Source organism: Niveispirillum sp. SYP-B3756 (assembly GCF_009495745.1).
GTDB lineage: Bacteria > Pseudomonadota > Alphaproteobacteria > Azospirillales > Azospirillaceae > Niveispirillum.
In genome coordinates this window covers 1-57,671 of record NZ_WIDQ01000019.1, presented here as the reverse complement: position 1 = coordinate 57,671, position 57,671 = coordinate 1, and the positions used below count along the sequence as shown (strand labels likewise).

General features: G+C 65.0%; 46 protein-coding genes (1 of these 46 running past the window's edge). 27 read left to right on the top strand and 19 right to left on the bottom strand.

Annotation, left to right across the window (positions count from 1 at the left end; all coding sequences use genetic code 11):
• The 4 genes from GE253_RS22705 to GE253_RS22690 all read left to right on the top strand — a co-directional run.
• Nucleotides 1-387: the 3' portion of a helix-turn-helix domain-containing protein gene (locus GE253_RS22705; RefSeq protein ID WP_153206429.1), read on the top strand. Its footprint begins 1,311 nt before the window's first position; only the last 387 of its 1,698 coding nucleotides appear in the window; its start codon lies off the left edge, out of view; it ends in the stop codon at nucleotides 385-387.
• A 176-nt stretch (nucleotides 388-563) separates the two neighbouring features.
• Nucleotides 564-1,502, top strand: a complete 939-nt coding sequence (locus GE253_RS22700) for an NAD-dependent epimerase/dehydratase family protein (RefSeq protein ID WP_153206428.1) — start codon at nucleotides 564-566, stop codon at nucleotides 1,500-1,502.
• A gap of 125 nt (nucleotides 1,503-1,627) precedes the next feature.
• Nucleotides 1,628-2,581 (top strand): AAA family ATPase, encoded by a 954-nt coding sequence (locus GE253_RS22695; RefSeq protein ID WP_173012783.1) that lies wholly within the window; start codon nucleotides 1,628-1,630, stop codon nucleotides 2,579-2,581.
• Entirely contained in the window at nucleotides 2,571-3,461 is an 891-nt protein-coding gene (locus tag GE253_RS22690; protein WP_173012782.1) for a ParB/RepB/Spo0J family partition protein, read from the top strand. The genes GE253_RS22695 and GE253_RS22690 overlap by 11 nt, the downstream gene beginning before the upstream one ends.
• Nucleotides 3,462-3,696: 235 nt before the next feature.
• Here GE253_RS22690 and GE253_RS22685 read toward each other — a convergent pair whose 3' ends face one another.
• Entirely contained in the window at nucleotides 3,697-5,952 is a 2,256-nt protein-coding gene (locus tag GE253_RS22685) for a COR domain-containing protein (RefSeq protein ID WP_173012781.1), read from the bottom strand.
• Nucleotides 5,953-7,559: 1,607 nt separating this feature from the next.
• Between GE253_RS22685 and GE253_RS22680 the strand changes: the two genes are divergently transcribed.
• Nucleotides 7,560-8,669 (top strand): replication initiation protein, encoded by a 1,110-nt coding sequence (locus GE253_RS22680; RefSeq protein WP_173012780.1) that lies wholly within the window; start codon nucleotides 7,560-7,562, stop codon nucleotides 8,667-8,669.
• Nucleotides 8,670-8,770: 101 nt separating this feature from the next.
• On the opposite strand, the gene GE253_RS22675 is transcribed toward GE253_RS22680, so the two are convergent.
• The gene (locus tag GE253_RS22675; protein ID WP_211101553.1) at nucleotides 8,771-10,831 is read right to left on the bottom strand and encodes a PhoX family phosphatase; all 2,061 of its coding nucleotides are present in this window, start codon (nucleotides 10,829-10,831) and stop codon (nucleotides 8,771-8,773) included.
• Between the two features lie 379 nt (nucleotides 10,832-11,210).
• On the opposite strand from GE253_RS22675, the gene GE253_RS22670 reads away from it, so the two are divergent.
• The 3 genes from GE253_RS22670 to GE253_RS22660 are packed head-to-tail and all read left to right on the top strand — an operon-like array spanning nucleotide 11,211 to nucleotide 19,390.
• Nucleotides 11,211-12,923 (top strand): ShlB/FhaC/HecB family hemolysin secretion/activation protein, encoded by a 1,713-nt coding sequence (locus GE253_RS22670; RefSeq protein ID WP_153206422.1) that lies wholly within the window; start codon nucleotides 11,211-11,213, stop codon nucleotides 12,921-12,923.
• Nucleotides 12,924-12,955: 32 nt separating this feature from the next.
• Nucleotides 12,956-19,000, top strand: a complete 6,045-nt coding sequence (locus GE253_RS22665; protein ID WP_153206421.1) for a filamentous hemagglutinin N-terminal domain-containing protein — start codon at nucleotides 12,956-12,958, stop codon at nucleotides 18,998-19,000.
• A gap of 12 nt (nucleotides 19,001-19,012) precedes the next feature.
• Nucleotides 19,013-19,390 carry a hypothetical protein gene (locus tag GE253_RS22660; protein ID WP_153206420.1) on the top strand — a complete coding sequence of 126 codons (378 nt, stop codon included), beginning with the start codon at nucleotides 19,013-19,015 and terminating at the stop codon, nucleotides 19,388-19,390.
• Nucleotides 19,391-19,569: 179 nt separating this feature from the next.
• Here the strand turns inward: GE253_RS22660 and GE253_RS26600 are convergent, their stop codons facing one another.
• The 3 genes from GE253_RS26600 to GE253_RS22650 all read right to left on the bottom strand — a co-directional run bounded on the left by GE253_RS26600 (nucleotide 19,570) and on the right by GE253_RS22650 (nucleotide 22,811).
• Entirely contained in the window at nucleotides 19,570-20,397 is an 828-nt protein-coding gene (locus GE253_RS26600; RefSeq protein ID WP_348770936.1) for an RtcB family protein, read from the bottom strand.
• 18 nt (nucleotides 20,398-20,415) lie between these two features.
• On the bottom strand, nucleotides 20,416-20,796 hold the full coding sequence (locus GE253_RS26595) for an RtcB family protein (RefSeq protein ID WP_282183253.1): 381 nt from the start codon (nucleotides 20,794-20,796) through the stop codon (nucleotides 20,416-20,418).
• Nucleotides 20,797-21,260: 464 nt separating this feature from the next.
• Complete coding sequence (locus GE253_RS22650; protein WP_153206419.1) at nucleotides 21,261-22,811, bottom strand: RNA-binding protein; 1,551 nt, start codon at nucleotides 22,809-22,811, stop codon at nucleotides 21,261-21,263.
• A 203-nt stretch (nucleotides 22,812-23,014) separates the two neighbouring features.
• Here GE253_RS22650 and rtcR point away from each other — a divergent pair, with 203 nt between their 5' ends.
• Nucleotides 23,015-24,616 (top strand): RNA repair transcriptional activator RtcR, encoded by a 1,602-nt coding sequence (gene rtcR, locus GE253_RS22645; RefSeq protein WP_153206418.1) that lies wholly within the window; start codon nucleotides 23,015-23,017, stop codon nucleotides 24,614-24,616.
• 235 nt (nucleotides 24,617-24,851) lie between these two features.
• On the opposite strand, the gene gspD is transcribed toward rtcR, so the two are convergent.
• Nucleotides 24,852-26,996 carry a type II secretion system secretin GspD gene (gene gspD / locus GE253_RS22640; protein WP_153206417.1) on the bottom strand — a complete coding sequence of 715 codons (2,145 nt, stop codon included), beginning with the start codon at nucleotides 26,994-26,996 and terminating at the stop codon, nucleotides 24,852-24,854.
• Nucleotides 26,997-27,190: 194 nt separating this feature from the next.
• On the opposite strand from gspD, the gene GE253_RS22635 reads away from it, so the two are divergent.
• Genes GE253_RS22635 through GE253_RS22585 form a run of 11 tightly spaced genes read left to right on the top strand, consistent with a single transcriptional unit; the run spans nucleotide 27,191 to nucleotide 35,429 of the window.
• The gene (locus GE253_RS22635) at nucleotides 27,191-28,876 is read left to right on the top strand and encodes a GspE/PulE family protein (RefSeq protein WP_173012779.1); all 1,686 of its coding nucleotides are present in this window, start codon (nucleotides 27,191-27,193) and stop codon (nucleotides 28,874-28,876) included.
• Nucleotides 28,877-28,882: 6 nt separating this feature from the next.
• A complete protein-coding gene (locus GE253_RS22630; protein WP_153206415.1) occupies nucleotides 28,883-30,073 on the top strand; it encodes a type II secretion system F family protein in 1,191 nt (396 codons plus the stop codon).
• Nucleotides 30,057-30,479: a GspH/FimT family pseudopilin gene (locus tag GE253_RS22625; protein WP_153206414.1), complete on the top strand. Its 423-nt coding sequence runs from the start codon at nucleotides 30,057-30,059 to the stop codon at nucleotides 30,477-30,479. The genes GE253_RS22630 and GE253_RS22625 overlap by 17 nt, the downstream gene beginning before the upstream one ends.
• On the top strand, nucleotides 30,466-30,858 hold the full coding sequence (locus GE253_RS22620; RefSeq protein WP_089288456.1) for a prepilin-type N-terminal cleavage/methylation domain-containing protein: 393 nt from the start codon (nucleotides 30,466-30,468) through the stop codon (nucleotides 30,856-30,858). Before GE253_RS22625 ends, GE253_RS22620 begins: the two co-directional genes overlap by 14 nt.
• A complete protein-coding gene (locus GE253_RS22615) occupies nucleotides 30,855-31,481 on the top strand; it encodes a prepilin-type N-terminal cleavage/methylation domain-containing protein (protein ID WP_153206413.1) in 627 nt (208 codons plus the stop codon). Before GE253_RS22620 ends, GE253_RS22615 begins: the two co-directional genes overlap by 4 nt.
• Nucleotides 31,465-32,277: a hypothetical protein gene (locus GE253_RS22610; RefSeq protein WP_153206412.1), complete on the top strand. Its 813-nt coding sequence runs from the start codon at nucleotides 31,465-31,467 to the stop codon at nucleotides 32,275-32,277. Before GE253_RS22615 ends, GE253_RS22610 begins: the two co-directional genes overlap by 17 nt.
• Nucleotides 32,274-33,221, top strand: coding sequence for a PilN domain-containing protein (locus tag GE253_RS22605; RefSeq protein ID WP_153206411.1), 948 nt, complete (start codon nucleotides 32,274-32,276; stop codon nucleotides 33,219-33,221). The genes GE253_RS22610 and GE253_RS22605 overlap by 4 nt, the downstream gene beginning before the upstream one ends.
• The gene (gene gspM, locus GE253_RS22600) at nucleotides 33,208-33,798 is read left to right on the top strand and encodes a type II secretion system protein GspM (RefSeq protein WP_153206410.1); all 591 of its coding nucleotides are present in this window, start codon (nucleotides 33,208-33,210) and stop codon (nucleotides 33,796-33,798) included. The genes GE253_RS22605 and gspM overlap by 14 nt, the downstream gene beginning before the upstream one ends.
• Nucleotides 33,795-34,199 carry a hypothetical protein gene (locus tag GE253_RS22595; protein ID WP_153206409.1) on the top strand — a complete coding sequence of 135 codons (405 nt, stop codon included), beginning with the start codon at nucleotides 33,795-33,797 and terminating at the stop codon, nucleotides 34,197-34,199. Before gspM ends, GE253_RS22595 begins: the two co-directional genes overlap by 4 nt.
• Before the next feature lie 16 nt (nucleotides 34,200-34,215).
• Complete coding sequence (gene gspG / locus GE253_RS22590) at nucleotides 34,216-34,680, top strand: type II secretion system major pseudopilin GspG (RefSeq protein ID WP_211101552.1); 465 nt, start codon at nucleotides 34,216-34,218, stop codon at nucleotides 34,678-34,680.
• Nucleotides 34,677-35,429 (top strand): A24 family peptidase, encoded by a 753-nt coding sequence (locus GE253_RS22585; protein WP_153206408.1) that lies wholly within the window; start codon nucleotides 34,677-34,679, stop codon nucleotides 35,427-35,429. Before gspG ends, GE253_RS22585 begins: the two co-directional genes overlap by 4 nt.
• On the opposite strand, the gene GE253_RS22580 is transcribed toward GE253_RS22585, so the two are convergent.
• From GE253_RS22580 to GE253_RS22565, 4 genes are all read right to left on the bottom strand, one after another.
• A complete protein-coding gene (locus tag GE253_RS22580) occupies nucleotides 35,430-36,071 on the bottom strand; it encodes a class I SAM-dependent methyltransferase (protein ID WP_153206407.1) in 642 nt (213 codons plus the stop codon).
• 160 nt (nucleotides 36,072-36,231) lie between these two features.
• The gene (locus GE253_RS22575; RefSeq protein WP_153206406.1) at nucleotides 36,232-38,595 is read right to left on the bottom strand and encodes a TonB-dependent receptor; all 2,364 of its coding nucleotides are present in this window, start codon (nucleotides 38,593-38,595) and stop codon (nucleotides 36,232-36,234) included.
• Nucleotides 38,596-38,607: 12 nt separating this feature from the next.
• Nucleotides 38,608-39,594 carry a FecR domain-containing protein gene (locus GE253_RS22570; protein ID WP_153206405.1) on the bottom strand — a complete coding sequence of 329 codons (987 nt, stop codon included), beginning with the start codon at nucleotides 39,592-39,594 and terminating at the stop codon, nucleotides 38,608-38,610.
• Nucleotides 39,595-39,673: 79 nt separating this feature from the next.
• Nucleotides 39,674-40,267 (bottom strand): RNA polymerase sigma factor, encoded by a 594-nt coding sequence (locus GE253_RS22565; protein ID WP_153206404.1) that lies wholly within the window; start codon nucleotides 40,265-40,267, stop codon nucleotides 39,674-39,676.
• A gap of 136 nt (nucleotides 40,268-40,403) precedes the next feature.
• On the opposite strand from GE253_RS22565, the gene GE253_RS22560 reads away from it, so the two are divergent.
• From GE253_RS22560 to GE253_RS22530, 7 genes are all read left to right on the top strand, one after another.
• Nucleotides 40,404-41,120, top strand: a complete 717-nt coding sequence (locus tag GE253_RS22560) for a thermostable hemolysin (protein WP_247878820.1) — start codon at nucleotides 40,404-40,406, stop codon at nucleotides 41,118-41,120.
• Complete coding sequence (locus GE253_RS22555; RefSeq protein ID WP_153206402.1) at nucleotides 41,117-43,246, top strand: AMP-binding protein; 2,130 nt, start codon at nucleotides 41,117-41,119, stop codon at nucleotides 43,244-43,246. The genes GE253_RS22560 and GE253_RS22555 overlap by 4 nt, the downstream gene beginning before the upstream one ends.
• Complete coding sequence (locus tag GE253_RS22550) at nucleotides 43,236-44,051, top strand: SDR family NAD(P)-dependent oxidoreductase (RefSeq protein ID WP_153206401.1); 816 nt, start codon at nucleotides 43,236-43,238, stop codon at nucleotides 44,049-44,051. The genes GE253_RS22555 and GE253_RS22550 overlap by 11 nt, the downstream gene beginning before the upstream one ends.
• Nucleotides 44,041-44,706 carry a tetratricopeptide repeat protein gene (locus GE253_RS22545; RefSeq protein ID WP_153206400.1) on the top strand — a complete coding sequence of 222 codons (666 nt, stop codon included), beginning with the start codon at nucleotides 44,041-44,043 and terminating at the stop codon, nucleotides 44,704-44,706. Before GE253_RS22550 ends, GE253_RS22545 begins: the two co-directional genes overlap by 11 nt.
• 320 nt (nucleotides 44,707-45,026) lie before the next feature.
• Nucleotides 45,027-45,482 carry a lasso peptide biosynthesis B2 protein gene (locus tag GE253_RS22540; RefSeq protein WP_153206399.1) on the top strand — a complete coding sequence of 152 codons (456 nt, stop codon included), beginning with the start codon at nucleotides 45,027-45,029 and terminating at the stop codon, nucleotides 45,480-45,482.
• Between the two features lie 536 nt (nucleotides 45,483-46,018).
• Nucleotides 46,019-47,302 (top strand): L-fucose:H+ symporter permease, encoded by a 1,284-nt coding sequence (fucP, locus tag GE253_RS22535; protein WP_153206398.1) that lies wholly within the window; start codon nucleotides 46,019-46,021, stop codon nucleotides 47,300-47,302.
• Between the two features lie 458 nt (nucleotides 47,303-47,760).
• Nucleotides 47,761-49,725 (top strand): hypothetical protein, encoded by a 1,965-nt coding sequence (locus GE253_RS22530; protein WP_153206397.1) that lies wholly within the window; start codon nucleotides 47,761-47,763, stop codon nucleotides 49,723-49,725.
• Between the two features lie 311 nt (nucleotides 49,726-50,036).
• Here GE253_RS22530 and GE253_RS22525 read toward each other — a convergent pair whose 3' ends face one another.
• From GE253_RS22525 to GE253_RS22485, 9 genes are all read right to left on the bottom strand, one after another.
• Entirely contained in the window at nucleotides 50,037-50,882 is an 846-nt protein-coding gene (locus tag GE253_RS22525; RefSeq protein WP_153206396.1) for a fumarylacetoacetate hydrolase family protein, read from the bottom strand.
• A gap of 182 nt (nucleotides 50,883-51,064) precedes the next feature.
• Nucleotides 51,065-51,802, bottom strand: coding sequence for an SDR family oxidoreductase (locus tag GE253_RS22520; protein ID WP_153206395.1), 738 nt, complete (start codon nucleotides 51,800-51,802; stop codon nucleotides 51,065-51,067).
• A 21-nt stretch (nucleotides 51,803-51,823) separates the two neighbouring features.
• The gene (locus GE253_RS22515) at nucleotides 51,824-53,020 is read right to left on the bottom strand and encodes a UxaA family hydrolase (protein WP_153206394.1); all 1,197 of its coding nucleotides are present in this window, start codon (nucleotides 53,018-53,020) and stop codon (nucleotides 51,824-51,826) included.
• A gap of 9 nt (nucleotides 53,021-53,029) precedes the next feature.
• A complete protein-coding gene (locus GE253_RS22510) occupies nucleotides 53,030-53,326 on the bottom strand; it encodes a UxaA family hydrolase (RefSeq protein ID WP_153206393.1) in 297 nt (98 codons plus the stop codon).
• The gene (locus GE253_RS22505; protein WP_153206392.1) at nucleotides 53,323-54,159 is read right to left on the bottom strand and encodes an amidohydrolase family protein; all 837 of its coding nucleotides are present in this window, start codon (nucleotides 54,157-54,159) and stop codon (nucleotides 53,323-53,325) included. Before GE253_RS22505 ends, GE253_RS22510 begins: the two co-directional genes overlap by 4 nt.
• Entirely contained in the window at nucleotides 54,156-55,193 is a 1,038-nt protein-coding gene (locus tag GE253_RS22500) for an aldo/keto reductase (RefSeq protein ID WP_153206391.1), read from the bottom strand. Before GE253_RS22500 ends, GE253_RS22505 begins: the two co-directional genes overlap by 4 nt.
• Nucleotides 55,193-55,552, bottom strand: coding sequence for an L-rhamnose mutarotase (locus GE253_RS22495; RefSeq protein WP_153206390.1), 360 nt, complete (start codon nucleotides 55,550-55,552; stop codon nucleotides 55,193-55,195). The genes GE253_RS22500 and GE253_RS22495 overlap by 1 nt, the downstream gene beginning before the upstream one ends.
• A gap of 102 nt (nucleotides 55,553-55,654) precedes the next feature.
• Entirely contained in the window at nucleotides 55,655-56,434 is a 780-nt protein-coding gene (locus tag GE253_RS22490; protein WP_153206389.1) for an IclR family transcriptional regulator, read from the bottom strand.
• A gap of 181 nt (nucleotides 56,435-56,615) precedes the next feature.
• A partial coding sequence (locus GE253_RS22485; RefSeq protein WP_348770935.1) for an ISNCY family transposase occupies nucleotides 56,616-57,671 on the bottom strand: 1,056 nt, incomplete at its 5' end.

Sequence of the window (57,671 nt, the reverse complement as noted above, 5' to 3'; positions counted from 1 at the left end):
GGTGCCGCCCCGGCCGATCATTGGGTGGCCATGGCGATCAATCCCGACCCGGCCCTGCTGCAGCGCCTGCATCCCAGCCTGCGCCGTGCCCTGACCTTCCTGGGGCGGGCCTATGCAGAGCCGATCAGCCTGGCGGAGCTCGCCTCCCAGGCCCATGCCAGCGCCTCTCATCTCAGCTTCCTGTTTCGCACCGAACTGGGCCTGTCCACGCGCACCCTGTTGAACCGGATCCGTATCCAGAAGGCGCAGGAGGTGTTGCGCAACCTGCCCCGCCTGCCGGTGACGGAGGTGGCGCTGCAGGTCGGCTTCTCCGACCTCAGCCATTTTGAAAAGAATTTCCGCCGCTTCGTCGGCCTCACCCCGGGCCAGTACCGGCGAGGCCTGTAAAGCCACCGTGGCCGAGACCGCCACCTGCTACTAAAGAATGAAGAAACCTGCGTTGATTGGTTACGATCAACGCAGGTTTGGTATAAAACAGGCAAGCGTGTACCCTTAAAATAGGGGGGCCGCACGATCGGGCAGATCGTTGCCGGCAGTTTGGCCTGAGGGAGCTTTGCCAAAGCATGAAGTGCTGCATTCTTGGAGGCGGGGGCTTCATCGGCACAAATATCGCGCAACGGCTGGTCGCCGACGGCGTGCATGTGCGCATTTTCGGCCGGCCGTCGCCTTATGCGGATGCCGTGTCGGGCGCTGTCCATTACCAGGGTGAATTCGCCGACATACCAGCGCTTCAAGCGGCTGTTGACGGCTGCGATCTCGTTTATCATCTGATCGGGTCAACCAACCCGGTGACGGCGGAAAACGACAAGCTGTTCGACCTGCGCGATAATGTGGAGAATTCCCTGCACCTGCTGGATATGGGTGCCCGCGGTGCGTTTGGGCGGCTGGTCTTCCTGTCATCGGGGGGGACCATCTATGGTATCCAGCAAAACATGCCGATTGCAGAGGATGCGCCACAATGGCCGATCTCCTCCTATGGGGTGACCAAGCTGGCGCTTGAACGCTATCTGAACCTGTATGGCCATCTTCAGGGGCTGGATTATCGCATCGCCCGGCTCTCCAACCCGTTTGGGGAGTTCCAGGTGACCCGGAAGGGTCAGGGGGTGATTGCCACCATTCTGCGCTGCGCCTTGACGGGGGATACGTTCCGCATCGTCGGCGATGGTTCGGTGACGCGCGACTATATCTATATCGGCGATGCCGTGGATGCGCTTGTCATGCTGGGCCATTATCGCGGCGGGGAGCGCGTCTTCAACGTGGCCAGCGGGCGGGGCCACAGCATCATGGATCTGGTCGGGCTGGTGGAATCCCTGTCGAACCGGCCCATCACCCGCCAGCATCTGCCCAGCCGCGCGATTGATGTCCCGGTCAATATTCTGGATATCACCCGGATCCAGCGGGAACTGGGCTGGACCCCGCAGACCCCGATGGCGGAGGCCCTGAACCGGGCTTACCGTTGGATGGGGGAGATTATCGCGCGGCCCGCCTTCATGCCTGTCTGACGTCAGACACCGAAGCCCCTCCCCTCATGTTGATGAAAAACCATCAACATACCCCCTGTTTACGATTGACAAGCCCCCTGCCCTGCGTCACCCCTGATGCAGCGAATTTCAGGGGGAATACCCACATGGACGGCGAATTGCTCAAGGCCTATCGGCGCAAGCGTGGCCTGTCACAGGAAGGCTTTGCCGAGATGCTGAACGCGAAGCTGGACCGCGCCTATGACAAGGCCAAGGTCAGCCGCTGGGAAAACGCCAAGGAACCGGTGCCCGACCCGGTGGCTGATTTCATGCGCCGGGGTACGCGCACCCGCGCTCGCATCATCGCCACCGCCAACCAGAAGGGCGGGCAGACGAAAAGCTCCACGGCACTCAACCTCGCCCATGCCTTCGCCATGATGGGCAAGCGGGTGCTGCTGGTGGATGCCGATCCCCAGGCCTCCGTCACGCTGGCCGCCGGGGTGGATCTGGAAAGCTGCATGGCCAATGGCAATGTGCTGGGTGCCGTGCTGGATGAAAAGAAAACCCTGCGGGAGATCATCGTCAGCGTGAACGGCATCGATGTCGCCCCCACCGACATCACCCTGGCCGAGTTCGAGGTTTCCGTCCTCTCCAAACCCGGCCCGGAAAAACGTCTGGCCCGCGCCCTGTCTGACGTCAGACAGGATTATGATGAGATCATTATCGACACGCCGCCGCATCTGGGCGTGTTGACCCGCAATGCCCTGGTCGCCGCCACGGATATCCTGATCCCGGTGGTGCCGGCCCCGCTGGATGTGCCGGGGGTGCCGCTGCTGCTGCGCACCATTGAACAGATCCGCATTTATGAGAACCCGGAACTGAATGTGCTGGGCATCCTGCCCAACCGGTTTGAGGCGAATACGTCGGTGCAACAGGCCACGCTGCAGCAATTGCTGGCGACATATGCCGATAGCGTGCGCGTGTTCGAGCCGATCCGCAAAACCACGGCGATGGATCAGGCCGTTTATAACGGCGTCATCGCCGTGCGGGCGCTGCCCAAGGATAACCCGGTCGTGGTTGGATATCTGCGTCTGGCGGAGGAGATTTCCCATGAAGCTTAAGGCCAATCCGAAAAGCCCGCTGTCCCAGGCGGTGAAGGCCTCCGCCGGCACCGCTGCCGCCCCCCAGGGGGCCAGCGCGCATTTCCAGCGCAGCGCCGATTTCCGCCAGATGTTTGAGGTCGATCTGGACCGGGTGCATCCCCGCCCCGACCAGCCGCGCCGCCATTTCGATGAAGGGGAGTTGCAGGCACTTGCCTCCTCCATCGCCGCGCGCGGCGTGCTGCAACCGATCCTGGTGCGGAAAAGGGAAGGGGACGAGGACGGCCATTATGAGCTGATCGCCGGGGAACGCCGCTGGCGCGCCAGCCGGCTGGCCGGGCGCGACCGTATCCGCGCCCTGGTGGTGGATGGCGACCCGGCGGAAATCGCCCTGATTGAGAATATCCAGCGTGTCGACCTGACCGCGTTGGAAGAGGCGCGCGCCATCCAATCGCTGATGCAGGCGCATGATTACAGCCAAAGCCAGGTGGCCGATATTCTGGGCCGCAGCCGCGTGCGGGTGAATGAAACCCTGCGCATCCTCTCCCTGCCCGCCGACCTGTTGAATGCGATGGAGGGAGAGGGCAGGGGCCTGCCGCGCACCCTGCTGCTGCAAATCGCGCGGGAGGAAGACCCCGCCCGCCAACGCACCCTGTATCAACAGGCGATCAGCGGGGCAGGGGAGAAGGCCCTGCGCGCCGCGCGCCCCGCCAAAGCCAATTCGGAGAAATCGCCAGCCCCCCCGGAGCAACTGGATCAAGCGCGCGACTATCTGCGGGCATTGACCCGCACCAGCCTGGCCCTGCCGCCCGTCGCCCCCGTGCGCGCCGCCCTGTCAGAGCCCCAACGCGCCCGCCTGCGCGAGTTGCGTGACCATCTAAACGCCGTGCTGGGGGAGTAATCCCCCAGCACCGGCCCCGCCTTACGTCCTGAAAGGACTAAATTCTTAAAACCCGTCCGTAAATTTACTAAGCCCTTTCCACTTACTAACCATCATTCCCGCGAATTATTAACCGTCATTCCCGCGGAGGCGGGAATCCAAAATCCGCGCTGTCGTATGGATTCCCGCCTTCGCGGGAATGACGATAGTGACACGGCGAGGTTTCAGAAAGTAGGATAACTTTTTGGGCGGACATTTATGGCTGAAGCACGTGCTTCAGCCATTCATCCCAGGTGGTTTCGCGAACACGGTCGGCAAAAAGGGCCAGGATATCTACAACATGCCGGGAAAACTGCTCCATCAGGATTAATTGCCGCTGTCCAGCCTCCCCCAGAACGGTCGCGCTACGGTTTTGCACGCGTGCATTCAGCTTCTCGACACGTTCCAGCCAATATTCGGCACGGTCCATCCAATCTTCCACCTGCCCAATCTCAAACCCTTTTAATACCCACAATTCCACCCGGTCCTTAAAATCACCATCGCGTTGGCAATTCTGCCAAAGCATGAAAAGTTCAAACATACAATTGGGCGATTTCAGATATTTGTCGCTCAGCATCACAAATACCCGGTCGCCCTTGCCCAGCCGGCGCATAAAATCGGAAATACTATCCCCTGGACGCAGCACATTCTTGTCCCGCAGAATCGTCCGCCCCTGCGCCTTTGCCGCCTCGCACAGCCGGTCCACATCCTGTTCCCGCTGCGGTGTGTCCTTATCTGCCCAGGCGTAGGAGACATACCATGTCTCCCCCGTCGCCGGCTCCGGCCCCGGTTGCAATGCCACCTCGCCCATCCGCGTCCCCTCTCTCTGCCGGGGCACTTTTGGCCCGGCGTCCCCGCGTAGGCCCACCTTGGCCTGCGCCACCTCCACCAATTCCCCCAACCGGGCCAACAACCCCTCCGCATCGCCGCGCTGGGTGCGCAGGTGGATATGGCCGGCCCAGCCCCCGGCTGGGATCACCTGTTCAATCCAGAACCGGCTTTGATAATTCGTGTCATACCCACAAACCCCGCCCTGCCAATAAACCGCATCCGGCCCGGCCAATTCTCCGATCATGCACAGGATGGTGCGGATCAACCCGCCATGCAGCAGCGGATAATCCATCCGCCATTCCGCCGCCGCCGCCTCCCCATCCCAACGCGCCTCCAACCGCGCCGCCATGGCCTGCCGGTCCGGCAACAAGTCCGGCGCGATAAATTCCTCGTACCATCCCCCCGCCCCCCACCACCGCCGGTGAACGAAACAAATCCCGCAGGATTGCATCATGCTGAGGAACAGCTTCTGTTCGTCTCCATCAAAACCCTGCCAGACCAACCGGCCCAGCAAATCCCGGTCAAACCGCCCATCCTGCCGGCGGATCGCCGTCAGCGCCTGGCTCTTCCGGTCAAAAATCGCGTAAATCGCCTCCAGCGCCCAGCCCTGGTCCAGCACCACCTGATCATCAAACAGGCCGGGCCGGTACAACACCACCCCTTCGGCATCCAGCCAGGTCAACACATGCTCAGGCTCGGTAATCCCCCCGGCTTCCGCACAAAGAGCGTGAAATTCCGTCCTGGAGAGCAGGCGCCGCCGCTGTTCCGCCGGCACTTGCTTATTCTCCGCCTGCATCCCCTCTAGCCGCTGGCGCAACCGGTCCCGCCCGGCCCCAATCAGCGGCACGCCCATCCGCGCCGGGTCGCGCAGCCATTGCGCCGCCTCCCCCAGCCTTTCCCGCAACCCCGCCAGCCCACGACGGTTCTTCACACTGATATGCAGGCTGGCCGCCGGAAAGGCCAAATCCTCCAGCGCCGTCGCTGGCACGGGGAAGGGCCGCACCTCCGCCGCCGGCTGGTCGCATTTATTCTGCACCAGGGTGATCGCGCTAGCCGCATGGCCCTGTTGCCGCGCCAGCGCCACCCAATAGGGCAGGGGATAATCCCGGAACCATTCCGCCCCCTCCCGCACGCCGCTGCGCGCCTCCGTATCGGCAGCCCAGACCAGCAGCATCAGGGAAGGGCTGTTCAAAAACAGCGCATGGGCCCCATGATAAATATCCTGCCCGCCAAAATCCCAGACGGACAGTTTCAACCCATCCGGCAGATCGGCCATCTCCACCTGAATGCCATGGGTGGAATCCCATGCGGGATTCAAGATGAAATCCGCCCGGCAGAGCGACCCGGCAATCTGCGTCTTCCCAGCCCCGCCATTGCCCAAAATCAACAGCTTCACCCGGCTGTCCTGTACCGCCCCCGCCGCAAGATCGGCATAATGGGCACGCAGGCGGGGCAGGCAATTGTCATCATATTTGGCGGAAAGCACACCGCTGGCCGGAATGCCGGGGATGGTTACGCCTTCTGCGTAAAGCTCTTTCAGCGCAGGCAATTGCACCAAAATACGCAGATCACTAACATCCGTGCTGCTGCAATCAAGATATTGCAGTTGGGTAAGCTCGGCCAGCGCACTAAGATCACTCACCTTCGTGTGGCTGCAACCAAGATGTTGCAGTTGGGTAAGCCCTGCCAGCGCACTAAGATCACTCACCTCCGTGACGTTGAAATCAAGATATTGCAGCTGGGTGAGCCCGATAAGGGGACTCAAATCACTCACACTTGTCTCTATGCAACCCAGCACTTGCAGTTGTGTGAGCGCGCGAAGGGGGCTCAGATCACGAACATCCGTTAAACTGCAATTCAGTACTTGCAGCTGGGTGAGGCCAGAAAGTGGTTTCAGATTACTCACATTCGTGTACCGGCAGTCGAGTACTTGCAACTGGGTGAGGCCAGAAAGTGGTCTTAAATCGCTGACACCCATCCGACTACAGTCAAGTACCTGCAGGTAGGTGAGAGCGGAAAGTGGGCTCAGATCTCTCACCTGCACCCACTGTAAGTTCAATTCCTGCAGTTTGGACAACCCCCTCACGAAGTTCACGTTCTGCAGATCGCTATGCCCTAATTCCAGAATACGCAATTCCCGCAGCCGCGCCAGTTTAGCGGCATCATTGTTGACCTTGAAATGTAAGCCGAACCGATGTTCCCCAACCTTCTGCCCCAACCGCAATTCCCGCAGCCAAGTCAGCTTAAAAAGCTCATCCGGCAGCCCCTCCAGGCTTAACCCCTGCAGGTCCAGCGCCCCGGTCTGCGCCTCCGCCTCCGCCCGAATACGGCGGAGAACCTCTTCCATATCATTACCGTGGTTACGCATCGTCCGGGGCGGGCCTGTTTTGCTTGTAGGCGGGTGGGGTCATACTAACCAGGATTGCTACCCCCCCGCCAGATACATGCAGCCATGCTCCCCCGCAGCAGCAAACTCCCCCCTTGCCTGTCCCCCACGCTCTGTAATAGGATTTATTTCCCCAATCGCGGAGCGACAGCATGTTTTTCATCCCACCCCCCAACGCAACATCCACAAAATTCCTGTTGCGTAGTGTTGCGCAGGATCGGGCAAACCCTGGCGAAAACTCCGAAACCCCACCCCTGGCAAAAACTCCGACCGTTTTGGCCCCCCTGTCCGCAACTCCGAATCGGGGCCGCTGAACGCCTTGTAAATCAAACGCTTCGGGCCGGGCTGGCCAAAACTCCGAAAGGGCAGGGGGCAGGATCAGGAAAATGGATAACCCATCGACAGCGCAAAAGGCCGGAGTCGCCATATCCCCGGCAAACCCTGGCAAAATCTCCGAATGGCGGCTGGCCTCTTTGCTCCGATTCGTGGCCAATGGGGGGCGTCGTGCGCCGGTTTGGCCACGCCATCACCGGGATCGGGGGCAAAATCCTGGCCAAAACTCCGAATGCCTTGCCCCTTTTTCGCGGCATCTCCCCGTGCCAGCCCCTGGCAAAATCTCCGAAACCATTGAAATTCCAGCCTTTCCTGAAGTTCCTTTGATTCCTACTAAGATTCCTAGGGCCGGAATCGCCCAATCATTCCAACCCCTTACACCCCCTTTCCCGGAGGTTTCGCCAGCCCATTCGGGAGTTTTTGCCAGGGGTGAAGGGGAGGTTTCGCCAGACCCGAACGGGAGTTTTCGCCAGGATCGCCCCCTTTCATTCGGAGTTGCCTGCCCACCGGCTCCGACTTACAATCCGGCCATGGCCCCGAAGCTCCCCACCAGTGCCGCCACGGCCCGCAAGACCCCGCTCACCCTGGTGAAAGCCACGGGTGCGGTGGAGATCAAGGCCGATGCCGATCTGACCCTGGCGGATCGGCGGCTGTTCAACCATCTGCTGGCCCATGCCTATGAAAGCCTGGGCACGGTGGAAAGCCACGCGATTGAGCTTGCCTCCATCCGCCGTTTCGCCGCAGAGGTGCGGGACGGCACGGCGGATGTGAACAATACCCGCCTGAAGGCCAGCATTGAAACCCTGCAAAAGGTTTTGTGCCAGTTCAACTATCTGCGCTCTGACGGCACGGCGGGCTGGGAAAGCGCGCAGTTGCTGGGGCCGTGCCGGATTGAAGGCGGGGTATTGACCTATACGTTCCATTCCTGGGTGTCGGAACGGCTGAAGGAACCGGCGCTTTATTCCTATCTCTCGCTGCGCATCATCTATGAGTTTGAGAGCAAATATGCGCTGACCCTGTATGAGGTGTTGAAGCGTTACGCCGACCGCAATGCCGCCGAACCCTATTGGCAAACCAAGGTGGAGGAGTTGCGGGCCATCCTGGGCTGTGTCGACAAGCTGAAGGATTGGAAGGATCTGCGCAAATATGCGCTGGACCCCGCCTTGGCGGAAATTGCCCGGCTGGGGGATTTTGAGGCGACCTTGCATGAAATCCGCCAGGGCGGCGGGCGCGGTGGTGGCCGCGTGGTGGGCTGTGTGTTCCGCATCCAGCGCAAAAGCAAACAGGAGGCTGAACAGGCGGTGCGCGAAATCGCCAAGCCCAAGGCGCAGCGCCGGGGTGAACGCGCCGCGCAGAAGGAAGAAGGGGCGTTCGCCGCCCGTGTGGATGCCGCCCTGCGCTTTCTGGAAGGGGCGGAACTGGGCAAGCGGATGGAATGGGCCAAGCGCGCCGAAGAACTGGGCATGACCCTGCCGCCCGCCGCCACGGCCAAGGACAATCTGCGCAAATGGGTGCCGGCCCTGGCCGAGATTGTGGTGGATGAGGAACATTTGCGCGTGCGTGCGCCGGTGGCGGGGCGCGGTGCCAAGGGGGACGCCGGGGCTGCCGCAGCCGATCCGGCCGGCGCCGGGCCGGACTGATAAAAAAGGCGCCAGGGTCATCCCCCTGGCGCCTTGCAGATATCCGCCCTGCTCCCCCCCCCATAACCTGATTGACAGGCCATGGGGGGAGGCGAGGGGGGTTACGAGCCGATGCGGCCGCCATCGGTGCGGCGCACCCACACCACGGACGGGCGGGGATAGTCGCCATCCGGCCATTTGGACTGGCTATTGTCGAACAGGCCTTTGGCATCTTCGCCCGGATGCTGCACCGCAACAAACAGGGAGCTGTTGTCCGGCGACAGCAGCGGGCCGCAGCATTCTGCACCGGCCGGCACCGCCAGGAAGCGCTTGACCGGCACCGGCTGACCCGCCGGCACGGTCAGCGGGGCGGCATAGAGACCGTCATTGAACGGATAGCTGTTGGGCGTACCGTCGGTGGCGATCCAGATATTGCCGCTATTGTCGAAGGTGATGTTGTCCGGGGAGCCGAAACGGTCACCGGTGAAGGTGGAGATGCCCTTCAGCGAGACATTGTCGACGGCCGTCGCACCGGCCGCCGGGTCGCCGGCCAGCAGGAAGATGCGCCAGGTGAAGCTGGTGGCGGCATGGTCGCCATTGGCCTCAGTGATTTCGACAATGTGGCCGGTGCGGTTGGGGCCACGCGGATTGACCGCATCGGCCTTGGCCGGGACGGCACGGCCAGCACCGGAGCGGGCGCTGCTGGTATAGTTGGCGGTGCTGCTGGCGGCCTGACGGCTGCTGTTGTTGGTCAGCACGATATACATCTTGCCATTGCCGTAGAAATCATCATCCACGGGGGCCTGCAGGTCTTCCGGCCGGTCCATCGGGGTGGCGCCCACGGCGTCACCGGCGCGGCGGCTGTTGATCAGCACATCGGCCTGGGTCTGGAAGCGGCGGCTGCCATCGGGATAGGTGGAGGCGGCCAGCTTCGGCCCGGAGACGGCGTCGCTCAGGTCCAGCGGCAGCCAGACACCGGTGCCGTCGGCATTGAAGCGGGCGGCGTACAGCTTGCCGTTTTCCAGCAGGTTCATGTTGGCGGCGCGGTTGCCCGGCGTATAAGTGCCGGCCGACACGAACTTGTAGACATACTCAAAGGTGGTGTCGCAGCCGGAATAGGCCGTCACCGTGTTGGTACCGCGCGTTAGCGCGATGGTGGCGGCTTCATGCTTGAAGCGACCCATGGCGGTGCGCTTCTTCGGGGTGGAGGTGGGATCGTAGGGGTCGATCTCAACCATCCAGCCGAAACGATAGGGCTCGTTCACGCCTTCGGGCTTGCTGCAATCGAAGCGGGTGACGAAATTCTCCCACTTGCGGCCGCTGGCACCCGAGGTGATCGTATAGTCGGTATGGTCCAGGGCCACCTTGGCGTCGGTGATCTTGGAACGGTTGGCGAAATACTGGTCGAAATTCTCTTCCGCCGCCAGATAGGTGCCCCACGGGGTGAAGCCACCGGCGCAGTTATTGAAGGTGCCCAGCACCAGGGTGCCGGTCGGATCGGCCGGGGTCTTCAGCTTGTCATGCCCGGCGGCCGGGCCGGTGATCTGGATCGGCGTGGTGCCGGTGACGCGGCGGTTATAGGGGGAGGTGACGTCGTAGCTCCAGTTATTGTTCAACACCCGGACATTGACGACGCTGACGCCATGCGCCTCGATCTCGACCAGCACCTGATTCTCGCTGCCGGTATAGGTCGGGAACATATTGGTGCCCGACGTATATTCGTGGTTCACGCACATGATGTAGGAAGGATAGGGCAGACGGCCGATCTTGGCCGGGGCGCCGAACCGTTCCGGGAACATGGCGACCATGTCGCAGTTGAAGCCGAAACGCTTGGCCTGATCGGCCGGAGTCTGGTTGTTCGGATCAAAGGCCGGCATCCCGGCAAACAGCGGGTCGCCCCAGCGGATCAGGGTATGGGCCTCGTAACCGGTGGGCACCACCACCATGTCGGCCTTGGATTCACCGATGGAGGTGAAGGTCGGGGCGGCGGTGGCGGCCTTGGCCTCGTCGCCGGTCAGGAAGATGCCGGAGGCGGACAGGGCCGCACCGGCAACAGCGCCGCTGCGCAGAAAGTTGCGACGGCCGATGCTGGCTTCCAACACCTTGTCAAAGGTCTGGTCCGCGCCAATGCCACGTTCTTCAAGATTGTCGCGGTCGATTTCGGGGGTATCGATCTGGCTCACGGACTGTGCTCCCTGGTCTGTTGGAAAGGCCGGCTGACGCGATGTCGCGGGGACGGCATCAACTACACCAATCAAGACGACGATAATTTTGGGAATGTGTGAATATTATATGTCAATTCTGTTGAGTTGACTGATTGTGTCTTAGTGAAAGTATTAGGAATGATTATTAATATCATTTTTTGCCTTTCAAGCCATTGCGGTTTCTCTCACATCAATCCGTAACAAAAGATGGTTAGAAGCGATGACTGTTTCCTCATCTCCGGCCCGGTTCCGGTGCTGGTTGAACATTCTTTTGCATATTCCGGTGACATAAGCGGCTGGTTCCCCTGCCAAAACGGGGCACCGGTCATTGCAAAACCAGGGAAGGTTGGCGGCCACCATGGGCATCACGATCTCTTCGCAGCGTTCCCGGAACGCGGTTCATCGGCTGACGGCCGGCACGGCCATGCTGGTGCTGCTGGCCCTGGCCGGGCCGGCCCTGGCGCAGCAGAGCCTGCCCTCGGCGGCGGAGCCCCGCCGGCCGGACCTGGCGCCGACGCTGCCGCCCGCTGCCCCCAGCCAGGGCGGGATCGAGATTGCACCGGCCCCCGGCAGTGCCCCCATTGCCGGGGCTGCCACCATGCCGCTGACGCTGAACCGCGTGGTGATTGAAGGGGCAGGCGTGTTCGGCCCCGGTGCCTTTGACGATCTGACCCGGGGCATCACCGGCCGCCCCATCACCCTGGCCGATCTGTTCACAGCCGCCGATGCCATCACCGCGCGCTATCGGGAGGCCGGCTGGGTGCTGACCCGTGCCGTGGTGCCGGCCCAGCGGATCAGCGATGGCACCGCCACCATCCGCATCGTTGAAGGCTTCATCGCCCGCACCGTGGTGGAAGGTGATGCCGGCCCGCATAAGGACCGGATCCAGGCCTATCTGGACCGGCTGACCGCTGCCAAACAGCCGGTGAATATCCATGATCTGGAACGCCAGCTTCTGCTGGCCAATGACCTGCCGGGCGTGCGCGCCCGCGCCGTGCTGTCGCCGGCCCCCGGCCAGACGGGCGGGTCGGTGCTGACGGTGAAGCTGGAACATGATCCGGTGCAGGCCTATGCCAGCATCGATAATCGCGGCTCGGAATATACTGGCCCCTGGCGCCTGCTGGCCGGTGCCGTCTTCAACGGTGCCAGCGATGGCGGCCGCTTCCTGATCAGCGGCGTCACAGCGCTCAGCGATACGGACGAACAGCAAGGCCTGACGCTGGGTTTCGACCAGTTGGTCGGCAGCGACGGCACCCTGCTGGGCATCCGGGCCGGGGTGCAGCGCGGCAATCCCGGCTATACGCTGGCCCCGCTGGACGTGTCGACCCGCGCCAACAGCCTCAGCCTGCGCGCTGCCCATCCGCTGCTGCGCAGCCGGGCCGAGACCCTGGTGCTGGATGGCGAATTCAGCGCCTATGAGACGCGGACCAACTTCTTCGGCCAGCGTTTTGCCGCCGATACGGTGCGCACGCTTTCGGTCGGTGCTGATTTCCGCTCAATCGACCGGTTGGGCGGCAGCAACCATCTGGCGCTGCGGGTGGTGCGGGGGCTGGATGTTTTCAACGCCACCAGCGATACGGCCCCCAACAAGTCCCGCGCCGCCGGTTCAGCCGAATTTACCCGCATGGCGCTGGATGCCGAACGGGTGCAGGTGATATCCGGCCCCTTCACCGCCCGTATCGCCTTGTCGGCGCAGATCGCCGACAAGGCCTTGCTGGCGTCGGAGGAGTTCAAGCTGGGCGGGGCCACCTTCGGGCGCGGCTTTGATGATGGCGAATTGTCTGGCGATGAGGGCGTCGCCGGCTCGCTGGAGCTGCGCTACGCCGTGCCGCTCCGCGCCGGGCCGACCCTGCAGCTTTATGGCTTCTATGATCATGGCAAGGTCTGGAACGATGATCCGGTGACGCTGCTGGATGGGGTGGAACTGGCCTCTGTCGGTGGCGGCCTGCGCGCCAACCTGACGGACAATCTGTCCGCCGACCTGCAGGTGGCCAAGCCCCTGCGCCGCGATGTGGCGACCAAGGGCGACCGTGCCGCCCGCTTCTTTGCCGCCTTTACCGCCCGCTTCTGATCCGTCGGCGCCTTTTTCAGGGGGAACATCCCATGGTCCGTGACATGCTCTCCAGCCGCCGCCATCTGCTGGCCGGTTCCGCCCTTACCGGCGTGTTGGCCCTGGCGATGCCCGCCGGCGCCAACCCCAGCGACCCCACCATTGTGCATGGCACGGTGGGCTTCGCCGGCAGCGGCCCGGTGCTGGAGGTGACGCAGGGCAGCGACAAGGCCATCATCGATTGGCGCAGCTTCGCCATCGCCAATGGTGAGGTGACGCGCTTCATCCAGCCCGGCAGCGGCGCCATTGCGCTGAACCGGGTCACCGGCGATCAGGCTTCCGTGCTGAATGGTCAATTGACGGCCAATGGGCAGATTTTCCTGATCAATCCCAATGGCATCCTGTTCGGTGCCGGGGCCCAGGTGGATGTGGCCGGGCTGGTGGCCACCACCGCCAATATCGACAATCAGAAATTCCTTTCCGGTGATTACCGGTTCGATATCGCCTCCCCGCTGGCCGGGGCCGCAGTGGTCAATGAAGGCCGCATCAACGCCGGCATGGCCGCGCTGGTCGCACCGCATGTACGCAACAGCGGTACTATCACAGCCGAACTGGGCACCGTCTCCCTGGGTGCTGCACAGCGCTTCACGCTGGATCTGGCGGGCGACGGGCTGATCAGCTTTGATGCCGGCAGTGCCGTCGATGGGGCGAAGCTGGAACAGGCCGGCCGCGTCAGCGGCGCCACCGTACTGCTCTCCGCCGCCACGGCGGCGCGGGTGGTGGATAATGTCATCGACATGACCGGCGTGGTGGAAGCGCGCGGCGCCTATCGTGACGGCGGCGACATTGTGCTGGATGGCGGTGCGGGCGCCATTGCCGTTTCCGGCACGCTGGATGCCAGCGGGCCGGTCGGCGGCGGCAATATCCAGGTGGGCAGCGCCCAGACCAGCCGGCTGGATGTGACCGCCACCGCCGCCATGCGCGCCGATGCCACAGAGAATGGCAGCGGCGGCCATGTCACCTTGATGTCGGCGGAACAGACGCGCTTTGCCGGCAGCATCAGCGCCAAGGGGGCCGGGGCAGGGCAGGGCGGCAATGCGGAGGTTTCCTCTGCCGGCCGCCTTTCCTATCAGGGGCGCACCGATCTGACGGCAGAGAGTGGCGTCAAGGGCACCCTGCTGCTGGACCCCAAGAACATCATCGTGGCCGCCACGGGCAGCAGCGATGTGGCCGGCAATGATGGCTTTGGGGAGAATGCCGGGTCTGACGCCACGCTGAGCGCCGCCGCCGTGGTGGCGGCGCTGAATGGTGCCAATCTGGTGCTGCAGGCCAATAACGATATCAGCGTCAATGCGGCGGTGAATGCCTCGGCCAATGCCGGGGCCGGTGACCTGACGCTGCGGGCCGGGCGCTCGGTGGCGCTGAATGCCGATGTGACGCTGAAGGGCGGCCTGTCGGTGCTGGCCAACGATCCCGCAGCACTCGCCGCACAGCGCGACCCCGGCACCGGTTCCATCAGTGTGGCCAGTGGCGTGACGGTCACCACCAGCGGCGCACAATCCTATCAGGGTGACCTCAGTCTGGCCGGTAATCTGGTTGGCAGCGGCAGCGGGGCCATCGGCATTACCGGCGCCCTGTCGGTCGGCGGTTTGGCCGGCATCGTCACCGCCGGCGGTGCGGCCGACAATGTCACGGTGAGCAACGGCACCAACGGCCCCGGCTTCCTGCTGGTGGATGCTGGTGCTGGCAGCGTTTCGCTCGGCACCGTTGGCGCTGCGCAGGCCCTTTCCGGCCTGTCGCTGAAGGGCGGCAGCGTGATTGTCGGTGATGTCACCACCACGGGGCGGCAGGATTATGCTGGCGCTGTACGGCTGGCCGGCAATCTGGTGAGCACAACGGGCGGCACCATCCGCCTCGGTGGCCCGGTGACCTTGACGGGCGACAGCGCCATCGTCAGCGCCGGTGCGGCGGGTGACGATATCCGCTTTACCAGCACGGTGAACGGTCCCTATGCCCTGGTGACCGATGCCGGCAAGGGCGCCGTCAGCTTTGGCGGTGCCGTTGGCAACATGGCGGCGCTGAAGTTCCTCTCCGCCGGCGGTGCGACCGTCACGGTGGCCGATGTCACCACGACGGGTCAGCAGGATTATGCCGGTGCCATGCGGCTGGCCGGCAATCTGGTCAGCACAACGGGTGGTTCCATCCGCCTCGGCGGGTCGCTGATCCTGACGGGCGATAGCGCCATCGTCAGCGCCGGTGCGGCGGGCGACGATATCCGCTTCACCTCCACCGTGAATGGCGGCTACGCGCTGGTGACCGATGCCGGCAAGGGCGCCGTCAGCTTTGGCGGTGCCGTTGGCGGCGCGACGGCGTTGAAGTTCCTCTCGGCCGGCGGTGCAACCGTCACGGTGGCCGATGTCACCACGACGGGCCAGCAGGATTATGCCGGTGCCATGCGGCTGGCCGGTAACTTGGTCAGCACGAAAGGCGGCACCATCCGCCTCGGTGGCCCGGTGACGCTGACGGGCGACAGCGCCGTCGTCAGCGCCGGTGCGGCGGGTGACGATATCCGCTTCACCGGCACGGTGAATGGCGGTTACGCGCTGGTGACCGATGCCGGCAAGGGTGCTGTCAGCTTTGGCGGTGCCGTTGGCAACATGGCGGCGCTGAAGTTCCTCTCCGCTGGTGGCGACACTGTCACGGTGGCTGATGTCACCACGTCGGGTCAGCAGGATTATGCCGGTGCCATGCGGCTGGCCGGTAACTTGGTCAGCACGAAAGGCGGCACCATCCGCCTCGGTGGCCCGGTGACGCTGACGGGCGACAGCGCCATCGTCAGCGCGGGGGCAGCGGGTGACGATATCCGCTTTACCTCCACGGTGAACGGTGCTTACGCGCTGGTGACCGATGCCGGCAAGGGCGCCGTCAGCTTTGGCGGTGCCGTTGGCAACATGGCGGCGCTGAAGTTCCTCTCGGCCGGCGGTTCGACCGTCACGGTGGCCGATGTCACCACGACGGGTCAGCAGGACTATGCTGGCGCTGTCCGCTTGGCTGGTAACTTGGTCAGCACGATGGGCGGCCCCATCCGTCTTGGCGGCCCGGTGACGCTGACGGGAGACAGCGCTATCGTCAGTGCCGGTGCGGCGGGTGACGATATCCGCTTTACCTCCACGGTGAATGGCGCTTACGCGCTGGTGACCGATGCCGGCAAGGGTGCTGTCAGCTTTGGCGGTGCCGTTGGCAACATGGCGGCGCTGAAGTTCCTCTCCGCTGGTGGCGACACTGTCACGGTGGCTGATGTCACCACGTCGGGTCAGCAGGATTATGCTGGTGCTGTTCGGCTGGCCGGTAACTTGGTCAGCACGAAAGGCGGCACCATCCGCCTCGGCGGCCCGGTGACGCTGACGGGTGACAGTGCGGTTGTCAGCGCGGGGGCAGCGGGTGACGATATCCGCTTTACCTCCACGGTGAACGGTGCTTACGCGCTGGTGACCGATGCCGGCAAGGGTGCTGTCAGCTTTGGCGGTGCCGTTGGCAACATGGCGGCGCTGAAGTTCCTCTCCGCTGGTGGCGACACTGTCACGGTGGCTGATGTCACCACGTCGGGTCAGCAGGATTATGCTGGTGCTGTTCGGCTGGCCGGTAACTTGGTCAGCACGAAAGGCGGCACCATCCGCCTCGGCGGGTCGCTGATCCTGACGGGCGATAGCGCCATCGTCAGTGCCGGTGCGGCGGGTGACGATATCCGCTTCACCGGCACGGTGAATGGCGGTTACGCGCTGGTGACCGATGCCGGCAAGGGTGCTGTCAGCTTTGGCGGTGCCGTTGGCAACATGGCGGCGCTGAAGTTCCTCTCCGCTGGTGGCGACACTGTCACGGTGGCTGATGTCACCACGTCGGGTCAGCAGGATTACGCGGGTGCTGTGCGGCTGGCCGGTAACTTGGTCAGCACGAAAGGCGGCACCATCCGCCTCGGTGGCCCGGTGACGCTGACGGGCGACAGTGCGGTTGTCAGCGCCGGTGCGGCGGGTGACGATATCCGCTTCACCGGCACGGTGAACGGCGCTTACGCGCTGGTGACCGATGCCGGCAAGGGTGCTGTCAGCTTTGGCGGTGCCGTTGGCAACATGGCGGCGCTGAAGTTCCTCTCCGCTGGTGGCGACACTGTCACGGTGGCTGATGTCACCACGTCGGGTCAGCAGGATTATGCGGGTGCTGTTCGGCTGGCCGGTAACTTGGTCAGCACGAAAGGCGGCACCATCCGCCTCGGCGGCCCGGTGACGCTGACGGGTGACAGTGCGGTTGTCAGCGCCGGTGCGGCGGGTGACGATATCCGCTTCACCGGCACGGTGAACGGTGCTTACGCGCTGGTGACCGATGCCGGCAAGGGCGCCGTCAGCTTTGGCGGTGCCGTTGGCAACATGGCGGCGCTGAAGTTCCTCTCGGCTGGCGGTGCGACCGTCACGGTGGCCGATGTCACCACGACGGGCCAGCAGGATTATGCCGGTGCCATGCGGCTGGCCGGTAACTTGGTCAGCACGAAAGGCGGCACCATCCGCCTCGGTGGCCCGGTGACGCTGACGGGCGACAGCGCCGTCGTCAGCGCCGGTGCGGCGGGTGACGATATCCGCTTCACCGGCACGGTGAACGGTGCTTACGCGCTGGTGACCGATGCCGGCAAGGGCGCCGTCAGCTTTGGCGGTGCCGTTGGCAACATGGCGGCGCTGAAGTTCCTCTCGGCCGGCGGTTCGACCGTCACGGTGGCTGATGTCACCACGACGGGTCAGCAGGATTACGCGGGTGCAGTGCGGCTGGCCGGTAACTTGGTCAGCATGACGGGCGGCACCATCCGCCTCGGTGGCCCGGTGACCTTGACGGGCGACAGTGCGGTTGTCAGCGCTGGTGCGGCGGGTGACGATATCCGCTTCACCGGCACGGTGGATGGCGGTTACGCGCTGGTGACCGATGCCGGCAAGGGTGCTGTCAGCTTCGGCGGTGCCGTTGGCGGCGCGACGGCGCTGAAGCTGCTCTCGGCTGGCGGCACGACCGTCACGGTTGGCAATGTCACCACAACGGGTCAGCAGGATTATGCCGGTACCATGCGTCTGGGCGGTAATCTGGTCAGCACAACGGGCGGCAGCGTCGGTCTTAGCGGCCTGCTCACCCTGACCGCTGACAGCCGCATCAGCAGTGCGGGGGCGGCCAGTGACAATATCCGTCTGGCCGGTGGCATCACCGGCCCTTATCAACTGACCCTCCGCAGCGGCAAGGGCGATACGATTGTGGGTCGGTCGGTCCTCGGCCTCTCCGGCCTGGATGTGGCGGGGGCGATGGTGAGCCTGGGCGGGCCGGTGGAGGTGACCGGCGCGCTGGTGGCCAATGCCGCGCGGCTGAGCACGCTCACCCTGTCGGCCAATACGATTACCTTGACGGGCACGGAAGCGCTGAGTGCCTTGCTGATGGGCGCCAGCCAGGATATCAGCATCAATGCCGGAAAGGGGGCTACCCTGTCCGACATTACCGGCCGTAATGTCACGCTGACCGCTGGTGACAGCCTGACAGCCGGGGCGGTGACTGCGGTGCAGGATGTCACTGTCACGGGGACAAGCAACATCACCCTGGGCACCGTAACGGGCAGCAATCTGGCACTCTCGGCGGGAAGGTCGCTCGCCCTGGCCGGCATCAATGCGCAGAATGCCACGCTGACGGCCGGTACCGATTTTACCGCCTTTGGCCCGTTGCGCCTGAGCCGGACGCTGGAGCTGGTGACCAATGGCCGGGCCAATGCGGGAACCGTGGAGGTAGGAGCCCTGACCTATCGCGGCAGCGGCCTGTTCAGCGCCAATGGCAGCATTGCCGGCATCAGCGGGCCTGACGCTGCCGATCTGGTGCAGGTGGCGGGCAGCCGCACCGGCACCTATCTGTTCGCCGGCCGCCCGGTCTATGGTCTGGGTGCCCTGGTGGAACGCCAGCGGCTGGATGTGCTGGTGGTGGATACCGGCCTGGAAACCGGCCGTGATGATGGCCGCCAGCATCCGCTGCGGCTGGACCCGGCCGCCGCCGCTGCGGCCGACCCGCTGATCACTTTCAAGGACTGATACCAATCTCCCTTGATCGTGACCGATCAAGGGAGATTTCGCGTTCCCTCCGCGCCGGGCCAGCGGTCGCTGGCCTCCAATCCGCCGGGTTTGTTGAAAATTCGATTGCTGATGCAAGAACTTGGAGACCGGTCGCACGGTGGTTATTTTGAGAGCGCGGTCCGTCTGGAACCACCAGTACAAGATCAGCAGCAGATGGTCTGCCAGACGCTTGAGGTTGACTACGGCGGCGGCGAGGTAGGCCTGGATTTGCATGTTGTCGAGGCTGCGACGGATGCCGGCCCTGGCCCGATGGCATCCGTCTGCTTGCGGGTCGATCCAGATGGGTACCGGCAGGAAGCAGGTGATAATGCCGACATTTGCCAGGGCGTGGCGCGACGGCCAAACTGAGGTGAAGCATCTGCTGCCGGCCAGTGCCAGGGGCAGCAGCAACTGGTCCGCCAGATTGGGTCCGGTTGCGGCCCCGCTTTCCATCAGCCGCGCAGCTGGCGGGGCCGCATTCAGGGCTAGACGGGCCTCTAGTACCTGCCGTTCCCCGAACCCCACCACCATCGAAAATCATCTTTTCCCTACCCTTTGACGCACACGATCTGTTTCAGCGTGTGTACGATTTCCACCAGATCGGCCTGGGCTGCCATCACCGCCTCGATCGGCTTGTAGGCCATGGGCGTTTCGTCGATGACGTCGGCGTCCTTGCGGCATTCCACACCCTCGGTGGCCCGGACATGCTCCTCCACCGTGAAGCGCCGCCGCGCCTCGTGCCGCGACATGGCGCGGCCCGCCCCGTGGGAGCAGCTTTCAAAGCTGTCGGGGTTGCCCCGGCCGCGCACGATATAGGAGCGCGTACCCATGCTGCCGGGGATGATGCCCATCTCGCCTGCGCCGGCGCGCACAGCACCCTTGCGGGTGACGATGAGGTTCTGGCCGAAATGCTGCTCCCGCTGCACATAATTGTGGTGGCAGTTGATGGCCTGCACCTCGGCCCCGAAGGGTTTGGTGATGACCCGGGCCAATGCTGACATGGTGTGGACCATCATCATCCGCCGGTTCAGCGCCGCGAATTCCTGGGCCCAGCCCACAGCCTCGACATAGTCGTTGAAATGGTCGGTCCCTTCCGGGAAATAGGCCAGATCCTCATCCGGCAGGTTGATGAACCAGCGGCGCATGTCCTTCTTTGCCAGCTCGATGAAATGGGTGCCGATGACATTGCCGACCCCGCGTGAGCCGGAATGCAGCATCACCCAGACCCGGTCCGCCTCATCCAGGCACAGTTCCACGAAATGGTTGCCAGTCCCCAGCGTGCCCAGATGCGTGACATGGTTAGCCTTGGCCAGCGCTGGATAATTCGCCGTCAGGCGGCCGAACCGTTCCGCCAGGGTCTGCCAGGCGGCGACCACCTCGGCCGGTGGCTCGCCTCAGGAGCCCTTGTCGCGGTTGCCACGGCCCACGGTCCGGCCATGCGGGACCGCGCGTTCGATGGCGCTGCGGATGCCTTCCAGGCTGTCGGGCAGGTCGGATGCGGTCAACGTCGTCTGCGCCGCGCACATGCCGCAACCGATATCGACGCCCACAGCGGCCGGGATGATGGCGCCCCGGGTCGGGATCACCGATCCGACGGTGGCGCCGATGCCGCTATGGACGTCGGGCATGGCCGCGACATGGCCGAAGATGAAGGGCATACGGGCGGTGGCGCGCAACTGCTCCCTTGCCGTTTCCTCCACCAGCACGCCACGCGTCCACATCTTCACCGGTACGCCGCCTTCTACCGGCATCACATCATAATGGCGTTCACTCATGATCGGGCTCATTGAAGCCATATTGTTCTTTGCATGAAAAGGCGGGCGGGGGCGACAAGGATTGGTGGAACATTTCCTGCTCTACCGGGCTTGAGCTACGGTACCGCCTTGCAGCGGTGCCGGAGGGATTCGAACCCCCGACAGGGAAATACGATGGAGTTCCACCGGCATTCGCCCCCGCCGCGACAGTCCCGGCGGCAAGGGATTGGCAGGACAATACTGAGCTACGCGGGATTGCCCCCCGGGTGGCGTTGAACCACCGACCTCCCGCCCTACGGCGGGTGCTCTTACCATGGAGTCCTGCCGGCATCCGCCGGGGCTGCGCCCCGGCCCGGCCGGTTGGGCGGCGACAAGAAGGTGATGGGACGGGACACCGGCGAAATTCCAGTGTGAGGGGTATCAATCCCTCCAGGTTTGGAGATGTAGTCCCATCTTCATTCGCCGCCCGGTCCAGCCGGGCCTGTTCAGATCACCACGCTGTCGATTTCCGCCACCCAGAGGTCGGGATGTCCCTTGCCCTGGGCAAAGCGGTTGATGCTGTCGAACACGGCGTCGGTGAAGCCACCGATATTCAGGATATCCTCGCCGTCCGGCGCCTGGGTGGTGCCATAGGGCTGGATATCCAGGCAGACCAGCCTTGCCGCTGGGTGGCGGGCCTTCAGCTTTCGCCACTCGGCCAGCATGGGCGTGCCGTTAGCCCGCTGCTGCCGCCAGCTTTCATAATCCGACACCAGGATCACCAGATCGGGCCGCGCCCTCTCCGCGTTCAACAGCGCCAGCGGGGCCGCGCAGTCGGTGCCCCCGCCGCCGATGGCGGCCAGCCGTCTGGCATTTTCCGCCACCGGCAGATCCGCCCCCAGTTCGACCGGAACGACCCTGAAGTCGAACGGCAGGATGCGCGTGCCGGCATTGACCTGCATCAGCGCCGCAGCGGTCAGGGCCGCGACATCGATGCAGCGGACGCTGCTGGTTGCCCCCTTGCGCTGTCCCGTCAGGGCGCTGCCCATCGATCCCGACACGTCGGGACAGACGACCACGCGCCCGGCAAGGGCCGGCACATGGCGCAGGGAATGTTGTAAGGCCACCTCCAGGGCCGCCTGCACGATCTCCGGCACATCCTTCGTCACCTGACCGCGGGCCATCATGATCTGGAACGGCTGCACCCCGGTTGCCGCGACGGCCTGTGCATCGGACAGCCGGGCCGCCACCTTTTCCGCCGTGCCGGGCACGGTGAAGGCGCCATGGCGGGCCAGGCTGTTCAGGTTGATGCGCAGCGCCTGCCAGCCCATGCGGCTGGCAAGCAGGGCCCAATCCTCCCGCGTCAGCGGCAGTGCCGTCAGCCACTCGAACGGCACGTCGGGTAAATCCAGGGTACGGTCACGTTTCCACGCCTCGAACGCTCGTACCGGTTCGGGCAGCAGCGCCTCCTGATACGGTTTGCCGATCAACCAGCCGTAAAAGGCCTCACGCTCCGGCGTCGCCGGACGCGGATGCACCATGCGGATAATATCGGCCAGCGACGGGCTGCTGCCCGTGGCGGCGCGCAACAGGGTGCGGGTATCGGCTTTTTCCAGCCATTCCCGTACCAGCCGCTTTGGCCGCGTCCCCAGCGATTTGCGCCCCACCGTGCCCGACCGCAGGATCTGCACGACAGTGCGCAGCATCCGGCCATTATCGATGACACGGCCAAAGATGCGGGGCACCAGGTCAGGTTCCTGCACCGTCAGACGGGCCAGCAGCAGGGCCGGCATATCCTTCATCCCGCCTCGTTCGCGGGCATAGACGGCCAGCTTGGCCAGAAACGCTGGCGGCACCTTGCCGGACAGCGCCAGAACCCGGGCCAGCTGGTCCGCATCGCTGGTATAAAAATTGTGGTTCAGGCAGCCCGTGACCGCCAGTTGGGCCAGGTGATGGCGCGGGCCGAAGGCATAGGCCGGGGCACCCGCCTGATTGCGCGTATCGGTGGCGGGCATCAGCCGCCCCATGACCGACGCGAACAATCCGTTATTCGCCATGTTCCCCCTCCTTCCTTCAGTCATCGCCGCGGTCTTTGCCGCCTGCATGGCCTCTCTAATCGCAAGGGGTGTGCCAACGGCTGGAAGGGGACGGAAAATTTCCAAAAATGGCGGAAACACTGGGATTTTTTCTTTATTGCCGGGTTCCGGCATCGTCAATCAGATGATATTCTGATATCGTATTTATAAATTTGGATAAGAAGATGAAGCGCACGGTCGTGATCGGCGTCCTGGGCACGGTCCTGGACTTTGTGGGCAGGGGCAAGGACCGGTGGAGCCGCTGGCGCCCGACCGTCAGCGTCTGTATGCAGGATGATCTGCGGATCGACCGGTTCGAACTGCTGCACGACACGCACAGCCAGGGGCTGGCCCGGCAGATCGGTGAAGATATCGGTGCGGTGTCGCCGGCGACGGCGGTACGGCCGCACATCATGGCGCTGCGCAATCCATGGGATTTCGAGGAAGTATATGGAAAGCTTCTGGATTTCGCCCGTGCCTATCCGTTCGACACGGAGGCAGAGGATTACCTGATCCACATCACCACCGGCACCCATGTGGTGCAGATCTGCCTGTTCCTGCTGACGGAGGCGCGGTTTCTGCCGGGCCGGCTGCTGCAATCCAGTCCGGACAAGGCCAGCAAGGCCGCGGCGGCGGGTCGGGTCAGTACCATTGACCTGGATCTGTCGCGCTATGACAGCATCGCCACCCGGTTCCAGGCACAGGTACTTGAAGCGACATCCTTTCTGAAATCCGGCATTTCGACACGCAACGCCGCCTTCAACCGCATGATCGACCGGATTGAACAGGTGGCGATCCGGTCCCGCGCGCCCATCCTGCTGCAGGGGCCAACCGGGGCCGGCAAATCACAGCTGGCCCGCCGCATCTATGACCTGAAACGCCAGCAGCACCAGATCGCCGGACCGTTTGTGGAAGTGAACTGCGCCACCCTGCGCGGCGACGGGGCCATGTCGGCCCTGTTCGGTCATCGCAAAGGTGCCTTTACCGGTGCGGCCAGCGACCGGCCCGGACTGTTGCGCACCGCCGACAAGGGAATGCTGTTCCTGGACGAGATCGGGGAGCTGGGCCCGGATGAGCAGGCTATGATCCTGCGCGCGGTGGAGGACAGACGCTTTCTGCCCGTGGGATCGGACAGGGAGGTCGAAAGTGATTTCCAGCTGATCGCCGGCACTAACCGCGATCTGGGGGCCGAGGCAGCGGCGGGCCGCTTCCGGGAAGACTTGTTCGCCCGCCTGAACCTGTGGACCTTCGAGCTGCCGGGACTGGCGGAGCGGCGGGAGGATATTGAACCCAATCTGGAATTTGAACTGGACCGTTTCGCCGCCCGCGAAAGCACCCGCGCCACCTTCAACGCGGAGGCGCGGCGTCTCTACCTGGCCTTTGCCACCGATGCCGCCACGCCCTGGACCGGCAATTTCCGTGACCTGTCGGCCAGCATCACCCGCATGGCCACACTGGCGCCTGGCGGGCGCATCAATGCCGACATCGTGGCGGATGAGATTGCCGGCCTGCGCCGACGCTGGCGCGGGTCGGCATCCGCTCAGGGTGACGACGGGCTGGTGGCGCTGCTGGGGGAAGCGGGGCTGGCTAACCTCGACCTGTTCGATCGTTGCCAACTCGCCACCGTTGTCAGGGTCTGCCGTGACAGCCGGTCATTGAGCGAGGCGGGGCGCGTGCTGTTCGGGGCCTCCCGCGTCAGCCGGAAAAGCGTCAATGACGCCGACCGTCTGCGCAAATATCTGGCCCGGTTTGACCTGACCTGGGACGATTGCCGCAAACCGGCCTGATACCAAGCCTCCTGAATGTTGCCCTTAGGTGGCTTGGAGGCCGGCGACCGCTGGCTCAGCACCCCCATGGGCACGTAAGCCAAACTGCCGGACGGCAGCGCCCGGCGCTGAGGGAACGCAAAACCTCCCCGGATCGGTCATGATCAAGGAAGATTGGCCTTGAGACCAGGGAACGAAAGGAAAGGCCCCGGCGAAGCCCAACCGCCGGGGCCTTTTTTTGCGGGTATCCGCGAGGTCAGCGCAGCGGCTGAATCCCCTTCAGCCGTGTCATCAGTTCCGCCGTCACCGCCTCGGCCTCATGCTCATCGCGGATAACGCGCGGGGTGATGAAGACGATCAGTTCGGTGCGGGTCTTGGTGGAGCGCTTTTCCCCAAACAACGCGCCGACGCCCGGCAGGGAGGAGAGCAGCGGGATGCCGTCGCGCCCGCTTTCCTGGGTTTCAGAGATCAGGCCGCCCAGCACCACCGTCTGTCCGCTGTCCACCGCCACGTTGGAGGTGATCTGGCGCTGCGAGATCGTGGGCGTCAGGTTGCCGCTGTTGCGCGTGCCGGAAACGTTGGAGATTTCCTGATAGACCTCCATCGTCACCTTGCCACTCTGGCTGATGCGGGGCACCACGCGCAGGATGACGCCGGTATTGACATAATCGACCGAGCTGACGATGGGCGAATTGGCATTATCCACCGACTGGGTGGTGCGGGTCAGCACCGGCACCCGGTCGCCCACCAGCAACTGCGCCACCTGGCTGTCCAGCACCACCACCTGGGGGGAGGAAATGACGCGCACATCGGTAACCTGATCCAGGGCCGACAGCACGACGCGCGGATCGCCATTGCTGGACAGCACCAGATTGAAGCCCGGCACCTTGCTGATCGGGCGCAGGCTGCTGCTGGTACTGTTCAGGGTGAAGCCGCCCTGCACATCGCCGCCATCCCCCCGGAAATAGCTCTGCACCCCATAGCGCAGCTGGTCATTCAGCGTGACCTCGGCAATCGTTGCCTCAATCAGCACCTGGGAGGGGGCGACATCCAGCTTGGCCACCGCCTCCCCGATAATCTCCGCCTGCCGGGGCTTGGCATGGACCAGGATGCTGTTATTGGCCGGGTCGGGGATGATACGCGGGGTATCGTCGCCGCTGCCCGGCGTCGGCTCCGGTGGGGCCGCCCCGCCGGCATCGGCGCTGATGGCTGACAGCCGGGCGGCATTGTCGGCCATGGCGGTGCTGTTGCCGCTGGCGGTACTGCTGGTGCCCGTCCCGCTGCTGCTGTTGACCGATGGCAGCGGCATGGCCTTCATGGTGGGCGCGGTGGCATCCGTCGCCGCACCGGTGAACAGCCTGTTCAACAGCTTGGCCACACGGGTGGCATCGGCATGGGTCAGGCTGAAAATCCGCAGCCGGGCCGTATCCATGTCCCCGCCATCCAGCCGGCGCACCCAGCCGGCGGCCGTTTCCAGCCGGGCGGCATCGCTGGCAATCACCAGCACCGCATTCAGCCGCTCCACCGGCAGCAGGCGCAGGCTGGGGTCGGCATCGCCCTGGGCGCCCAGAATCGCCTCCAGCTCCCGCACCAGCGGGGCGGGGCTGGCCTGCGTCAGCGGGAACAGGCCAGCGGAACGGCCGGCCATCCAATCCACATCAAAACCGCGCAGCAGATCGGCCGCCGCCTGCCGCTCCGGCGCCGGCCCGCTGACCAGCAGCAGACCCAGGCGCGGGTCGGCGGTGACAGTACCATTCTTCACCAGCGGCGCCACCAGCCCCTGCGCCACATCCGGGGCGATATGGCGCAGGGGCAGCACGGAAACGGCCAGACCCGGGGCGCTGGGGCTGGCCAGCCCCAGCGTGCGGGCATTGCCCGCCGCTTCGGCCTGCGGCAGCACGGCAAGCGTGCCATCCCCGCCGCGCACCAGCACGGCCCCCTGACCGGCCAGCACATTTTCCAGCAGGCGCAAAGCTTCCCGCGGGGAGAGTTCCCGCCCGCTGTCAATGCTGACCGTGCCAAGCAGGGCGGGGGAGATGCTGTGCGCCATCCCCAGCATGTCGCCCAGCACCGTATCCACCACAAGGGCCAGCGGCGCATCAGTGAAGCGCAGATGCAGCGCCGGCCCCGGCGGTACGGCCAGTTCATCGGCCCCCACCGGGACCGGCGGGCGGCTGCCCTTGACGATCACCGGGGCGGGGCTGCTGTGGCTGGTCACCGGTTTGGGCGCGGTCCCCTCCGCCCCGCCCTTGGGGGCCGCCAGCGACAGGTGATCCAGCGTCAGTGGCGGCGGCGCGTCCCCCTGGCGGCTGGCGCAGGCGGACAGCAGCAGAACAAGGGCCATGGTGCTGGCACCGGCCCGCAACCCGGCCCGTAGAGAAGAAATGGTGCGCATCATCATCCCGGCATCTGGTGGCGCCGGAAAGTGCCGCCGGGGGCCGCATCAAGACAAGGATTATTCACGCCCGTCATTAATCTGTAATCAAAGCGTCGTCTGTAATATTTTTGTCAAATACACGACGCGAAACCATTGCAGAAATAAGTCATATGGAAGGTGAATGCGGCAAATCCGCCGCCAACTCTGATTCAGAGCCGATGACAATATTGGATATCCTGTTGGCGGAGCGCCGCCTGGATGATGGCGAGCGTCAGCGGGTGCTGGCCCTGTCGGCGGCCGATGGGCGGCCGCCGGATCAGGTGCTGCTGGACCTTGGGCTGGTCACGCCGCTGGAGCGGGCCGCCGCCCTGGCCCGCCATTATGCGGTGCCACTGTTGCGCGGCGACGATCTGGCCGATGATCTGCCCGACAGTGCCGGCCTGTCGCCGCATTGGCTGCTGTCCCACCGGCTGCTGCCGGTGGGACAGGATGATAACGGCCTGCTGCTGGCCGCCGTCGATCCGGTGGCGGCCGATGTGCTGGAGGTGGTGGAACTGGCGCTGGGGCAGCAGCCCCGGCTCTGTTTCATGCCGCTGCCGGAATGGGAGGCAGCGTTCCAGGCCCGCCATGGCGGGGGGGGCAGCGCCCTGGACCGTATCCTGGATGATGCCGCCGCCGATCAGGCGCTGGAAGAGGCGGCGCTGGACCGGCTGAAGGATCAGGCCAGCGAGGCCCCGGTGGTGCGGCTGGTCGCTCATCTGATTGATGAGGCGGTGAAGGCCCGCGCCTCCGACATTCATATCGAACCTTTTGCCGATGCGCTGGTGCTGCGCTACCGCATCGATGGGGTGTTGCATAACCGCCCGCCGCCACCGCCCAGCCTGACCCGCGCCCTGGTCAGCCGGATCAAGATCCTGGCCGGGCTGGATATTGCCGAACGCCGCTTGCCGCAGGATGGACGGGTGCGCCATCGCATGGGCGGGCGGCTGGTGGATTTGCGTGTTTCCACCTTGCCCACCGTGCATGGTGAAAGCGTGGTGATCCGCGTGCTGGATGGTTCTGTCGGGGCCATGGAACTGTCCGGCCTGGGGCTGGATGCGGTGGATGAGGCGGCGTTGCGCCGGATGATGGCCAGCCCGCACGGGCTGGTGCTGGTCACCGGCCCCACCGGCAGCGGCAAGACCACCACGCTCTATGCCGCCCTGCGCCTGATCGATGCCGCCACCCGCAAGGTGCTGACGGTGGAAGACCCGGTCGAATATCAGATGGCACGGGTCAATCAGGTGCAGGTGCATCCCGCCATCGGGCTGGGCTTTGCCACGGTGCTGCGCTCCATGCTGCGGCAGAACCCGGATGTCATCCTGGTGGGGGAAACCCGCGACACGGAAACGGCCGACATCGCTGTGCAGGCGGCCCTGACCGGGCATCTGGTGCTGACGACGCTGCACACCAATTCCGCTGCCGGGGCGGTGACGCGGCTGCTGGAAATGGGGGTGGAGCCATTCCTGATCGCCTCCACCCTGCGCGGGGTGGTGGGGCAGCGGCTGGTCCGCCTGCTCTGCCCCCGCTGCAAGGCGCCGGAACCGGCGGACGCGGCGGCCCTTTCCGCCCTGCGCGAGGCCGGGTTGCTGGCAGCGGGGGCTGCGGCCCCGCTGCTGCTGGGCCCGGTCGGCTGCCCGCATTGTGGCGGCACCGGCTATGCCGGCCGCATTGGCATTTTTGAGATGGTCCGCCTGGATGAAACCCTGCGCCGGCTGGTCGTGGACCGCGCCTCCACCGGCGCGTTGGAGGCGGCGGCGCGCGCGGCGGGGATGCGCTCCATGCGCCAGCATGGGCTTTCCCGCGTGCTGGCCGGGCTGACCAGCTTTGCCGAGGTGGCGCGCGTGACCGAGATGGCGGACTGACCCCCCATGCCGGAATTCCACTATACCGCGCTGGATGGCGGCGGGCAGCAGCGCAGCGGCCGGCGGCAGGCCAGCGATGCCGCCGCCCTGCTGGACTGGCTGCGCGGCCAGGGCTGGTTGCCGGTAAAGGTGGCCCCGGTGGGGCGGCGGCTGATCCTGCCGGCGGGGCCGGGGGTGGGCGATCTGCTGCTGTTCAGCCGGGAACTGCGCCTGTTGCTGAAGGCCGGACTGCCGCTGGAACGCGCATTGGCCCTGCTGGCCGATGGGCTGGCCCCGCCCCCCTTGCGCGCCGGCCTGCGGGAGGCGCTGGAACGGCTGCGCGGCGGGGCAGGGCTGGGGGAGGCGCTGGCGCGGGCCGGCGGTTTCCCGCCGCTTTACGCCGCCATGGTGCGGGCCGGCGAAGGGGCCGGTGCCCTGGATATGGTATTGGAGCAACTCTGTTTATTGCTGGAGCGGCAGCGGCGGGTGACGCGCGCCGTCACGTCGGCCCTGATCTATCCGGCGGTGTTGTGTTTCGTCGCCGTCGGCTCCCTGCTGCTGTTGCTGCTGCATGTGGTGCCGCAATTCGCGCCCTTGTTCGCCAATGCCCACAAGGCCCTGCCACCGGCGACAGAGCTGGTGCTGGCCCTGTCCGGCTTCATGCTGGCCTGGGGCGATCTGGCCATGGTGGGGCTGCTGGCCCTGGGGCTGTTGGGCTGGCTGGTCTGGCGGCGGCCGGGGCTGGCCCCCTGGCGCGACCGCACCTTGCTGCGGCTGCCGCTGGTCGGCGGCATGGCGCTGATGGCCGGGCTGGCCCGGCTGGCGCGCGGCCTGTCGGTGCTGCTGCGGGCCGGCGTGGCCCTGCCGCGCGCCCTGGAACTGGCAGCCGACATGGCGGGCAACCGCGTGCTGTCCGCCACCCTGCTTTCCATGCGCGACGGGGTGCGCGACGGGCGCGGGTTGACCGCCGCCCTGCCGCCCGGCCACCCGCTGCCCGATCTGGCCGTCACCCTGATCGGCGTGGGTGAGCAGAGCGCCCGGCTGGCCGAGGTGCTGGAACAATTGGCGGAGATGTATGAGGACAAGCTGGAAACCGCCATCAAGCGTTTCCTGGCTTTGCTGGAACCGGCCCTGATCCTGCTGCTGGCGCTGTTTGTCGGCGGCATCGTCGTTTCCATCCTGTTGGCCCTGGTATCGATCAATGACCTGCCTTTCTGAGCGGCCCCGCCACCGGCAGGCGGGCTTCACCTTGCTGGAAATGCTGGTCGTGCTGCTGCTGCTGGGCGTGGCGACGGCTTTGGTGGCGCCACGTCTGGCATCCGGTGGGGCCAGGCTGGATGGCGATACGCGCCTTCTTGCCAGCCGGCTGGCCGCCGCCCGCGATCAGGCCGTGCGCCAGGGCCGCGCGGTGGAGATCAGCCTGGATGCGCGCGGGCTTTCCCAAGGCACCAGCCTGACCGTGGCGGGGGAGGTGGAGCGGGGGGCGGATGGGCTGGCCCGGCTGCGCTTCCTGCCCGATGGCAGCGCCAGCGGGGCGGAAATCCGGCTGCGGGGCCCGCACGGGGGCGAACGCGCCATCGCTGTGGACTGGCTGACCGGCCGGGTGGTGCATGATGCGCGCTGACCGACGCGGACAGGCGGGCTTTACCCTGCTTGAGGCGATGCTGGCCCTGCTGCTGCTGGCCCTGGTGCTGGGCCCGGCCTATAGCCTGATGTCCGGCGGCGGGCGGGCGGCGCGGTCGGTGGAACGGCGCGCGCTGGCCCAAAGCATTGCCGAGGCGCAGTTCGCCGCCCTGGGCGTGGAACAGCGCCTGACACCCGGCGATTATCCGGGCCATAGCGGGGACTGGCGCTGGACCCTGCGCGTGACCCCGCGCCTGGACCCGCCCTTTGATGCCGCCGCCGCGCGCGGCATGGCAGCATATCGGGTGGAAATCAGTGTGGCTGATGCGGCGGGGCCGGTGCTGTCACTGGCCACCACCAAGCTGGTGGCGGCACCATGAGGCGGCCGTTGCGCAAGAAGCAGGCGGGTTTCACCCTGCTGGAAGCCATGGTGGCCCTGATCGTGCTGGGGCTGGTGCTGGCGGTGGCGGCCACAGCACTCGGCACCATGGGCCGGGCACGCGGCCGGGTGATGGCGCAGGCCGACCGGGCGGAGGATATGTTCCTGCTGCGCGATGTGCTGCGCCGGCAGATCAGCCGCGCCCTGCCCTTGACCGAGCTGGCCCCCGGCGGTGAACGGTACTGGCTGGTGGCCAGGGCTGAAAGGCTGGAATTCCCGCTGGTCGATGCGCCGCTGCCGGGCCGGGGCGGGCTGGCCTTTGCCGCCATTCTGGTGGAGAAAGGGCGGCTGCTTTATCGCCAGACCCGGCCCGGCCAGCCGCCTTATCAGACCGTGCTGGCGGAAGGCGATTACCGCTTCCGCCTCTCCTATCGCGGGGACGATCCGCGTCAGGGCTGGGTGTCGGATTGGGCCGATGCCAAGCACTGGCCCCGGCTGGTGCGCCTGTCGGTGGAAGCGGGCGGGCGGGAGATGCCGGCCCTGGTGGTGCCGGTGCGGGCCGATACCGACCGGGGCTGTGTGCTGACACTGGGGGAGGGCTGGTGCCGTGACCGCCAGGGTTGACCAACAACGTTCCCGCCAGCGTGGCATCGCCTTGCCGATGGCGCTGTGGGTGGCGATGGGGCTGGCCCTGCTGGCCGCCGGCATCGCCACTACGGCAGAACGCGCCATCAACCGGCAGATCGGGGCCGACCAGATCGCCGTCGCCCGCGCGCTGCTGGAAACCGGCCTCAGCCATGGCGTGATGCTGGCCGTGCATCCCGACCCTGCCCGCCGCCTGCCCGCCAATGGCACCCCGCTGACGGTGACAGAACCGGAAGGCACGTTGACCCTGCGTTTGTGGGACGAGGCGGGGCGGTTGGATTTGAACCGCACCCCATCGGCGCGCCTCCTGGCGGTGGCCGGGGCCCTGCTGCCGGCGGCTGACTTGTCGGCGCTGACCCAGGCGCTGCAGCGCCGCCGCCAGACGGGGGAACCCTGGCACAGCGTGCTGGAATTGGGGTCGGCCCTGTCACCCGATGGCTTCGCCCGGCTTTATCCCTGTCTGACCGTGCATGGGCCGGCCATGGCGGATGGCAAGCTGCGCCTGTCCGCCATGGCACCGGGCCTGCGCGCCCGCTGGCCGGGGCTGGCCGGGCTGCGGGATACCGACGCGGCGTCCCTGGCCGCCCTGGGTCTGATGCAAGGCGGGCCGCCCAGCAGCCTGTTCACCCTGCGCGTGGCCGCCCGTACCCCGGATGGCGCGCTGGCCACGGCGGAAGCCGTGGTCTGGATCACCATTCAGGGCACCCAGGCTTTCCGCATTCTGGAATGGCGCGAGCCGGCACCGGAGATCCGTTTGATGGAAGAGGCATCATGAACAGCGCGGGCGACATGCTGCGGCGGCTGGCCGGCTGGTGGTGGCAGCGCACCAAACAGGCCCTGCCGGCCTGGCTGGTGGCCGATGGGCCGGAACCGGCCCGCTGGCAGTGGGATGGCACAATACTGACCCCGCCCGCCGGGGGCACCCCCCGGCATAAGCGGCCCTGGCGGCTGCTGCTGGGCGATGTGCGTCCCCTGGTGCTGGAACGCGAATTGCCGGCAGGGGCGGCCGCCCATCTGCGCCGGGTGGTGGGGATGCAGTTGGGCCATTGGACGCCGCTATCCGCCGATGCCGCCCTTTATGATGCGCAGGTGGCGGGGCCGGCGGCGGATGCCGGCCAGTTGCGGGTGCGGGTCTCCCTGCTGGCCCGCAGCCGGTTGGCCCCGGCCCTGACGGCAGCAGCGGCCCAGGGCCTGCCGCTGCCCGAGGGCGTGATGCTGGCCGATGGCAGCCTTCTGCCCTTTGGCGAACCGAAGGGTGCCAGGGTACCGCCGCGTCTGCTGCTGCTGGCTTTGTTATTATTGGCCCCGCCTTTGTCGCTGGCCGTGCTGCAGGAGGGCCGCCTGTCGCAGTTGCGCACCGAATTGGCGGCCGGCGAGATGGAGGCGGCACAGGCCCGCAGCCTGGGCATCCGGCTGGCCCGGCTGCGGACGGAAACCCTGGCCGCCGTCAGCGCCCGCCGGGCCACCCCCAGCATGGTGCTGCTGCTGGACCGGTTGAGCCGGCTGCTGCCCGACAACAGCTATCTGACGGAACTGCGTCTGGAAGGCGGGCGGGTGCATCTGCTGGGCTATAGCGGTGATGGGGCGGCATTGCCGGCCCTGCTGGCCACCGCCCCCGGCCTGCAGGATGTGCGGTTTGAAGCCGCCTTGCTGCGGGCCGATGCCGGGCGCGACCGTTTCCACCTTTCCTTGATGGTGAGCGCCGATGAACCCGCTTGAACGGAGGCTGGCCGATCCGGTCGCCGCCCGCCGGCTCTATCTGGGTATCAGCGCCGGGCTGGGGCTGTTGTTCCTGCTGCTGCTGGTCTGGCCGCTGGCCGACCTGCTGCTGGAACAGCGGGCCGCCATCCAGGCCGCTGAGCTGCAGCGCCAGGCCCAGGGCACCCTGGCCGGGCGGGTGGAAAAGCTGCTGGCCGAACAGGCGGCGCTGGCCACCCTGGATGGCTTGCCGGCGGATTACCTGCCCGGTGACAGCCCCGATCTGGCCGCCGCCAACCTTCAGGCCCTGCTGGGCCAGCGGCTAGCCGCTGTGGGCGGGCGGCTGATCGGCACCGGGCTGGTGGAACCGGCCGACCTGCCGGAAGGCGCCGGCGGCGATCAGCGTATCACCGCCCGGCTGGATGCCGCCCTCAGCCATGCCCAGTTGCGTGACCTGCTGCTGGGGCTGGAAGGCGGGCAGCCACGGTTGATCGTGGTGGGGATGCGGCTGGCAGCGGGTGGGGAGGCCGGTGCTCCCCTGTCGCTGACGCTGACTGTGAGCGGTCTGCGCAAGCCGGTGCCGGGGGGTGCGGAATGATGAAACGGGTTTTGCTTTTGGGGTTGTTGCTGTCCGCGCCGCTGCCGGCCCCCGCCGCTGATCCGCTGGCGGATGCGGAATATCACCTGCCGCCGCCGGCCAGCCTGTCGGCCCTGGTGGAACGGCCTTTGTTCACGCCATCGCGCCGGGGGGAGGCGACGGCCGCCCCCGCCAGCCCCGCCCCATCGGGGGAGCTGCGGCTGGTCGGCGCGGTGGTGGGCCGCAAAGGCGGGGGCCGCGCCCTGCTGCTGCGGGATGGCGTGGCCCGGCCCTGGCTGCCGGGGCAGGAACAGGCCGGCTGGCGCCTGCTGGCGGTGGAGCCGGGGGGCGTGCGGCTGGCCGGGGCCGAAGGTGCTGAAATCCGGCTGCCCGTGGGCGCTGTGCTGCCACATTCACCGTAAGTAAGGAAACCTGATCATGACCATGCGCACGCTGCCCACAGCGCTTCGCCCCCTTCGCCGCCGGCAGGCCGGCTTCACGCTGCTGGAAATGCTGGTGGTGCTGGTGATCATCGGCCTGCTGCTGGGGCTGGTGGGGCTGCGGCTGCTGTCCAACGTCGATCGCGGCAAGGTGACGGCGGCCACGGCCCAGGCCCGCGTGCTGAAAACCGCGCTCGACACGCTGTATCTGGATCTGGGCCGTTTCCCGACCAAGGCGGAGGGGCTGGCCCTGCTGGCCACCCAGCCGCGTGATGCGGCGGCGGCGCGGCGCTGGATGGGCCCCTATCTGGAAGGGGCGGTACCCAACGACCCCTGGGACCGCCCCTATCTTTATGAGGTGGATGCGGGCGGGCGTGTCGCCCGTGTTATCAGTCTTGGCGCCGATGGCAAGCAAGGTGGCAGCGGGGCGGACGCGGATATCGCCATCCCGCCCGCCCCATGACCGGGCTGGAGATCGCCTTCTTCACCTTGCTGGGGGCCTGTTTTGGCAGCTTCATCGCCGCCATGGCCTGGCGGCTGCCGCGCGGGGTGACGGTGTGGGGGCGTTCGGCCTGCCCCGCCTGCGGCCATGTGCTGGGCGTGGCGGACCTGTTGCCCGTGCTGTCATTCCTGCTGTCACGCGGGCGCTGCCGGCATTGCGGCGGGCGGGTGGCCGCACTTTACCCGCTGGTGGAGGCGGCAACGGCGCTGCTCTGGCTCGCCTGCGCGCTCTGGTCTGTCGATCCGGTGGAGGCGTTGTTGCGGGCATGGCTGGGCACGGCGCTGCTGTTCCTGGCCCTGGTGGATGCGCAATGGCACTATCTGCCCGATGCGGGTGTGGCGCTGGCGGGGCTGGCCGGGCTGCTCTGGCTTGGCTGGCAGGATGCGCCTTCGCTGTGGGCCGACCATCTAACGGCGGTCGGGCTTTATGGCGGGCTGGCCCTGGCCCTGCGCCTGTTGGTCAGCCGCTGGAAGGGGCGGGAGGCGCTGGGGCTGGGCGATGTAAAGCTGATGGCGGTGGCCGGGCTCTGGCTGGGACTGGCCGGCCTGCCCCCTTTCCTGATCCTGTCCGGGGGGGCCGGTATCTGCCATCTGCTGGCGGCCCGCCGCTGGGGTGGGGCCGAGGGGGAGGAGGCTGGCGATATTATCGCCTTCGGCCCCGCCCTCTGTCTGGCCCTGTTCGTCTTGGTTTTGGCAGGGCCGCTATTGTGATCAGCGGGCCGGCCGGAACTCCACCATCATCTGGTTGCGCGGGTGGTTCCAGTCGCCATGATAGGTCATCACCCAGCCTGTGCGATCCGCCACCGCCGCAAGATCGGCCTGGCTATGGCGGAAATGGGCATGGGAATGGGAGGTGGCGGGATTGGCGTGGGCGTTCTCCGCTTCAAAGAAGGTGGCGAAGAAACGCACATCACCGCTGATCCAGGCCCGCAGGCTTTTCAATGATCGCTCAATATCGGCCAGGGTCAGGTGCGTATAAAGCGACTGGGCAATGATATAATCCGGCTGTTTGGAAAAACGCTCAAACTCAAACCGGTCAGAGACGACGAATTCCGGCCGCCGGCGCAAATATTTCTCTGTGCCCAGCTCTTCTGCCACGCCCAGGATGATCAGCCCGATTTCCTTGTCCAGGCCCAGGTAATTGCCCTCATCCAGATAATCGATCAGCAGCCGGCCGGCGCGCAGGGAGCCGCAAGCAAAATCCAGCAGCACATGGCCGGGCTGCAGGCCGGCCTGGACCAGATAATCCAACTGTTTTTGACCAATCAGATCCCAGAAAGGACCATCGCCGCCGACATAGGCGCGATAACCCATGCTGCTGATCCCTTTCAGCCCCTCATCTCTGCTGGACATGGCTTTCCTCCCCGTTTCTGCCGGGGGACCATACACGACCGGGTGATATGGTCACAACGCCAGAGCTGTTTTCGGTTGTTCGGAAACAGCCGCTGAGGGCAGATTGGAGGCTGACGACCGCCAGCCCGCCGCCCGGCACTTGAGGCAAATTGATATAGTATTATTGCTGCCAGCCGACGCTCAGCCTGAAGGTGCGCGGGCGCAGCGGGGTGGTCTGGGGCCCGGCGGACAGGGTGAAGGGATTGCCATAGGCGAACTGGTTGGCGTCGCTGTCCAAAATATTATCCACCGCCAAACCCAGCGACCAGCCGTCGGACCAATCCAGTTTCATCCGTCCGTTCACCTGATTGACCGGGCCCTGGCGGATGGCGTTGCTGAAGGTCAGGTGGGTGCGCCCGGTATGGGTGTAATCCAGGGCGGCCAGCAGTTGGGCATCAGCGGCGACCCATCCTTTCCAGGAAAGGCTGGCACTGCCGCTGAGATGGGCGGCACCGGGAAGGCCGCCTTCCGCCCGGCCGGCAAAGGTGGGGGCAACGCGGGTCAGTTCCGGGTCGTTCAGGATCACGGTCGCATCCAGCCGCCAGGGGCCCAGATGCAGGCGGGGGGCGATCTCAATCCCGGTATTGCTGCCATCCCCGGCATTGGTGGTGACGGTCAGCCCGTCGGCGCGCAACTGATCGGTCTGGATGTTGCGCCAGCGCGCATGGAAAATGGCGGCATCCAGCGCCAGACGCCCCTGCCAGAGCGACAATTTGGTGCCCAGTTCATAATTCCACAGCTCATCGGTTCGGAAATGGGCCGCCCGATAATCCTCCCCGGATGTTGTCGCCGCCTCCTCGATATTAAGACCGCCGGGGCGATAGCCCTCCGTCATCTGGGCATAAAAGCTGGTACCCTCCCGAGGGTGCCAGGTCACGGCCAGTTTGGGTGTGTAATCCGTTTCCTTGGCGTAACCTTCCGTCTCGGCCACCGATGCGGCGGGGGCCAGGGCCTTGGCCTCCACCTCCTGCGCCACATGGAACAGGCGGCCGCCGGTCGTCAGGGTCCAGTGGGGGAGAAAGCGCCAGGATAGCTCCCCGAACAGGGCGGCTTCCTTCACCGTATCATCGCGGTCGCGCCGCCACAGGTCACTGCCAAGGGTGGCCGCCTTGGTCAGGCGGCGGCTGGATTGCGCCGTCTGCTGCGACAGGTGCAGCCCGCCCAGCCAGCGGATGGCAGCATCCTCATCATTCTCACTGCTCAGCCGGGTCTCATGGGTCCAAAGCCGGGATAATTGCGCCTCATGAAACAGGGCGGGCTGGGCGGGCAGCCCGGCCAGGGCCGGCACGGCCGTGCTGGCATCATAGAAACTGTCAATCTCGTGCCGCACAAAGGCGGTGGTGCTGTGCAGTTGGGCAAAGGGCAGGCTGCCGGTCAGGGTGACATGCGCCTCGTCGAAATCATTGTCATGCGGCTCTGCCAATTGCGCGGCGCGGGTGCAGCAACCGCGCCGCCCCTGAATATAATGGCTGTCATCGGTGTCGATCAGTTGATAGGTGCCGCCCAGCTCCAGCCGCCAATCCTCGGCCGGGATCAGGGTGAACAGGGCGCGGCCGCCCTGCATGTCGGTGCGGTCGATATTATGCCGGCCCGCCGTATCGATCACCCCGCCTTCCCGTTCCGCATAAAGCGCCAGCCGCATCCCCAGCCGGTCGGTCAGCAGCGGCTGGTTCAACACCGCCTCCACCCCGCCGCCGGGGGCACCGCTGCGGGTCAGGCTGCCATAAAGCCGGGCCTGGGCCGATTGTTCCGACAGGTCGGGGGCGGCCGGCACGATGCGCAGGATGCCACCGATGGAGCCACCGCCATAAAGCGTGCCCTGGGGGCCGCGCAGCACCTCCACCCGGTCCACATCGATCAGGTGCAGATGCGGGTCGGGCGCATTGTAATTGACCTTGGCATTGTCCAGATACAGGCCCACCGTCGCCTGGGTCTGGCCGGTGAAGGCGCTGTCGGACAGGCCGCGGATCGCCAGCTTGTTCCGCCCCGGCCCCAGATGCGTGCTGCCCACCCCGCCCAGCAGGGGCAGGGCGGCATCCGGATCAGACGTGCCAAGCCGGGCCAGATCAGCCGCCGTCAGCCAGCCCACAGAAACGGGCAGGCTGGCCGGATCGGCCCCGCGCTTGGTCGCCGTGACGATGATGGGTTCCACCGGCTCTGCGATATGCCGGCCCGCCGCTGGCAATGTATGTGGCGACGGCAAGGCTTCCAGCCGATAGGCACCGGGGCCGACCTTGCGGAAGCCCAGCCCCGTTCCGGCCAACATCCGGGTCAGCGCCTGTTCGGGCGTCAGCGGTCCGCTGGCACCGGGGCTGTGCCTTCCGGCCAGCGGCTGGTCACCACCGATGGAGATGCCGGCCTGTCGGGACAGGTCAGCCAGCGCGCCGCCTAAGGGACCGGCAGGCACGGCAATCCCCCCCTCGGCCGCCAGGGCCGGCGGGACGGTCAGCAGCAGGGCAAGGGCGAAAACCGGTGGAAGACGCAAAGCGGTGGGCCATCAGGGATGTTTGGAGAGCACGAAGCTATCACCCTGGCGCACCACCACAATAGGCAGCAACCCCTGCAGGGTGCCCAGCAGCACCGCCTGATCCGCATCCAGCCGCAGCACACCGGAAAAATGCAGCGCCGCCGCCGCCCCTTCCGCCCGCATGGGCAGCGGATAATGGCGGGACAGCTCGGCCAGCACCTGCGGCAGCGGCGCATTGTCAAAGGACAGGCGGCCTTGCGTCCAGGCGGTGGCGGCCTGGGCATCCACGGTGGTGACGGGGCCGGGGGGCTGGCCTTGCGCCGCGCTGATCTGCTGCCCCGGCGTCAGGCGGACCTTGGCCCCGCCTGTCTGGTCACCGACATCCACCAGCCCGCGCGTGACGGTGACCGTCACCGACCGGTCCAGGTGGCGGACATTGAAGGCCGTACCGACCACGGTGACCAGCCGTTCACCGGCCGCCACGGTGAAGGGGCGGGCGGCATCCTTGGCCACGTCAAACAGCGCCTCCCCCTGTTCCAGCACCACGGCGCGGTGATCGGCGGACAGGGCGACGCTTAACCGGGTGCCGCTGTTCAGGATGATGCTGGACCCATCGGCCAGTGTCACCGTGCGGCGCTGGCCCGGCGCGGTCTCAAACATTTCCGGGGGCGGGGTTGGCGTGTGGCGACCGGTCAGCGTCAGGGCCAAAGCGGCAGCGGCGGCCGCCGCACCGCCCAGGAACCAGCGGCGGGAGCGGTTGGCCGGGGCGGCGGGCTCAGCCTTTCGCCGGCTGGCCAGATTGATGATGCTGGCCGGTGCTTCTGCCGGCAGTGCCTCCACCTGCCGCCACAGGCTTTCCACTTGATCATAGGCGCGGCGGTGGCTGGGATCAGCCTCCAGCCATTCGGTGAAGGCCAGCCAGACCGCCTGATCGGCATCGCCCTGCAGGCGGGCGTGCCAGTCCGCCGCCTGTTCCAGGCGGGGATCAAGGGGCGTATCGGTCGGGCGGTTCACCATGGGGCGGCTTCTGGTTCGGGCTTTGTCCTGTTGACGTCACGGAAGGGGCGGTACCCCACCCGTCTGGATGAAATATTTTTCATTCAAGCCGGCGGCCCAGCCGTTTCAACAGGTTCTTCATCGCCGCCGCCATGTGTTTTTCCACCGCGCTGCGCGAAATGCCCAGGCTGGCGGCGACCTCCGCATGGGGGCGTCCCTGCAGCTTGTGCATTTCAAACACGCGCTTGCCCTGCGGCGGCAGTGCGTCGATGGCATCGCGCAGCAGGCGCAGTTCCTGCCGGCCGGATGCCACCTGTTCCGCCGTCGGGGCCTCGGCAATCGGTTCGGGGCCATCGACCAGGGCATTGGCGGACAGCCATTCCCCATCGCGGGCGGCGGCGCGCGATCCGCTGCGCTGCCGGTCAAAGGCCAGATTAAGCGCCATGCGGTTCAGGAAGGCCGGCACATTCTCCACTGCCTCCCCCCCGGCGGGCAGGGCGGCCAGCCTTTCATACATTTCCTGCACGATGTCTTCCGCCTCCGCCGCACGGCCCGTGCGCGCCGTCAGCAGCCGCAGCAGAAAGGCACGGTGTTCCAGATAGGCAGCGATCAGGGGCGGGGGCGGGGAAATGGCGTCAACCTGAGTTGGGCGAAAACTGACTTCCGATATAGCCCCCGCATCCCGCCCGATCAATGCGGCAGGTCATATCCGACACAGTGCAGAAAAATTTTGCCTTCGCACCTGCGGTCCGCTGCGGGCGGTGCCGTCATCCCCTTGAAGGCCGGTTGATCCGGCCAACCCAACCGGCGGAGCGACGCCTGTGATTGAAATGTTGATGCGCGATGAGGATGGGGTGCGCGGCCACCTGCGGTTCGATGCCGAACGGCTGGGCAGCCTGACCCGCTGCCGCCCGGCGGTCGTGGCCATCACCCACCATTTCGCCCCGGAGCGGCGGCGGGTGGAGGCGATGATCCGCCAGACCTATGCGCAGATTTATGGCGGTGACATTGCCGTCACCCACCCGATGTTGATGAGCCTGCGTGATGCCAATGACCGGATACTGGCCGGGGTCGGTTTCCGCCCGGCCAGCACCGGGCCGCTGTTCCTGGAAACCTATCTTGACCATCCGGTGGAAGCCCTGATCCCCGGTGGGCCGCAACGGCCTGCCATTGTGGAGATCGGCAATCTGGCCGCAGCGGAACCCGGTGCCTCCTATCTGCTGTTCATGGCGCTGGCCGCCTATCTGCACGGGCAGGGCTTTGAAAAGGCGGTGGTCACCGCCACCCGCCCCCTGCGCCGGCTGTTCCGCCATATCGGCTTTGATGCGCTGGAACTGGGCCGGGCCCGGCCGGAGCGGATCGGCCCGGCCGCCGCTGCCTGGGGCAGCTATTACGCCAATGACCCGCGTGTCGTCTGCGGCAATGTCGCCTTTGGCGCCGATTGTCTGGACCGCTTCCTGGCCGGCGATGCGCGCGAGGCGCTGCCGGCCCGTCCCACCTTTCCCCGTCTGCATCCCGCCGTCCCGGCGACAGAGGTGACTGCATGAGCCGCGTTCTTTCCGCCCTCCGGACCCATGCCCCGGATCAACCCGCCATCAATGACTGGACCTATGGGGCACTGGCCGGGGCCGTGGACCAGTTGGCCGCCGATCTGCACGGCATCATCGGTGATGGGCAGCAGCCCGTGGCGGTGGAGGCCAGTAATTCTGCCGCCTGGGCGCTGTTGGATCTGGCCCTGCTGCAACTGGGCGCACCGTCGCTGCCGCTGCCGGGTTTCTTCACCGCGGACCAGCGCCGCCATGCGTTGGGCGATGCCGGGGCCGGCTGGCTGGTGACGGACAAGGCGGTGCCGGGTGCAGTGACCCTGCCAGTGGGTGAGGAGATGCTCTATCTCCAGCGCCTGGGTCATGCGCCGGTCGCCTTGCCGGCCGGTACGGCCAACATCACCTATACCTCGGGCACGACGGGGGCACCCAAGGGTGTCTGCCTGTCCGCCGCCGGGCTGGAGCAGGTGGCCACCTCCCTGGTGCAGGTGATAGGGGCCGATTATGCCGGCCGGCATGTCGCCATCCTGCCTTTGCCGGTGCTGCTGGAAAATGTGGCGGGGCTTTACTGCACGCTGCTGGCCGGCGGTCATTATCTGGCCGTGTCCCCCACCACGCTGGGGCTGGAACAGCCGTTCCAGCCGGATTTCGCCCGGCTTCTTGCTGCCCTTTCCATCCTGCGGGCCAACAGTATCATCCTGGTGCCGGAACTGCTGCGTGGCCTGATGGCGGCGATAGCCCAGGGCGGGCGCTTCCTGCCCGATCTGCGGCTGGTGGCCGTGGGTGGGGCGCGGGTGGCACCGTCCCTGCTGGCCCAGGCCGGCATGTTGGGCCTGCCCGTCTATCAGGGTTATGGCCTGTCGGAATGCGGGTCGGTGGTGGCGCTGAACACGCCTGCGGCCAACCGGGTCGGCAGTGTTGGCCGCGTGCTGCCGCATCTGCACCTGGAGATTGACCCGGCCACGGGGGAGGTCAGCCTCAACAACCATGCCTTTCTGGGTTATGTCGGCGGCGCGGCCGCCCCCGCCCGCATCGCCACCGCCGATCTGGGCAGCCTGGATGGTGACGGTTTCCTGTCCATCCAGGGCCGGTCGCGCAATGTCATCATCAATAGTTTCGGCCGCAATATCGCCCCGGAATGGGTGGAATCCGAACTGACCGCTCAGCCGGAAATCCTGCAGGCGGCGCTGTTCGGCGATGGGCGGGCGGATCTGACGGCGCTGATCGTGCCCAGCCGGTTCGGCCAGGATGCGGCAGCCCTGTCCCTGGCCGTGGCGCGGGCCAATGGGGCCTTACCGCCCTATGCCAGGGTCGCCCGCTGGCAGGCGGTGGCCGCCTTCACGCCCCTGAACGGGCAACTGACCGCTAATGGCCGGCCGCGCCGCGATGTCATCGCCGCCGCCCATGCCGCCCTGCTTTCCCCGGATGAGGATGAAGCCCCCATGCCCCAACCCTTCTTCGACCGTCTGGTGACGGAGACGGAGCCGGCGCGTCTGGCCCTGCTGTCCGTACCGCAGATCCAAGATGGCCTGACCGGGCGGATCAGCCTGGACACCTATATCGCCTATCTGACAGAGGCCTATCACCATGTGAAACACACCGTGCCGCTGATGCGCGCCGCCCGCGTCGCGCTGCGTCCTGACCAGACATGGCTGATCCCCGCGCTTGATGAATATATCGAGGAGGAGGAAGGGCACGAGGAATGGATCCTCAATGATATCCGCCATGCCGGCGGTGATGCAGAGGCCGTGCGTCATGGCACGCCGCGCGCGGCCACCCAGGCCATGGTGGACACAGCCTATCGCTTCATCCGGGAAGAGAATGCGGCCGGCTTCTTCGGCATGGTCTATGTGCTGGAAGGCACTAGCACCGCCATCGCCACCCATGGGGCGGAGGCGGTGCGCAAATCCCTGAACCTGCCGAAAAGCTGCTTCACCTATCTGACCAGCCATGGGTCGCTGGATATCCAGCATATGGAATTCTTCCGCACGCTGATGAATCAGGTGATCGATCCGCGCGACCAGCAGGCGATCATCACCATGGCGAACTGCGTCTTCGGTCTGTTCGCAGACCTGTTCCGCGCCATCCCCCACAGCCGCCCGTCGCAAGAGGTGCGCCATGTCGCATGAGGAAAGCCTGGAAGGGCGAACCGTCCTGGTCACCGGCGGGGCCGGTGGCATCGGGTCGCCCCTGGTCAGCCTGCTGCGCAACCGGGGCGCCCAGGTCACCACGCTGGGCCGGGGGGAAATGCCGGGCCGGCATATCCGTGCCGACCTGTCGACCCCGGCCGGCATCGCGCTGGCCGCCGAACAGGCCCGGCTGCTGGCCCCGCAAATGCTGTTCAACATCGCCGGCCGGCAATATTTCGGCCCGCTGGAGGGCCAGCACCCCGCCGATCTGGCGGCCGATTATCTGGTCAATCTGGTGGCGCCGGTGACCCTGGCGCAGGCCGTGCTGCCGATGATGAAACAGCGGGGCCATGGCCATATCGTCAATGTCGGCTCCGTCTTCGGTTCGATCAATTTCGCGCATTTCGCCGGCTATTCCAGCGCCAAGGCCGGGCTGAAAGGGTTCAGCCAGGCCCTGCGGCGGGAGGTGCGGGGAACCGGCATCACAGTTTGCCATGTGGCACCCCGCGCCGTGCGCACCGGCTTTAACGGGCCGCTGGTGCAGCGCTTTGCGGAATTGACCGGCATGACATTGGATGACCCGATCCATGTTGCCCGCCGCATTCTGTCGGCCGCCCAGACGGGCAAGGCCGAAACAATCATCGGCTGGCCGGAAGCCTTTTTCACCCGCCTGAATGCCCTGTTCCCCGGTCTGGTTGACCGGGCGCTGGCCGGCAATGACGCCAAGGCCGCCGGCCTGTTCACCCATCCGACACCCAGTGTCGCCACCACTACCCCGATCCGGGAGGAAAACCATGCGCGTTGACAAGAAACTGATCCTGGCCACCCTGTCCCTGCTGCTGGCCGGCTCCGCCGCTGCGTCGGCCGATCCGGCCCTGGATGCCCGGATCGCCGAGCTGCAAAGCGGCTGGGCCCATGTGAAATATGAGGTCAAGGGCGAGGAGGCGCAGCTTTCCGGCATGGAGGCGCTGGCCGCGCAGGCGAAAACGCTGGTCACCAGCTATCCCGGCAAGGCCGAACCGCTGGTCTGGGAAGCCATCATCCTGTCGTCGGAGGCCGGCATCAAGGGCGGCATGGGGGCGCTTTCGCTGGTCAAGGAAGCCCGGACCAGACTGGAAAGTGCGGAGAAAATTGACGCCACCGTGCTGGATGGCTCCGTCAATACCTCGCTCGGCAGCCTCTATTATCAGGTGCCGGGTTTCCCCATCGGCTTTGGCAGCGACAAGAAGGCAAAGGCCTATCTGGAAAAGGCGCTGGCGCAAAATCCCGACGGGATTGACCCCAACTATTTCTACGGCGATTTCCTGTTCCGCCAGGGGGATTATGCCAAGGCCCGCGACGTGTTGAACCATGCGCTGGCGGCGGCCCCCCGTCCGGGCCGTGAAGTCGCCGATGCCGGCCGGCGGGAGGAAATCAAGGCGGTGCTGGCCCAGGTGGAAACCAAGCTGGCGAAACGCTGAAGGGGCAGGGGCGAGAAAACCGGGAGAACCACCATTTTCCGGCCTGTATAGGCGCCGGGCCCTGGTGACAGGGGCCCTCAGGTCGGGTGACTTGCCGCCGGGACCGGTGCCGGATGCTGCCCCCGCTGGCGCCTGGTATGATCCCTTATCGCGCTTGAACCATGGCTGCCCATCGGCCGCATCCGGATGCAGCAGACGCTTGCCCACGGGATAAAGGAGGCTTATCGACTGGGTGAAGAGACCTGTCAGGGTTTCATCGGCGGGGGCCGTCTCTATCCCGCCGTCAACCGTTATGCGCCGGTATTGTGGGAAGGCACGCCATGATAGTACGCAAATTCCGTCGGGCACTGACCCTGACAGCGGCCGAGCGGCGGCTGGCTGTTGAAGCCTTTGCCCTTCTGGCGTTCGTCCGGGTTGTGCTGGTCCTGCTGCCCTTCCAGCGCGCCACGCAGCGGCTGGGGCTGCGGCTGGATCGGGGGGGCGTGCTGCAGGAAGAGGACGGGGGTGCAGTGGCAATTCCGTCGGTACTCCTTGTCAGGGATGCTGTGCGCCGCGCCGCCTCGGTTGCTCCATTTCGGGCCGTTTGCCTGCAACAGGCTTTCGCAGCGGCCCTCATGCTGCGTCGCCGTGGCCATGGGGTCCAGGTGCATTTAGGCGTGGCAAAGGATGGGAGCGGCAACCTTACCGCCCACGCCTGGAGCCTGTGCCAGGGAACAATGGTCACCGGCGGGGAACAGATGCCCCGCTTTCGTCCGATTTCGGTGTTCGTGACCTGAGCGCAGCCCCCACAACCTGACAGAGACGCATCCACCCGACGGGCTCCCCAAGCCTAACCTTTGCAATCCAACGGGTTGCCGCCGGCCATCGCCGCTGCCTTGCCGGATTGCGCCATGGCAGGCGGAGGAGATTTTGCGTTCCCTCAGGCACCCTTGGCTTACGCGCCCATGGGGGTGCTGAGCCGGCGGTCGCCGGCCTCCAAGCTGCCGGAGGCAGCGGCAGGCGCGTTGGGGAACGGCGCTATGCTTGATAGCCCGCCCTGACAAGGGGACGGCTTGTTCTAAATTTTGTATGTGAGAAGTTATTTCCATATATGATATATCGGGTGACCAGCAATAAGCGGAGCCCGTGATGAAGGTGATTATCTGCGAACAGGCTGAAAATTTGTCGCAGGATAACACCAGGAACCAGAGGGCATGAACCGGCGGCGCTGCCGCTGCGGCCCACCCGTCTGAACGGGGAGGCGGCCCATGTATTGAAAATCATCGCCATTGTTGATTTTCCCCATGCAAAAAAGAGCCAGGAGACGGCCGTTATGTCAGGAGAGGAAAAGTCCGGGATTGCGGGGCATGGCCCGGCACCCTTCATTACCAGCGGCTATCGCTGGGGCTTTGCCCTGGTGGTCAGCCTGTTTTTTCTGTGGGCACTTGCCAACAACTTTAACGATATTCTGATCCGCCATTTCCAGAAAGCACTGGGTCTGGACAGGATGCAGGCGGGTTTCATCCAGTTCGTTTTCTATATCGGCTATTTCGTCATGGCCTTGCCGGCGGGGCTGGTGATGCGGCGGTTTGGCTATAAGGCGGCTATCATCACCGGCTTGAGCTTTTATGCAGCGGGTGCCCTGCTGTTCCTGCCCGCTTCTTATGTTCAGACCTATGGCCTGTTCCTGACGGCCTTGTTCGTTATTGCGGCCGGTGCGGCCTTTCTGGAAACGGCCGCCAACCCCTATATCGCCGCCTTTGGTGACCCCAGCCGGGCCCCGCAGCGGCTTAATCTGGCGCAATCCTTCAACGGGTTCGGTGCCTTCATCGCCCCCATCATCGGCGGCGTGCTGATCTTCTCCGGTGTGGAACACACACCAGAGGCACTGGCCGCCATGGCACCGGCCGATCTGGCGGCCTATCGTGCCATGGAGGCGGCGACGGTGCGGCTGCCCTATACGCTGCTGGCCGGGGTGGCGGGTTTCATCGCTTTGGCGGTGATCCTGACCCGGCTGCCCAAGGGCGATATTGAACAGGGGGCGGGGGAGCCGTTCGGCCAGCAGGTGCGCCGCCTGTTGTCCCAGCGCAGCCTGGTCATGGCGGTGGTGGCCCAGTTCTTCTATGTCGCCGCCCAGGTGGGCATCTGGAGCTACTTCGTTGATTTCGTGAAGGATGCCCTGCCTTCAGTGCCGGAAAAACAGGCCGCCTTCATGCTGTCGGCCAGTCTGGTGATGTTCATGATCGGCCGCTTTGTCGGCACCGGGTTAATGACCAAGGTGGCACCGGCCAAACTGCTTGGCGTTTATGCCGTGATCAACGCGCTGCTGTGCGCGGTGGCCTCCTTTGCCCCCGGTCCGGTGGCTGTCGGCGCGCTGATGCTGACCAGCTTTTTCATGTCGGTGATGTTCCCCACCATTTTCGCACTCGGTATCGACAAGCTGGGGCCGCTGGTGCCGTTGGGCTCTTCCTTCATCATCATGGCCATCATTGGCGGGGCTATCTGCCCGCCGTTGATGGGCTGGGTGGCGGTGGCGGCGGGCACCATGCAGATGGCCTTCCTGCTGCCGCTGCTCTGTTTTGCCATTGTCGCGCTGTACGCTTTCAGGCGTCCGTAAAAAGCAAAAGGGCCAGACTGGGGTCACGACATAAAAGGGGCGAAAAACCACGCTAAGGGGGCAAACCAGGAATAAGACCAAGAGCCATGTTCCATGGCTCTTGGCATATACGGGCAACTTGGACAGTGATCGTCAAAGGACCGTTTTCTGGACGGGGGATTTCGGCATATGGCGTCGATAGCTCACGGAGCGTGATGAGCAGAATTTTTGTCGAAGTATCAATAAAAATATCCGTTTAAATAACTTGGCTCTTCCAGAATTCCGGTTTGATGACGGAAGCCTGCGCCAATATTTTGATTTTTATCAATAAGATATGATCTGAACGATGGGCCATCACCCGGGAATTCGGTAAAATTCTTGCATAATGCGTCACAAAATAGCCATTTTGATTCAATTGCAATTAAGTTAGTGTTATTTTAGTATTTTTAACCATAGCTTAGCAAGCGAAAGGGTCTATAATGAGCACCATTGCTACCGCTGGCGGAAACAGCCTACTGCTCACCGGCAATGCGACAGGACCTGTCATTGTTATCCTGAACAGCCAATCTGGACGTACCAGCGTCACCGAAAGCGGACTGCCGGTGACCATAAACGGAAGCAGCACCACGCTGAACCAAGTCTCCGCCTCCGGAATGACGGGCGTTGGCGTGGATGTAACCGGGACCACGAACGATGATCAGCTTATCGGCGGTTCGGCAAACGACACACTGCGCGGGGCAGACGGCAACGACACGCTGACAGGTGCCGACGGTGCTGACCGCCTGATTGGTGGTTTCGGCGACAATACACTTTATACTGGTTCTGGCGCTGACATTGTCGTGGCCGGAAATTATATAACGTCGTCCAGCTTTCTAAAAACAACGGCTGTCGACACGGTAATGGACTTCGATGTAAAACAAGATCGCATAGATGTATCAGCGTGGGGTATCAGCAGCTTCGAAGCACTAAAATATATAATGACAGCGACAGTCAACAATCAAGGATCATCTTTAAAATTCATTAGCGATAGCGATGCGCAATACATTATTTTAACAAACACACAACCAAATAACATCACATCTGCGAATTTTATATTCGACAACGACCCCGCTGGGCTTACAATCAGTGGTGGTAACAATAGCGACTACTTGTTTGGCACCCTGTATGCCGACCAGATCAATGGTGGCGGGGACGATGATCAACTCTTCGGTGATTCTGGGAATGACCGGCTGAGTGGGGGAAGTGGCGCGAACACGATCTATGGTGGTGCCGGTGCCGACACTATCGTTGCCGGCTATTATGCCAGCTCGTCCAACTTTTTGAGGACGACGGCCATTGACACCCTGATTGATTTCAATGTGTCAGAGGATCGTATTGATGTTTCGGCCTGGGGTATCAGCAGTTTCGACGCCTTGAAGGTAATCGCGGCAAGCACATCTGACAATCTGGGTATCACGCTCACTTATATCCTTGATGACGATCAGCACCAGATCGTATTGCCGACGGTGCGGTTGGAGCAATTGCAATCGACAAACTTCATTTTTGCGACAACGGCGAACGCCACCAATTCCAGTGGTGACGCAAATATCGATTACCTGTTCGGATCGCTTTTGGGCGATACATTGAAAGGTGGTGCAGATACAGACGTGCTGTATGGCGACGCCGGTGACGACCAGTTGACCGGCGGGGCCGGCAGCGACACGATATTCGGCGGCAGCGGCACTGACATTGCCTTCTTCAGCGGGGCATATAGCGAATACACGGTCACCACGGAAGGAACACGGACCACGGTCGTGCATAACAACCGCGGTACCGATGGTACCGACATCCTGACCGGGGTGGAGAAGCTGCAATTCCTGGATCAGGCGGTTGCGGTGGCCGTGACGCGCGATCAGGCGCGGCAAATGCTGCTGAACGGCAACGCCGTCGATCCGACGCCGGCCACCGGCGGGTTCGGCCTGCAATGGTCACTGGCGGGCACGGGTGCCGGCGACGTCATCATCGGGACATCAGGTAATGACCTGATCAATTCCTTGGAGGGCAATGATGCCGTCCAAGCCGGCGATGGTGCCGATATCATTGATGGCGGTCGCGGGTCGAACTTCCTCAGCGGCAATAGCGGTGGTGACCGGTTCTTCGTTGATGGACGCGGCGCGTCGGGTGCGGCCGGCACCAGCGTCTGGAGCACCATCACCGATTTCTCCAAAGCGGCCACCGAGAATGTGACAGTATGGGGCTGGGTTGCTGGCACCAGTCGGGTACTGGTGACGGACCCTAATGGCGGTGCCGACGGCTTTAAAGGTGCCACCTGGCACATGGACCTGAATGGCGATGGCAGCATTGATGCCAGCGTCACCCTGACCGGGCTGACAAATGCCGACGTCGTACAACAGATCGGCATTGTGGAGACCAACGGTTACTTCCAACTCGCCTCCGTTGGCTGAGTCTAACCCGTGTCCGGCTTTACTGCATGGCCTGGTGCCTGTCTGCAACCGGTTCAGCGGTCCCCTCGCGCCCCGTGACGGGGGAAACGCCGCCTTGGCAAGGTGAGGGGTTTCGTAAGCGTCCCGCGCCCGAAACCCCTCACCAAACCTGGAATCCGCCTTTCATCACGCCCTGTCCATCAAACCGAGGTTTGCTGGACAGGGGAGAGCCATTCTTGATTTGTCCCCTTGGCGTGGTTTTTCGCTCTTTCTATGTCGTGACCCCGACCGCCGCCGGTCTGGCCCTTCCTTCATCAACCTTGCCAGCCTGATCAGACCGGGGCGATGACGACCTGTTCCTGTTCGCCCAGCCCCTGAATGCCCAGGCGGATACGGTCACCGGGGGACAGGTATTTCGGCGGCTTCTGGCCCAGGCCGACACCGGGCGGGGTGCCGGTGGTGACAATGTCACCGGGCTGCAGGCTCATGAACTGGCTGAGATAGGAGACGATGAAGCCCGGCTTGAAGATCATCGTCCGGGTGGAGCCATCCTGATAGCGCTGGCCATTGACCTCCAGCCACATGGACAGGTCGCCGGGATCGCCCACCTCGTCCGCCGTCACCAGCCAGGGGCCGATGGGGCCGAAGCTGTCGCAGCCCTTGCCCTTGTCCCAGGTGCCGCCCCGCTCCAACTGGAAGGCGCGTTCCGACACGTCGTTGCAGACGAAGTAACCGGCAATGGCAGCCGCCCCGGCCGCTTCATCGACATAGCGGCATTCGCTGCCGATGACGAAGGCCAGCTCCACCTCCCAATCCAGCTTGGTGGAATGGCGCGGCTGGATCACCGGATCATTGGGGCCGGACAGGGCGCTGGCGGCCTTCATGAAGATCACCGGCTCCGCCGGCACCGGCTGGCCGCTTTCCGCCGCGTGGTCGGCATAGTTCAGGCCGATGCACAGGAACTTGCCCGGCCGCGCCACACAAGCGCCATAGCGCTCCACCTTCTCCACCAGCGGCAGGCTGGCCGGGTCGATGGCGGCAATGCGGGCGAGGGCGGCAGGGGTGACGGTGGAACCGTCAATATCAGGCACTACGCCCGACAGGTCGCGGATGCTGCCGTCTGCGGCCAGCAGGCCCGGCTTTTCAGCGCCGACAGCGCCATAGCGAAGCAGTTTCATGATGGTTCCCTGGGGGATTGTTGTGATGCGACCAAACTGTCGAAGGTCAAACCTTCGACAGTTTGGAGGCTGGCGACCGCCAGCCCGGCGCCCGTGCGCCGTGAGCCAAGGGCGCGGATGCGCCCGCCCGGCACTTGAGGGAAAGCGTAAATCCCAAGAGTCATGCCCCATGACTCTTGGGGTCAATTGGTCCAGCCGCCATCGATGACATGGGCATGACCGGTGGTAAAGCTGCTCTCGTCCGAGGCCAGATAGAGCGCCAGGGCGGCGATCTCCTTCGGGTCGCCGACGCGGCCCATCGGCTGGCGCGCGGTGAAGCTGGCCCAGGCGGCTTCATAGTCACCCGTGGCGCGCAGCCGTTCATGCAGGGACGGCGTATCGACCGTGCCGGGGCAGATGGCGTTGACGCGGATGCCCTTGGTGACGAAATCGGCCGCCACCGCCTTGGTCAGGCCCAGCACGGCGGCCTTGGAGGCACCATAGATGAAGCGGTTGGGCACGCCCTTGATGGAGCTGGCCACCGACGACATGTTGATGATGGAACCGCCGCCGCGCTCAATCATGCCGGGCAGGAAGCTGCGGATCATGCGGAACATGGCCGTGACATTGACGTCGAACGACAGATCCCATTCCTCGTCCGTGCATTCCAGAATATTGCCACCCGTCACCACGCCGGCGCAGTTGAACAGCACGTCGATGCCACCGATCTCCTTCAGGGCGGCGGTAATATCGGCCGGGTCGCGCACATCCAGCCGCCGCGTCCGGCAGCCGGTCAGGCTTGCCAGGGCGGTTTCATTGATGTCGGTGGCCCAGACAATGGCCCCTTCGGCGGCGAACATTTCCGCCGTGGCCCGGCCGATGCCCTGGCCGGCGGCGGTGATCAGGGCGGTCTTTCCCGCCAGTCTTCCCTTATGGCTCATCGTCGGTCACATCGTTGCGGTTCAGCGGGGAAAGCAGCCGGGCCCGGAAGGCTCAAAGCTCTTATAGGTCAGGATGAATTCGCGGTGGCCCATGGCCTCCGATTTGGTTTCGGCACCAGCGGCCACCGCCTCCACCAGGGTGACGATCTCCGCTCCCACACTGTCCAGCGTGGCCGATCCGTCGAAAATGGCACCGGCATTGATGTCCATATCCTCCCCCATCCGCTGCCAGGTTTCCGGGTTACCAGTAACTTTGATCACGGGTGCTATGGCGGAACCCACCACCGAGCCGCGCCCGGTGGTGAACAGGGTCAGGTGGGCGCCGCTGGCGATCATCTCCACAATCTCCGCATTGTCGGAAATGTTGGGAAAGCCGAAGCGTGGCTCGCCATCGGGTACGACATCCATCAGATAGAGGCCGGGGGCGGTGGGCTGTTCCGGCGGCTTGATCACGCCAACAATGGGCCGGCTGCCGGATTTCACATAGGCCCCGGCCGATTTCTCTTCCTGCGAGGACAGGCCGCCTTCGGCATTGCCGGGGGCGAAACTGCCAAAGCCCATGGTGCGGTAATAGGTTTCGGCCTTGGCGATGGACGCGACGATGGCATCGGCCACATCGGGATTGGCGGCGCGGTGGGCCATGGGGCCTTCGCAGCCGATCATCTCCCCCGTCTCCTCAAAGATGCAGGTGGCACCGGCATCGACCAGCAGGTCGAAGGCGCGGCCCACGGCGGGGTTGGCGGTAATGCCGCTGGTCCCATCCGATCCGCCGCAGATGGTGCCCACCACCAGATCGGACAGGGCCAAGGGCACGCGCACCTGATTTTCCGCCATCTGCGCCTTGATCCGGGTAACGGCGGCACGCCCGTCCGCAATGGCGGCGCGGGTGCCGCCGGCCTGCTGGATCACCACCGTTTCCACCGGGCGGCCATTGGCCGCTGCATGGGCGGCCAGCCCTTCCCGGTCAAAGCTTTCGCACCCCAGCGACAACAGCAGCACGCCGCCGACATTGGGATGGGCGACCAGCGCCTTCATCATGCGCTTGGCATAATCATTGGGGTAACAGCCGGGGAACCCCACCAGATGCACCTGCGGATCGTCGGTCAGATCGACGATGCGGCGGGCCGTGTGATGGGCGCATTCCACCAGATAGGCCACAATCAGCACATCACGGATGCCCTTGCGCCCATCGGGCCGCAGATAGCCTTGCGCGTTCATGACGCCCCCTTAGCCCTTGGCCGCATCGCGCAGATGCGCGCTGATATAATCGCTTTTCATATTGTGCATATGAACCCAGTCGCCGGCCTTCACCGGTGCCGTCATGGAGCCGATGGCGGCGCCATATTTGATCACTTTGGTCCCCGCCGACAGGTCTTGCCGGGCCAGCTTGTGGCCCAGGGCCACGCGCTGGGCCGCCACGATATCGACGCCATCGACCTGGATAGGGTCGCCTGCTTCCACCGTGCGGCAGCAGACAACCACATTGTCATCACCATGCAGCAGGATCACCGCCGGTGCCATCATGCCCCCTCCAACCTGTAAATTCTCATGGCATTGCCGCCCATGATCGCGGCCCTCGCTTCCGGGGACAGCCGGGCCAGGAATGTTCGTGTCAGTTTGTGCCAGTGGTCATAGGGGGCCGCCAGTTCCAGCACCGGCCAGTCACTGCCCCAGATCAGCCGCCTGGGGCCGAACAGGTCCAGCAGGGTGCCCATCCGGTCCAGCACGGCCGCATCATCGGCCCCCGGCACAATTTCCGTCAGCAGGCCCGACAGTTTGCAACTGACATTCGCAAAGCCGGCGGCGGCCACCATGTCGGTGTGCCAGTCCGGCAACGGGCCGGCCCCGATCGGGGCCTTGGCCCCATGGTTGATGATGATGCGCAGATCGGGATAGCGGCGTGCCAGTTCCGGCACACAAGCCAGTTGCGCCGGCGTCACCAGCGCATCAAAGGCCAAGCCAGCGGCTTCCAGTGCTGCCAGGGCGGGCGCACGGCCAGGCGCCAGAATCCAGGCCGGATCATCCAGATCCTGCAGCATCGGGCGGATGCCGACAAATTTCGCCAAGCCCCGCCGTCGTTTGATCTGGTCAGCGGCATCCGGCGCGTCCAGATCGATCCAGCCGACGACGCCCTTGATCCAGGGCGTGGCGGCGGCCAGCCCCAGCATATAATCCGTCTCCCCCGCCGTGGGGGCCGCCTGGATCAGGATGGTGCCGGCGATGCCGGCCGCATCCAGCAGGGGCCGCAGGTCGGCGGGCAGAAAGGGGTGGTAGAGGCCGGTCAGGGCCGGGGTCAGCCAGCCATAATCCCCACGCGCCGGATCCCAGAAATGCTGGTGCGCGTCGATGATGCTCATGGGCAGGACGCCCCCGTCGGCACGGGCGCGTCGGCGCGCAGCAGGCCGGATGCCCGCAATTCCACCCAGAGGTCGGGTGGGATCGGCGTCTGCCGCAGCGCCGCGATGGCCTGCACCCTTTCGGGACAATCCAGGCCGGGAATGACGCTGGAAACCTGCGGATGGGCCAAGGCGAATTGCAGGGCAGCCGCGGGCAGCGGCACGGTGTGGCGGGCGCAGATATCCTCTATCCGACGCACACGTTCCACAATCTCCGCCGCTGCCGGCGCGTAATTATAATGGCCGATAAAGGGCCCGCGCGTGCCGGTGGCCAGGATGCCGGAATTGAAAACCCCGCCCAGCGTCAGGGTGATACCGCGTTCGGCGCAGACCGGCATCAGCCGGTCCAGCGCCCCCTGTTCCAGCAGCGTATAGCGGCCGGCCAGCAGGATCACATCCAGATCGGCCAGGGACAGGCAATCCAGACAGGCCTGCAGCTCATTCACCCCGATGCCAAAGGCGCTGATCGCGCCTTCCGCGCGCAGCCGTTCCAGGGCACGGAAACCGCCGCCTTGGGTCAGTTGCCCCAGCATCGCTTCATGGGCGTCACCATGGGTCTGGCGGCCAATATCATGGACATAGAGAATATCGATCCGCGCCAGCCCCAGGCGCTGCAACGACGCCTCCCACGAGCGCAGGATGCCATCATGGCTGTAATCATAGACGGGGCGGAAGGGCAGGGCGGAGCGGAAGCCATGCCGTTCCGCATCATCCTGCACGCTGCCATCCGGCGCCAACAGGCGGCCGACCTTGGTGGACAGCACAATATCCTGGCGCCCCCGCACCGCATCGCCCACCCGCCGTTCCGACAGGCCGAAACCGTAATAGGGGGCGGTGTCAATATGGGTCAGCCCGGCATCCAGCGCCGCGGCCAGGGTGGCGCTGGCCTGTGCCTCGGCCACCGGGCGATAAAGATTGCCCAGCGGAGCAGCGCCAAAGCCGATTTCCGGGACACGCAGGCGGGTGCGGCCGATGGGGCGGGTGATGGGCGCCATCAGACCTCTCCCGCACGGTCAGGATGCTGGGAGAGGTCGAAGATCGGGCGCATCGGCCGCCATTTCTCCCCCGCCCTCGCCTGGGGCAGCGGTTTTTGAAAGCGCCACATCAGGGCTTCCCAGCGCGCCGCCCCTTCATCCAGGGCGGGCGGGGTGGGGCGGGGATAATCATCGGCGACCTCTGCCACCATGACCATGCGGTCATCCACCCGCCAGATTTGCATCTCCTCAAACCCGGTGGCGCGGATATGAGATAGCACCTCCGGCCAGACACTGCCGGGTTCATGCATCCGCTCATACTCTGCGATCAATGCCGCATCGGCCACAAGGTCGAGCGCTAAAACCAGCCGGCGGGTCATTGCCCACCCCCATCACGCAATTTTTCCATGCGCGTTTACCTCCCTGATGGCAGGGATTATCGCTTATGAAATTATAATCTCAAATAAGAAAATAGAAGCCGCTCAAGCCTGATGGCCCAGGGCGGCGGAAATCTGTTTGGCGGTATCGCCCAATTCCTGCCGCGCCGCCGCCAGCCCCACCTTCTGCGACCCGTCCAGCATCTCCATGAAGGGGATGGTCAGGGCGGCCATGATGTCGCCGTTGAAGCCGAAGATCGGCAGGCTGATATCCGTCACGCCAAAGGCAACGGGGCTTTTGCGGCTGTCGAACCCCTGTTCGCGCACATTGGCCAGGGTCTGCGCCAGGGCGGCGCGGTCACAGCCGACGCCCTGGGTCGCCTCCGCCCGTTCGATCAGGTGGGCGGTGCGGGCCGGCGGGGCGAAGGCCAGCAGCACATGGCCGGAACAACTGTGCAGCAGGTTGACGGCGGCACCGACCTTCAGGGCAAAGCCGCGTGTGCCCGGATTCTCCTGCCGGGCGATCACCAGGCCCTGGCCGCCATTGGCAACCACCAGATGACAGGATTGCCCCACCGTTGCCGCCAGCCGTTCCATCGGCATCAGGGCGGCGGCGATCAGATTTTGCGACGGGGTGGCGCGCAGCGCCACATCCAGCAGCTTGTAAGCCACCGTATAGCGATCCGTCGTCTCTGATTTCTGGAGATAGCCTTGCATCTCCATGACGATGACAATACGGAACAGCTCTCCGACGGAGCGGCCCAGGATCGCCGACATCTCACTGATCTGCATTCCGCCGGGCCGATCTGCCAGCAGTTCCAGGATTTCAAAGGCCTTTTCCAGGGCGGGAGCCGCGTAGGTGCCTTTCAATCCGGGGCGAGACATGGGTGATCCTTTCAAGCGGGCCGGCCGGCTGCCGGCCCCAAATCAATGCCGATGCAAAGCCATACACCGGCCGCGCACGGTTTTGAAGGCGGGCGGAAAAGCCGCTGAGGATAGAATCCACCGCCTACATGCATTGTTTCAACAGAATTGAAATGTCAGTATTCTGAGCAAAGTAGAAATGTCAGTGTTGGGGTGGACCGGGTAACGGAGCCGTGGGCGCAGTGGACCGGCCCACCCCAACATTTGCCGGTTTTGCCTTGGCCGAAGCATGTTTGTCCGCAGCTCCGGGCCGACCGCGCCGCTTGCCTGCGCGCTTTTCGTAGTGGTTGCGTTCGCTGATGCTCTTGACCGTCGGTGCCGGCATCGCGTCCTGCATCTGCTTCACATAAGCCAGGACCTCCGACAACCGCTTGTTCTCCACGATCTCGGCCTGCGTCACGCGCTGGTTCTTGTCAAAAATCGTGTAGGGCAGGGCACAACCCTGCCAGCGAAACTCCAACCGGCCATCAGCAAAGTCGTAGCTATCGACGTATTGCCCTACCAAGCCCCGCGTAACCTCATTCTCCACCAGCATCACCCGCTGGCGTTCATACGACAATGTCAGTTGCCGACCGACATATCGACGCTCGCGAACACACAGAATGTCCTGTAACCGCCCATCGTCTATCGTCAAGGGCCGGTGCATGTTATCGGCGCTGGCAGGGGCCACCGCGAACCGTTCGTTGAACTGAGCCATGAAACCCGGCAGAAACGCATTGCCAGCCTCCAGGCTGTCTATCCCCGCCAGGCGCAGTTCCTTGACCAGCCGGTCCTGCAAAGTCCGGTTCGCTCGCTCGACCCGGCCCTTGGCCTGGCTTGAGTTCGCACACAGAATCTCAATCCCCAGTTCCGCCAGCGCCCGGCCAAACTGCGTCATCCCCTGGCCACCCTTGGCATCCTTCCGGGCCACCCGGAAAACGGTGTGCTTGTCCGAATAAAAAGCCAATGGCCGCCCATGGTCGCGCAAATAGGCCGCCAAAATCTCGAAATAGCTGAAGGTACTCTCCGAGACCACAAACCGCAGCGCCATCAGCCGGCCCGTCGCGTCATCCACAAACACCAGCAAGGTGTAGGGCGGCCCGCGGTCCTCAAACCAGCGATGCTCGCTCCCATCAATCTGTACCAACTCACCCAGGCATTGCCGCCGAAGGCGCGGGCGGTGAAATTGACGCCGCTGTGCCTTTGTGCGCCACAGACC

Coding starts and splice junctions, on each gene's coding strand:
- GE253_RS22500 (WP_153206391.1), bottom strand. CDS start 55,193: ATGGCGCCCATCACCCGCCCCATCGGCCGCACCCGCCTGCGTGTCCCG.
- rtcR (WP_153206418.1), top strand. CDS start 23,015: ATGAAGCGCACGGTCGTGATCGGCGTCCTGGGCACGGTCCTGGACTTT.
- GE253_RS22605 (WP_153206411.1), top strand. CDS start 32,274: ATGAACAGCGCGGGCGACATGCTGCGGCGGCTGGCCGGCTGGTGGTGG.
- fucP (WP_153206398.1), top strand. CDS start 46,019: ATGTCAGGAGAGGAAAAGTCCGGGATTGCGGGGCATGGCCCGGCACCC.
- GE253_RS22595 (WP_153206409.1), top strand. CDS start 33,795: ATGATGAAACGGGTTTTGCTTTTGGGGTTGTTGCTGTCCGCGCCGCTG.
- GE253_RS22495 (WP_153206390.1), bottom strand. CDS start 55,552: ATGACCCGCCGGCTGGTTTTAGCGCTCGACCTTGTGGCCGATGCGGCA.
- GE253_RS22510 (WP_153206393.1), bottom strand. CDS start 53,326: ATGATGGCACCGGCGGTGATCCTGCTGCATGGTGATGACAATGTGGTT.
- gspM (WP_153206410.1), top strand. CDS start 33,208: ATGAACCCGCTTGAACGGAGGCTGGCCGATCCGGTCGCCGCCCGCCGG.
- GE253_RS22505 (WP_153206392.1), bottom strand. CDS start 54,159: ATGAGCATCATCGACGCGCACCAGCATTTCTGGGATCCGGCGCGTGGG.
- GE253_RS22540 (WP_153206399.1), top strand. CDS start 45,027: ATGATAGTACGCAAATTCCGTCGGGCACTGACCCTGACAGCGGCCGAG.
- GE253_RS22545 (WP_153206400.1), top strand. CDS start 44,041: ATGCGCGTTGACAAGAAACTGATCCTGGCCACCCTGTCCCTGCTGCTG.
- GE253_RS22525 (WP_153206396.1), bottom strand. CDS start 50,882: ATGAAACTGCTTCGCTATGGCGCTGTCGGCGCTGAAAAGCCGGGCCTG.
- GE253_RS22615 (WP_153206413.1), top strand. CDS start 30,855: ATGAGGCGGCCGTTGCGCAAGAAGCAGGCGGGTTTCACCCTGCTGGAA.
- GE253_RS22665 (WP_153206421.1), top strand. CDS start 12,956: ATGGTCCGTGACATGCTCTCCAGCCGCCGCCATCTGCTGGCCGGTTCC.
- GE253_RS22680 (WP_173012780.1), top strand. CDS start 7,560: ATGGCCCCGAAGCTCCCCACCAGTGCCGCCACGGCCCGCAAGACCCCG.
- GE253_RS22520 (WP_153206395.1), bottom strand. CDS start 51,802: ATGAGCCATAAGGGAAGACTGGCGGGAAAGACCGCCCTGATCACCGCC.
- GE253_RS22630 (WP_153206415.1), top strand. CDS start 28,883: ATGCCGGAATTCCACTATACCGCGCTGGATGGCGGCGGGCAGCAGCGC.
- GE253_RS22580 (WP_153206407.1), bottom strand. CDS start 36,071: ATGTCCAGCAGAGATGAGGGGCTGAAAGGGATCAGCAGCATGGGTTAT.
- GE253_RS22635 (WP_173012779.1), top strand. CDS start 27,191: ATGACAATATTGGATATCCTGTTGGCGGAGCGCCGCCTGGATGATGGC.
- GE253_RS22625 (WP_153206414.1), top strand. CDS start 30,057: ATGACCTGCCTTTCTGAGCGGCCCCGCCACCGGCAGGCGGGCTTCACC.
- GE253_RS22555 (WP_153206402.1), top strand. CDS start 41,117: ATGAGCCGCGTTCTTTCCGCCCTCCGGACCCATGCCCCGGATCAACCC.
- gspD (WP_153206417.1), bottom strand. CDS start 26,996: ATGATGATGCGCACCATTTCTTCTCTACGGGCCGGGTTGCGGGCCGGT.
- GE253_RS22690 (WP_173012782.1), top strand. CDS start 2,571: ATGAAGCTTAAGGCCAATCCGAAAAGCCCGCTGTCCCAGGCGGTGAAG.
- GE253_RS22560 (WP_247878820.1), top strand. CDS start 40,404: ATGTTGATGCGCGATGAGGATGGGGTGCGCGGCCACCTGCGGTTCGAT.
- GE253_RS22585 (WP_153206408.1), top strand. CDS start 34,677: ATGACCGGGCTGGAGATCGCCTTCTTCACCTTGCTGGGGGCCTGTTTT.
- GE253_RS22490 (WP_153206389.1), bottom strand. CDS start 56,434: ATGTCTCGCCCCGGATTGAAAGGCACCTACGCGGCTCCCGCCCTGGAA.
- GE253_RS26595 (WP_282183253.1), bottom strand. CDS start 20,796: ATGAGTGAACGCCATTATGATGTGATGCCGGTAGAAGGCGGCGTACCG.
- GE253_RS22620 (WP_089288456.1), top strand. CDS start 30,466: ATGATGCGCGCTGACCGACGCGGACAGGCGGGCTTTACCCTGCTTGAG.
- GE253_RS22530 (WP_153206397.1), top strand. CDS start 47,761: ATGAGCACCATTGCTACCGCTGGCGGAAACAGCCTACTGCTCACCGGC.
- GE253_RS22515 (WP_153206394.1), bottom strand. CDS start 53,020: ATGAACGCGCAAGGCTATCTGCGGCCCGATGGGCGCAAGGGCATCCGT.
- GE253_RS22670 (WP_153206422.1), top strand. CDS start 11,211: ATGGGCATCACGATCTCTTCGCAGCGTTCCCGGAACGCGGTTCATCGG.
- GE253_RS22550 (WP_153206401.1), top strand. CDS start 43,236: ATGTCGCATGAGGAAAGCCTGGAAGGGCGAACCGTCCTGGTCACCGGC.
- GE253_RS22700 (WP_153206428.1), top strand. CDS start 564: ATGAAGTGCTGCATTCTTGGAGGCGGGGGCTTCATCGGCACAAATATC.
- GE253_RS22695 (WP_173012783.1), top strand. CDS start 1,628: ATGGACGGCGAATTGCTCAAGGCCTATCGGCGCAAGCGTGGCCTGTCA.
- GE253_RS22570 (WP_153206405.1), bottom strand. CDS start 39,594: ATGGTGAACCGCCCGACCGATACGCCCCTTGATCCCCGCCTGGAACAG.
- GE253_RS22650 (WP_153206419.1), bottom strand. CDS start 22,811: ATGGCGAATAACGGATTGTTCGCGTCGGTCATGGGGCGGCTGATGCCC.
- gspG (WP_211101552.1), top strand. CDS start 34,216: ATGACCATGCGCACGCTGCCCACAGCGCTTCGCCCCCTTCGCCGCCGG.